Origin of the sequence: Streptomyces sp. NPDC000410, from assembly GCF_040300305.1 — a bacterium.
GTDB lineage: Bacteria > Actinomycetota > Actinomycetes > Streptomycetales > Streptomycetaceae > Streptomyces.
Genome location: NZ_JBEPDM010000053.1, coordinates 1 through 43,311, shown reverse-complemented (window position 1 = coordinate 43,311; position 43,311 = coordinate 1). Strand labels below are relative to the sequence as shown.

Below are 43,311 nucleotides of genomic sequence, written 5' to 3'. Positions count from 1 at the left end.
TCGCGCACCGGATGAGGACCGTCCAACGCGCCGACCGCGTCGTCTTCCTGGACGGCGGCCGGATCGCGGAAGACGGCAGCCACGACGAACTGCTCGACCGCGGCGGCCGCTACGCCGACTTCTGCTCTGTGTCCGCGGCGACGGCGATGGGTGAATGAACCGGGTGCTGTAGTACCCGCCGAACATTCAACACGTCCGCTCCACAGCGGAAGGGGCGTTGTGGCCGGTACCGGCGGCTGAGGTTCTGCTCGCGTAGGTGCGACGCCGTGGACAGCATGGCGGAGCCGGTGACAGCCACCGTCGGTCATGGCCGGATGTATTTTTGGGCCTCATCTGTCCCGCCCGTTGCCGGGGGTGGCGCACAGCGCGTGGTCGACGAGGTTGCTGGCGGCTCGCTCCTGTCGGAGTGCGTTGTCGGGCGAGTCGTTCAGGGCGGTGGACATGGAGACGGTGACCGTGCGCCCGCCGTCGTCGGTGGCGCCGTTCAGGGTGATGTAGCCGCCGTCGCCTCCTTCGTGACTCCAGTAGCTGCCGCCGCAGGACAGGGGCCGCTCGACCAGGCCGAGGCCGTAGCGTCCGTGGGGCCAGAACACCTGGATCTCCTTGCTGACCGGGACGGTGTTCCGCATCTCGGCCAGCCGTGCCTGGGGCAGCAGCTCGCCGCTGAGCAGGGCCTGGAAGAAGCGGTTGACGTCCGCGGTGGTGGAGACGTAGCTGCCGGGGTCAGGGAGGATCACGTTGGTGACATCGACTCGTTCGCCGGAGGGGAAGACCTGGTAGCCGTTGGCGTGTGGACTGCGGAGTGTGGGGGTCCGGCCCGGCAGGTAGGTGTGGTCCATGCCGAGCGGTTTCAGGACCCGGTTCTCGACCTCCTGGTGCCAAGGGCGGCCTGTGATCTTCTCGATGATCATGTCGAGCAGGACGTAGCCGGTGTTGGAGTAGCTCCACCCGGTGCCGGGCGGGAAGTCCGGGCGGTGCCTCATCGCCAGCGCGACGATCTGTTGGGGCGTGTAGGTGTCGTACCGGCGCTCGTAGTACTCGTTCGGGGTCGTGTAGCCGGGGAGGTCGTCGTCGTGGATGCCGCTGGTGTGCTGGAGGAGCTGACGGATGGTTATCCGGCGTCCGTCGTTGCCGTTGCCGTCCACCGAGCCGGGCAGCCAGCGGTCCACCGTGTCGTCGAGCTTCAGCTTGCCCTCGTCGACCAGTTGCAGGACCACGGTGGCCACAAGCGCCTTGCTGGTGCTGGCCATCCGGAAGTAGCCGCTGCCGGACACCGGACGGTTCGTGCCCGCTTCGGCGACGCCGCTGATGGTGACCAGGTCCCGGCCAGGGACGGTGGTCACCCGTGCCTGGACGCCGGTGACCCCCAGCGCCCGGATGGCGTCGGTGTCCCGGCGCAGATCGTCCCGCCCGTATCCGGGCATGGTCGCTTCGTGCCCGTCGGCCGGCCGCTGGACGGCAACGGCAGCGCCGGCAGTGACGAGGACGGCCGCAGCGGCGGCCAGCCACCGTTTGCCGGTGCGGCGGTGCTGCCGATCGCGCTGGTTGGACTGGTTGGGCCGGTCGGGCAGGGGAGCGTCCGGGTGGTGCGGCGCGGCGGCAGGGCTCGTGGATGTCATGCCCCCACGCTAGGTAGGCACCTGGTGGCGAGTCGCTACCACGCACTCCCGTATGAGAGGTACAGCCAGCTGTAGTGCCGCACGGTCGCTTGTTATCTAGGGTGCATCACGTGGGGCCTCCCACCATCCTTCTGTACGACAAAGGGAAAGCGAGACAGGTGCTCGGCATACCCCCCGCCGCCCGCGCATGGTGGCTCAGGACGTGGTGCAGCGGACGCTATCTGCTGGGCACCTTGGTGGCCGCGACGGTGACGCTCGCCGCGGCGCCCCTGCTGTGCGTTCCGTCGCTGGCACAGCCTTGGACGGAGCAGCATCGCCGGCGTGCCGGCGCGCTGCTGGGGCAGTCGGTCGAGCCGCGCCCGCGTGCCGCCCGCCGCAACCTTGCGTGGCTCGTGACGCAGGTGGTCACCGGTCTGCCGACGGGGGGCCTGGGCCTGATCTTCCTGGGCAGCCTGTTCCTCACTCCCGTCATCACGGTGTTGTGGTGGGCCTTTCCCACGGCCCCGTGGCTGCCCGTCATCAGCGTCCCCATCACCGACTGGGGCACCGCGCTGTCGCTCGGCCTGGTCAACCTGGTGGTCCTGGCGGGACTCGCCGCCATCGGCCTCCCGCCGCTCGCCCGAGCGCACGCCCGGTGCTGCCTCGCGCTCCTGGCGCCATCGCCCGCGGAGCAACTGGTCGAACGCGTCACCGAACTCACCCGAACGCGTACGGACGTCCTGCAGGCACACAGTGCGGAACTCCGCCGCATCGAACGAGACCTGCACGACGGCACCCAGGCCCGGCTCGTGGCCATCGCGATGCGGCTCGCCGTGGCCGGCGAGAGCTTCTCCGACAACCCGGACGCGGCCGCCGTTCTCGTACGGCAGGCCCACGCCGAGACCGAGGACGCGATGACCGAGCTGCGCTCCGTCATCCGCACCATCTACCCCCCGGTGCTGGCCGACCAGGGTCTCTCCGGAGCACTCAGCACCCTGTCCACCAGGGCCGGGGTGCCGACCCGCATCGACATCGGCCCGCTCGGTGAGATCCCCGCGGCGGTCGAGGCGGTCGCCTACTTCGCCGTCACCGAGGCACTGGCGAACATCGCCCGGCACAGCCGGGCCACCCACGCCTCGGTCCGTGTCACCCGCAACGGCGCGCTGCTCCGCACGGAGATCGCCGACGACGGGACCGGCGGAGCGGACGCCGCCCGAGGGTCCGGCCTGGACGGAATGCGCCGCCGCGCGGCCGCTCTGGACGGCACCATGAAGATCAGCAGCCCGCCGGGCGGGCCGACCGTCATCACCGTGGAGCTGCCGTGCGCGTAGTGATCGCCGAGGACAACGTCCTGCTGTCGTCCGGGCTTGAGCTCCTGCTCAACTCCCAGGGGTTCGAGGTCGTCACGATCACGGCCGACGCCCCCGGTTTCCTCACCGCCGTCGAGACCCACCGGCCGGACGTCACCATCGTGGACGTGCGGCTGCCCCCGACCTTCCGCGACGAGGGCATCCGGGCCGCGGTCCAGGCCCGCCGCGACCATCCCGGACTTCCCGTCCTGGTCCTGTCGCAGTACGTGGAGCAGGAATACGCGGGGCGCCTCCTCGCCGACGCCCGGGGCGGCATCGGGTATCTGCTCAAGGACCGGGTGAGCCGCATCGGGGAATTCACCGACGCGCTGCGCCGCGTGGCCGCAGGCGGCACGGCGATGGACCCCGAGGTCATCGCGCAACTGCTCGCACAGGGCGACCCCGTCGATGCCCTGACCGCGCGCGAGCGCGAGGTTCTCGCGCTGATGGCCGAGGGGCACGACAACGCGACCATCGCCGGCCGGCTCGTCATCACCGACAACGCCGTCCACAAACACATCGGCAACATCTTCCTCAAACTCGGCCTGTCGGTCGGCGACAGCGGCCACCGCCGCGTCCGCGCGGTCCTGGCCTACCTCCGCCGCCACGGCGGTACGGCGCTCGACCCCACGTCAGCCTTCCCCGTCAGGGGCGGGGGAGCGGGGTGAGCAGGTCCGGCGGGGTGGGGGTTTCTGTACGTACGGCCGCGCGTCCTTCGCTCTCCTGCGTGCCCGTGTCCACCCTCCAGCGGCGATCAACCCCGGCGGGCGGCCACGATCGCGAGGGTGGCCCACACGCTCACCCCGACGAGAACCACGGGCCACCGCCGGCCCTGTCCAGCGATACAGGTCCTCGCCGAGGTGTGCGAGCCCGGAGGCGATTTCTTCACCGGGAGTGTTGTGATCCGCCGCGTTGTTCCTGCCCTTGCAGTCGTGTGCAGTGCTGCGTGTGCCTGAGTACGCGTACTCAGGCACACGGTGTCCGCTCCGGGGTCCGTGCCGTGCTGGGCAGTGCCGCAGGTGGTTCAGGTTGACGTTGTGGTGAGCGCCTTGCTGTCGGACGGGCGGCCATTGTGCCTGCTGCCGGGCCGCCTTCTACAGGCCGAGGGACAGCAGGACCGTGACGGTCGGCGGGACCGGCGCGATCCATCCCGCCCATCGGCCCGCCGTGCGCAGGGCGGGGTGTCGCTGGGACAGGCGGAAGGCCACCGCGAGCAGCGGGGTGGCCGTCCAGGACGCCCACCAGCAGGCCGTGACGACCGCTACGGTCCCAGGGTGAACCTCGGCGGCCATTTGGGCCAGGCCGCCGAAGAGCAGGGCCACGGGGATCAGGGCTATCGCCAGGGTCGTGGTCCACATCAGCACCCCGTCGGTGGCCGAAGTCCCGTCGGTGCGGTCGGCGGTCGGGGCGGGAGTTGTCTCGTCCATGGGTACAGCCAATCGGCTCCGGCGCCGGTTCGACTGCGCGGGCGTACTCAGGGTCGGCCGATTTTTGTACTCATCGTGCCCAGGGGCCGGTACTGAGCGCTGTACCTGGCCGCACTGTTGCGGGACCCTCGCCGCCCCAGGCGCCGGCGTACCGCGAACGGGTCGGCCATCTCGCCGCCCGCGTCGAACCGGGCCCCAACTCCGGGGGCATGTCCCGCGTATGACGCCATCACAGGGTCGGCCTGACCGGCGATGAGCCGACGGCCGTCGAGTGGAGCGCTCTTGGACGCAGGTCCACCGGGCGGCCGGCGTCGAGACGGTGGTCCGCTTCACTGGCCGGATGCTCGCTACGACCCCAGAAGCAGCGGGGGCCGCCGGAGGCGTCTCGGCCTGGCACGTTCCTGACGGGTGGCGAGGCCCGGAAGTCCGACGTGGTCCCTGCGGGAGCGTGACCGTCTCGGCGGTCGGCCGCCTCGTCCGGGTTCGCATCATGGTTCGACTTGGCGCAGACGAGGGTGTGTTGGGCCGGACGGGTGGACCGGCTGTGGCGGCGTTCGCATGCGCTGGCGGCCGTCGGCGTCCTTGGAGTCTTATGGGCTGCGGCCGGCCCGCCGTGTTCCCGCCTACCGTGCACCGGCCGCCCTGGAGATCGGCGGGAGGAGATGTGGACCGGCATGAACGAACACGCGCGCATCGACGTCCATCACCACGTGATCCCGCCCGACCGCAGTCGCGCGATCGCCGACCGCGCCGCTGCCCTCGGCTGGCCGGTGCCCGCCTGGGACCGGCAGAGCGCGATCGCGATGATGGACCGCCGTTCGATCGCCACCGGCATCCTCTCGTACGCCGCTCCGCTTGGGCCTCCTGACGACCTCGAGGGGGCCCGCGCCACGGCCCGGGACGTGAACGAGTTCACCGCGGAGCTGGTGAAGGACCGCCCCGACCGGTTCGGTAACTTCGCCGTTCTTCCCCTGCCGGACGTGGACGGCGCGCTCGCCGAGGCCGCCCACGCCTTGGACGAGCTGGGTGCCGACGGCGTGATGGTCTTGTCCAACGCCCACGGGCGCTACCTCGGAGACCCGGAGTTCGAGCCGCTCTGGGCCGAGCTGGACGCGCGCGAGGCTGTGGTCCTCATTCACCCCACCGCGCCGCCCGGCGCGATGGTCCCGGGCCTGCCCAGCCCGCTGGTGGACTTCCCGTACGACACCGCCCGCACCTCCCTGCACCTGGCCGTCGCGGGCGTCCCGGGCCGGTACCCCCGGCTGAAGATGATCCTTCCCCACGCGGGCGGCTTCCTGCCGTACGCCGCCCACCGCTTCGCGGCCGCGGCCCGGTTGCGTCCGGACACCGCTCCGGAGGACCTCCTGGCCGAGTTGCGGCGTTTCTACTTCGACACCGCGTTCTGCGCGGGCCCCGCCTCGCTGCCCTCGCTCCTCGCCTTCGCCGAGCCCGGACACGTCTTGTACGGCAGCGACTTCCCGATGGTGCCCGAGGACTGGTGCAGCGGCTTCGACGACGGGCTGGACGGCTACCCGCACTGGGAGGACGGACAGCTGTACTCGATCCACCGAGGCAACGCCGAGTTCCTCTTCCCCCGTCTCGCACGAGCCTGACCGCCTCGGGCCAGGTCACCACCGCCGTCGTAGCTTCTCCTCGAAGCGTGCTGAGGAGCGCACCGGAAACTCGCGGAGCCGCTGGAACGCATCGAGGGGGACGGTGTCTCCGCCAACTCGATCACCAGCACCGGCCCACTCACGGCTCGGACCCTCGCCTGCGAGGCGAGGCGGGACGCGTGGTCGACTTGGCTCAGGCCGCGAAGTCCGCCCGATGGTCCTCGGCCCATTGGGCGAACGTGCGCGCCGGACGGCCGGTGATCTTCTCGACCGTCGGTGTGATTTCGGGCTCGGAACCGACCGTCGCCGCGAAGGACTTCAGGATGGCCCGCACCATCTGCCGTGGCATGTGAGGGAAGAAAGCGGCTTCTGCCTCGTCCACGGGAACCTCGACGTAGGTCAGGTCCCGGCCGAGTACCCGTCCAATGGTCGCGATCTGCCCTGCGTTCGTCGTCGCTTCGGGCCCGGTGAGCCGGTGGACGGCACCATCGTGGCCCGCGTCGAGCAAGGCACGCTCGGCCACCGCGGCAATGTCGTCCTCGTGGATCGGCGCGGTGACGGCGCCGGCGAAGGGGCCGTGCACGGTGTCGCCCGCGCTGATCTGCGGAGCCCACTGGAAGGCGTTGGTGGAGAACGCGTTGGGCCGTAGGAAGGTCCATTCCAGGCCACTGTCCCGGACCAGTTGCTCGGCCCGCGCATGCGCTATGTGGATCGGATGGGTTTCGTCGGCGCCCTCCTGGATGATTCCGGAGGAGAGCATGACGACGTGCCGTACGCCGGCGGCGCGGGCCTTGTCGAGGACGGCGCGGGTGCGGTCGCCGGTGGCCTGCACATGGAGGAAGAGCTTCGACGCTCCTTCGAACAGCCCGGCTGACTCGAGGCGTGTCGCTTCAGCGCCCGGGGGAAGCGCGGCCCGCTCCGGATTGCGGCTCACCGCCCGCACGGACTGCCCTTCCGCGACGAGCCGCCCGACAAGGGCACGGCCGACGTTCCCTGTGGCACCGGTCACTACGATCACTGGTCTCCTCCTTGGCCTCGGGCCTCGGGCCTGGGGCTTGGGGCTTGGGGCTTCGGGTTGATCATCCTCAGCCGTCTCGACCCTAGGAGGAGTGACCAATCCGCCGCATCGGCGGAGAGGACCAACCGCGCCTACGTCCCGAGGCCTACGCCCTCACCGCCCACATCGTGTCCCTGCGGTCGAGTGACGCCTGCTCCCCGATCGCGCAGCCCGGACGGACACGGGCGATCTCATCGCGCCTGACGAAGGGTAGGTTCCCGGCTGCAGGGCGTCGGGACACGGAACGTGACCGATGGGGCGCTGTTCGTCGCGATCATCTACGTACTGGTCAGCGGCTGCGCCTGGCGAGCGTTGCCGCCGTACTGCGGGACATCGAAGTCCGCCGACCGCCGCCGACCATTGGCCAAACCGGTACATAAAAGGATGTACCGACGATATCCTCTCTCGCGTCGATTCGGTGATCTTCGCAGGTCCCTACGGTTTTTCGTATGGCATCACCGAACGGTCAGACCGGAACACAAGACATGCCGGCGTGGCGGACAATCGCCACTCCGATCCTGTTCGCCGTGGCCCTTCCGCTGGTCGTCTTCTACGTTCTGCGGTCGCAGGGGGTCAGCCAATGGCTGGCACTGACGCTCAGCGGGGCGGTCCCGGCGGTGCGCATGGCTGTCGAGGGCGCCACGCGGCGTCGTGTGAACAGCTTCGAGGCATTTATGATCGGCATGCTGGCGGTGCGCATCGTTACGTCGCTGCTCACCGGCAGTCCCCGGGTCATCCTCGTCAAGGACGCCGGACTGGCGGCGGCTGCCGGGCTCTGGATCCTGGGCTCGCTTCTCGTGGCGAAGCCCTTCGCCTTCCAGGCCGGCCAGTACTGGCACGGGCCCACCGCTGCGCGCACCCGGGAAGCGGCTTGGAGTATCTCGCCGGCGCTGCGCAGCGGACTGACCCGGCTGACGGTCCTGTGGGGATGCGCCCAACTGCTGGACTGCGGTGCGGGAGTGCTCGTCGCCCTGCTGCTTCCGGTGGAGGCGGTCCCGGCACTCAACCGTGCGAAGGGACTGGCGCTGCTGTGCGCTGTCGTCCTCATCACCGTCTCCTACAGCCGCCGCTACGGGCGGCGGCACGCACTGTCCCTCTTCGGTCCGGCACCCCTGATCACCAGAAGGAAAGGCTGATCACCATGAATCTCTATCGGACCAGGCCAAGGGGCCTGCGGCCCCCGCATCCCCCGGCGTCCGCGACCCCAGGCTCTGCGCGAGACGCACGCGGAACTGCGGCGTCTGGCCGCGTTCGACTCGAACGCGGCCAGACGCCGCCACCCCATGCCTGCACTCTCCCGAGCTGTACGCAGGGAGGTCGAACGGATCGGCAGGCGGGAGTGGCATTCGGGTTCGTTCTCCGCGAACCACGTCCGAAGCCACTGAGGCAGGTCGGTCACGTTGGTCTCCCTCAATCTGCCAACGGCTGCGGTGTCATCCTCGCCGAACTCGATACCCGCAAACCTCACAAGATCAGCGACAGAGCCAGGGCACATGCACGGCCTTCGTGCCATCGAGGGCCGTCCGTGACCGCCTCTGTCCGGTGGGCTGCGAGGAAGCCATGGCGTCAAGGGCGTCCGAGCGTCTCCAGGCCGCAGGGGCAGGCTGTGCTACGAGGCATCGAGCTGCTGGGCATGGTGAGGTCAGAGGGAACTGGTCGGCGGCCCAAGGGCCTTACGTGCGGCGGCGAGTACGTCCGCGTCCTCATCCATCGTGAGTCGTTCGAGTGCGGCGCGGGCTTCGGAGGACGGCCTTCGAGCAAGCGACCATGCGGCCGAGTACCGGACCCGGGGGTCGACGTCGCCGGCGCGGGCCACCAGGATGGCGGTGACAGTATCGTCGCGTGACGAGTGGAGGGCCGCCACGGCTGCGCTCCTGACCTCGGGCGCGGCATCTTCTGTGCCGGCGATCAGAATGGCCAGGGCCTGTGTGGGATCTCCCGCACCGAAGATGGTGCCGAGGGTGTTCATCACCTCGGCGCGCACCCGCGGCTCCGGGTCGGAGGCCGCGTCAGCGATCAACCCGAAGTACGTGGTCCCGCCGAAGTCGATGACGCTCAGGCCCCAGAGACCGACCAGCCGCGTGCCAGGGTCGTCCGAGGCGACGTGGTCCAGGACCAGCCTGAGCGAGGTCTCGGGCCAGGCGTCCAACAGGTCGAGGACATCGAGCTGCAATGTGTCCCCGTCGTCGTTGCGATCACTCACCATTGCGCGCAGCAGGGCGGGCAGGGCCTCTTCGCCACATGCACCTGCCAGGATGTGGGCCAGGAGGTCGCGGGCGAGGGAATCGTCCGCGTCGACGTAACGGGCGAGCCGTTGCTCCAGCTCCGGCCGCAGGAACGCGGCCGCCGGTGTCCGCAGCTGTTCCACCAGGCGCTCGAACCGACGGCGTGCTCCGGGCCCGCGCTCGACGTCCACGTCGAGCCGCGCGTCCAAGTCGCTCAATCCGTGCCGCAGCGCCGCGCGCTGCGCCTCGTCCCCTGCTCCACCAGCCCCGGCCATGCCGCTCACCCTACGGAGGGTGTCATTGGCCACCTGACCCGGGAGCGTCATGCTGTGGGCTGTTTGACCGGCTCAGCGACACTGCCTATGACGCCGACGACGAGTGCGTTGCCCCTGGCGAACGCCGTTACGGCGACGGCCTGCCAGCAGGCTGACACGCCTCATCGACCCTGCCCCGCTCGAGCACCAAGACCGGAGCCGAGGTCTGCGGCGAGGTCCTTCTCTCCCGTGCCCAGCGGCGCCTGACCACGCCCCAGCAAGACACCGACTATGTCCGCCGCGCGCTTCGCGATCTGCGCGCTGAATGCCTGGTCGGTCGGACCCGCCGAGCGCAGCAGATCTGCTGGTACCGCACTTTCGCCGGTGCGGCGCGTGGCCGGCGCGGGCGAAGACCACCGTTCAGCGGGCGCGCTGCCACCGGCACGGTGAGCGCGGTTCCCAGGCCGGGCCCACCTCCTGCCCGCGCCCCTGGCGGGGAGATTTCACGAGGGCTGCTGCGTGCAGCACGGCAGGCCGCACAGAGGGGGCTCCCACCCCGTCACGACAGCAGTGATTCACCAGGGGTTTGTGCGGGCGGTCACGGGCCCCGAAGCCTGCTTCCGGCCCCGGCCCGGACTGCGACCCTGAGGTGACCCCGAATCAGTCTCCGCCCAGAGTAGGGTCGTTGTCCGGGTGATCACCTATGGTGGCGGCGCAGGTGCGGGCGGCAGGGTTGAGCCATGACAGAGCGCGCAGCAAGACTCACCCGGTTCTCCTTCGTCGCGGCCCCCGTTCTCCTCATGGTCTACGGGTCCATCCGCCTCCTGGCGGAGGGGTCCAAGGAGCCCGGCGCCGCGTGGGCCACCGGCCACTTCGCCTTCCTCTTCGGGGTGTTGCTTTTTGGGGTGGCCTGCGAGGGGGTGCGCCGCATAGCGGCTGCTTCCGGTGGACCGGCCCGGCGGCGGGTGGCCAGGGCGGGGGCGATTGCCGGGCTGGTGGGCGTGACCGCGGCCGCCGCTCAGGCCGTGATCGACCTGTACGCGGGATTCCGGTCCGCCGACAAGCCGGAGATGCAGGAGATCTTCGCCCAGGTTCAGGGCGTTCCCGGGGTGATGCCGGCCGTGTACACCGTCGGGCCGGTCTTCCTCTACCTGGGGATGATCACGCTGCTCGCCACGCTCAGGGGTCCGGGTGCCGTGCGCTCGCTGGTGATCTTCGTGCTGGGCACGGCCGCGATGGCGACGAGCCTGGACCTTCTGCCGCTCGGCGGGCTCTGTTACCTTCTGGCCTTTGCGCCTCTGCGCCGTTGCGTGCCGGGCCCGCACGGATCGGGCACCCCTGCTCCGGTGCCCGTCGGCAGCGGCTCGGCCTGACCTCGGCACCCGGCGTTCAGCCGGCGCGCCGTCGGCCGGCGACCCGGCCCTGCGGCTCCACCGGGACCACCGACCTGACGTGATGCCCGGGTTCCAGCACGGGGGTCCGGCGGCGCCGCGGATGGCTGGGGTCCATGGCCGGCCCTGGCGGCCTCGGGGTAACGGCGCCACTGCCGGTGGCGGCTACGACGCCTCACCGCCCCTGTGAGGCCGTCCTGTCATGGACGGCTCACAAGCGGGTGCTCAGCGTCCCCGGCTCTTCGTTCCCGAAGCTGCGGCGAAGTGGCAACCGCTGTGGCGTCCCCGGCCCGCCTGGCCGGGATCCGTTGGCGAACTCGTCGACATGGATGGCCGAACGACTCCTGCACGTGCGGGCGGCTCATTCCCGGTCGCGGTGGGCCACCAGTGCCCGAAGGAGGCCCGGGAAGGCTTCGTCGATCTCGTCGCGGCGCAGTGCGTTCATACGGGAGGTGCCCGCGTAGTACTGGCGGATGAGGCCGGCCTCGCGCAGCACGTGGAAGTGGTGGGTTGCCGTGGACTTGCTGACCGGCAGGTCGATCGTGCCGCAGGCGAGATCCTGGCCGGTGGCGTACAACTCGCTGACGATCCGGCGGCGTACCGGGTCGACCAGGGCCTCGAGCACCTGCTGAAGGCCAATCGTCCGGATGTCGGGGTGGGGCGGGATGCGGCCCCCCGCGTTGTGTCGTGTTGTTGCCATCGATCGTCGACCTCCCGCGCACAGAGTACGGTACCCATCAAAGTATGACGGGCATCAAAGTTTGACACGTATCGTACTTTGCGCTTGAGTGAGACGCGGCGACGCGGCCTTCGCGTCGCCGTCACCGATCGAAACGGGGGTGTGTGATGGCCAGGACGGTGCGGTTCCACGAACACGGCGGGCCGGACGTGCTGCGGCTGGAGGATGTGGAGGTCGGCGAACCCGGCCCTGGTGAGCTGTTGATCCGCGTGGACGCGATCGGCCTCAACCGTGCCGAGGCGCTGTTCCGCAGCGGCCACTACATCGAGCCGGTCAAGGAGTTCCCCGCCCGGCTCGGCGCCGAGGCCGCGGGAGTGGTCGAGGCCGTCGGCGCGGATGTGACGGGTTTCGAGGTCGGCCGGCCGGTCAGTGTGGTGCCCGCGTTCTCGATGAACGACTACGGCGTCTACGCCGAGCGCGCGATCGTCCCCGCGACCGCGGTGGTGCACCGCCCCGAAGCTCTCGACGCGGTCGAGGGCGCGGCGGTGTGGATGCCGTACCTGACGGCCTACGGGGCGCTGGTGCAGGTCGGCGGGATGCGTGCCGGGGACACGGTCGTGCTGACCGCCGCGTCCAGCAGCGTGGGCCTGGCAGCGATCCAGATCGCCAACCGTGTCGGAGCGGTGCCCATCGCCACCACGCGCACCGGCGCCAAGAAGGACGCGCTGCTCAAGGCGGGGGCGGCCGAGGTGATCGTCACCGACGAGGAGGACATCGCCCGGCGCGTGCTCGGCCTGACGGACGGACGGGGCGCCGATTTCGTCTTCGACGCCGTCGCCGGCCCCGGCGTGGTGGACCTGGCCAAGGGGGTCGCCCCCGGCGGCACGCTGTTCCTGTACGGGGCGCTGAGCGGCCAGGCGACCCCCTATCCGGGGTTCGAACTGGGCATGCCCGCCCTGAACATGCGCACCTACACCGTCCACGAGACGACCGCCGATCCGGAACGGCTGCGCAGGGCGGAGGCATTCGTCTCTTCCGGTCTGCGCACCGGCGCCTTCCGGCCTGTCGTGGACCGCACCTTCGGCCTGGACGAGATCGTCGAAGCACACCGCTATATGGAGGCGGGCGCTCAGGTGGGCAAGATCGTCGTGACCGTCGACCACTGACGATCTCACCGGTTCTGCCGCCGGCCGCGTGTCCGTCTCGGGCCGGACTTGGGCCGTTCGTACGGCGGCGGCAGAACTCAGCGGTGTACTTCGCGCGTGCGCCGCCGGCAGCAACCGCCCCGTCGTCGGCACTGCTGATCTCGACGCCGAGCAGCTGCCGCGCCGCCGGGTCCACGGCGCGGACCACGACGACTCCGACCCGGCCCGCGGCGTGGCCGTACCCACACCGAACGGGTCGGCGGTCCGCCGGGCGGGCTGCGGCTCGACGTCACAGGCTGGGCGCTGGAAGAGGTCGCACGGAGCTCGGGCAGTGGCCCGGAGGCCGGGCGTTGTACGATCCTCGCCCCGGCGGGACGGGCCACTTCCATTGGTCCGGCGATACGCGCTGATCGACTCCGCGCGCAGAGCCCGCGTAGGGAAGGGCAGTTCGGATCCGTATGCGGACAAGCCCAAGGTGCCTCTGGAAAGCCGCCCTCGAACGGAGGCTTGCCCACCCCCTGCCCGAGTGCTCGATGAGGTGTGGATGGCTCCCTCCCAACGCCCGCCGTGTAGTCCGCACCGTGTGGCGATGGACGAGCGCATGGTGCCGGACGAGCTGCGGGAGCTGTTCCAGCGGGGGGCCTGCCTGCTCCTGGTGGCCGCAGGCCGGCGGTTGGCGCGGGTACGGGGATCGCGAGGTGCTGGCCACGATCACCTTTGCTGCCACGGCAGGCTGCGCCTGCCGGCAGTTGCCGCCAGTCTTCGGCCCGTCAGGGCCCGGCCAAGCTGCACGCGGACAGAGCCCAGAACTACGGCTGCGACCACCTGCGCCGATGGCTGCGCAAGCGCGGTATCCGGCACCGCATCGCCCGCAAGGGCATCGTGTCCTCCACCCGGCTGGGCCGACATCGCTGGACGATCGAGCGCACAGTGTCCTTGCTGGGCGCCCGTCACCTCACCATCCCCGCGGCGCAGGGCGCAGGGCCTCGCCAAACGTTGATCAAACCGTTCGATCCGGTGAACCTGGCCGAGCAGCCCCAAAGTAGTGTCCGTTCCATGACCGCCCTTGATGCCCTCGTACACCTATGCCCGCCGCCCGCCGAACCGCCGCGCGCGGTGGACTGGGCGCAGGCCGAGCGTGCCCTGGGCGCGGCTCTGCCCACCGACTACAAGCAGCTCGTCGAGACATACGGCGACGGCATCTTCGACGACACGATCTGGCTGCTCGTCCCCGACTCCGCCTACAACGACTGCGACCTGCACGAGCAGACGACGGAACGGGACGAGATCCTGGCCGGCCTGTGGGAGTACGAGGACAAGCCCGCCGGCCTGATGGAGGCGGGGGCGCGGGTCCTGCCGTGGGCGTTCGAGGAGGGCACGGGGGCCTTCCTGTACTGGCTGGCGCGGCCCGGGCAGCACCCCGACGAGTGGACCGTGCTCTACAACGAGGGGCGCGGCCCGCTGTGGGAACACCACGACATGGGGTGCCTCGCCTTCCTGCTCGCGGTACTCACAGGAACGGCGGAAACGGAGTACTTCGGCTACCTCTACGAAGACCTGAAGCTGACGGAGCACCGCTTCGCGACGGCCGACCAGACCCTCGGAACGTCCCGGCAGTGACGCCGTCGACCGCGATCGACGACCTGCGGGGTGTCTCGCGCGGGCGAGTGGGATGCGCGCCGCTGCCCGCTATGCCTCGGACTTGCCCTGCCCCGGAGCGTCTTCACCACGGACCGCCTCCCCTTTCACGCGGTCCAAGGCGCCCCAGCCCCAGCCCCAGACTTCGACGAGATCCGAGCCGGGCCCGGCACCTGCATCCTGAACGCGGACTTGGCGAATGGTGCCGACCGGAGCGCTCGGTCACAGCAGCGCTCCGGCTACCCAGCCACGGCCGCTTCTTGTGACGCCGAGACGAGAGCCGCTTCAGCGTCCGACGAATGCCCAGGTGGGTGACCTGGTTCGAGGCTGCGTTCGAGTCGGAAGGGGGCAAAGGCCGACGGCGATAGGTCAGGCGTTCCACCACTCGTCGGTGCCAGAGCCGACCTCGAAGTGCCACCATCCCTCCACCTGCCCCCGTGCCAGAAGAGCCTTGATCGCGGCGAAGTCCGCACCTGCCGGCACGGTGAAGGCCACCATGGGGAAGTCCTCGCTGAAGACCTCGCCGCCGAGCCCGAACCTCGAAAGTTGCTGATGGACGGCCTGTGGGCTGCGTCCCAGGGGGCCAGTGCGTACAGGCACAACACGGATCGTGCAGTTACCGGAGGGGCTGACCTGCCCGACAGCCCAGTGGAGCCCGTCGGAATCGGTCCGGTACCGCACCACGTCGCCCTCGGCCACCCCGTCCTGCAGAAAGGGGATGTTCTCCACACTCGCCGTGTCATCGCTCAGCTTCGTCGCCCACAGACCCTCGGTGTCCTACGGGAACCACCCCTCACGAGGCACGAACCGGAACCAGATCTTGATCTTCTCAGTCACACTCTCCATGGCGGCCATCATGCGCTGACCTGCAGCGCCGCCCTGCACTGGGTCCGAGCCAGGTGCTCAACCGGCGCTGTTGTGGGACAGGCGGAGGTCAAAGGACCAGCTGAGTCCGGGCGTGGCGGGTCCCGGGCGTGCAGCGCCCGGACTTGGCTGAGACGCCGGGAGCCGCAGCGTCTCTCCTGAGCCCGGGCAGTCGTTTCTTGGGACCTCCCGCTGCGCCCGGTGACGGCTGGAGGGGTGCCCGTAGACTCGCGCGCCATGGAAGAGATCTTCAGGCTCGGTGAGATCAGTTGCCCGTCGGGGACCCTGGTCATCGTGGACGGCGGCCATCTGGGGTTGTGGAGCGGACAGCGGTCGCCGGCGGAGATCGATCCCGCCCTGCTCGGCATCGACGACCCGGCGATGGCTGCCGAAGTGCTCGACTTGGTCGACTTTGCCGTGATCGGACCGGATGCCCCGGCAGCGGTCCGCAGCTTCGACCGGCAGCCAGGCGCCATGATTCATGACTTCCCGGCCTCCCGGGCAGCGGAGCTTGGGGCGATGTTCGCAGAACACTGCCGCGCCGCTGGCCTGGACGCTCGCTTGGAGGCGTTGCCGAGCCGCGAACCGCATGCCCAACGTGTGCGCCGGACCGCCGCTGAAGGTGGCGGAAGCTTCCTGATGTTCGGGGTGCCTGTCGTCGCGGTGGGCGGGGTGCCCCGTGATCGTCACTTGCCGGTGCTGGCTTCGCGGGTCGACTTCGTCGACGGTGTCGGGCCGCGTTGGTCCGAGATATCGGTTCGGATGAGCGACGCCCAAGCGGAGTCATCCGTGCAGCTGGGTGACGTCGGCGTCGACTGGGCCCGGGTGCTCTTCGGCGATGCCGATGCCCTGAATGTCTGGCAGCACAACGAGCCGGTGGACGGCTCGGCCGACGTCGCGTTCTGGGGTGCTGCCGCGGACGAAGCCGCCTCGACGTTCGCGGCACCGGAACTGGGCGAGCCGGGCGAGGACGGTGTCCGCGGGTGGACCGGGCTGGCCATGTCGGAGGCGATCGAGAAGGCTCGCGCTGTACAGAGCTGGAAGGAGGAGACCGGGCGCCGCATGATGGTGGACTTCCGGCCGCACTCCCATCACTGGCAGGTCATGCGCCAGGTCCGCGCCTCCGAGTTCGAGGCTGGAACCGTGGATATCGGTGACGCCCGACTGCTCTGCGCGATGACCACCTGGGGCGACGGCTACTTCCCCGTGTCGGCCGACTTGGATGCATCCGGTGCCGTGGTCGCAGTACGGGTGAGCTTCTCCGACACGATCGAGTAGCCGTTGCGCCTCCGTGGAAGTTCGGGCTGTGAGGCGCGTCGACCGGCCATGCGCCCCGGGGCTGAGCGCGACGACTGCGGCCTGGACGTCCCACTCGATCCGGAGCCCGGACTGCGGAGATCAACCGTCACGTGGAGCGCCTCATCACCGAGGACACCACGGGCGCCCGCGCGGCCGGTATGGCCGCCGTGGCTGGAGCACTCCAACCTCACCGTCGCCTGCGCCGTGGCGGTGATGTACCTGAACGCCAGCGGCATTCCGGTGCAGGAGCCCGCGCCGTCGCGCGTGCGAGCCGGCAGTCTTCCACCCGGGGAAATGCGGGGTGGAGGCTGCATCTGGGGCTGGCCAGGGCCAAGGGATTCTCATCGCTGTATTTCCCTCGCCTCGGCGACCTTCCGCGCCATCGCGGCGACCTGTGGCGGAAGGTGGTGGTCCAGGTCAGCCCTTCCCGGCGGGAGCCGTCAGCATCGCGGTGAGCACCGTGACCAGCTCCCTTTCGTAGCGCTGCTCCCGCACCGGAAGCGGACGTCCCTCCTGTACGTGGCGTGCGCGGTCCGCGAAGGCCGCGCCGACCAGCATCACCATGAGCTCCACCCGCTCCCTGGCGATGTCCTCCGCCACACCGCAGTCTCGCTCGAGCCGCTCGGCCACCCGCTCGAACAGCCGCCACAGCACGCTCCCGTGCAGCGTCGCGTGCGGCTCGCCGTTGCGGAAGCCGGTCTCGTGGGCGAGCTGTCCGACGATGCGCAGGCAGTAGCGCCCGCTGTCGTCCGCCAGTTCCGAGGCCTCCGCCGCGACGTATGCCCGGACCAGCTCCACGAGCTCGGCGGCGTCACCGAGTTGCGCGAGCGCCGGCGCCAGCAACCCCTCCACCCTGCTCTGATGCTCTGCCAGCACCGCCCGCAGCAGGCCCGCTCGGGAGCCGAAGTGGTAGTGCACCGCCGAGGCGTTCGCCTGCCCCGCCCGTTCAGTGATCTCCCTGGTGTTCGCGCCGTCCACTCCGCGCTCCGCGAACAACCGCTCGGCGGAGCGGAGCAGAAGAAGCCGAGTCGGCGCCGCACCGGGTCTTGTCGTCGTGGCCACGGACCGATATTAATCGACTCCATTACTTAATGGCTCTCATTACCGACGACGAGCAAGAGATGAGGAGTGCCCATGATGCGGCTGGGCATGATGGCCCCCTTCGTGGACGGGCTGATCACCTCCGGCGGCTTCCTGCGCGATCTCGCCGGGACCCTGGAGGAGTGCGGCATCGAATCCCTGTGGACGGTCGAGCACGTGGTCGTCGCCGAGGAGTACACACCGCTGTACCCCTACGCGCAGAACGGACAGATGCCCACCGCGCCCGGCGGCGTGCTGCCGATGCCGGACCCGCTGGAGACCATCGCCTTCCTGGCGGGTGCCTCCCGCACGCTCCGCTTCGGGACGGCCATGGTCGTCGCCCCGCTGCACAGCCCGGCGGTCCTGGCCAAGCGAGCGGCCACCATCGACCTGCACTCGGGCGGGCGGCTGATGCTGGGGCTCGGCATCGGCTGGCAGAAGGAGGAGTACGCCGCCGTCGGCGTGCCCTACCAGGCGCGGGGCGCGCGCCTCGACGAGTGCATCGAGGCCATGCGGGCGCTGTGGTCGCAGGCCCCGGCGAGCTTCGACGGGAGGTACGTCTCCTTCGACCGGGTGCACTGCACGCCGCAGCCCGCGTCGGGCTCGGTGCCCATCGTGCTCGGCGGCAACAGCGACGCCGCCGTACGACGGGCCGGGCGCTGCGGCGACGGCTGGTTCCCGTACACCATCGGCGCCGAGGACTTCGCCCGCCAGGCCGAGCTGCTGCGCGGCTGCGCCCAGGAGGCCGGGCGGCCCGAGGACGCGGTGGAGCTGACGGCCTGGCCCGACTCCTGCGACCGGCAACGGGCCTGGGCCGACGCCGCCTGGATGAGGGAGTACGTCCGCGCCGGGGCCACGCGCCTGGTGATCTCGCCGCCGGGCGGCGGCCCCGACGGCCTGCGTGGTCCCCGTGGACTCGACAGGCTGCGGGCACACATCGCCCGCTACCGCGACGAGATCCTGGAGAAGCTGTGAGGCCTGTCCGGCTGACCGACCGCGTCGTGGCGCCGCTGGACCGGGCCGATGACTGGCTGGACCGTTGGGCGGTCGCCTACCTTCCCCGTGCCCGGTCGCGCGGCATGACGCCGACCGGGGTGTACCGGGCACATGCCGGCCCCGACACGATCGAGCTGACGGTGGTCTGGACGCTGCCGCACCCGTACGCCTTCTACGCGATGCGCTCCGCGGCCAACGTCGATCCGCAGGTCGCGGAGTTCTGGGCCTACACCGACGCCCTCGCCATCGAGCGGGACCGCCGGGCGAGTGAGTTGCTGGAGGAGTACACATGCCCCGCTGGGTGATCCTGGCCCCGAAACCCGTACACCTGCCGACCGTGAGGGCCGAGGCGGATCTGCCCGGCAGCTCCGGCGGCCTGGGCGCGAACGGTGACCTGACAGCAGATCACCTCGACATGGACGCCCCGGACATCGAGGCCGTCCCGCTGGCCCCCGTGGCCTCCCGCCATGTCGAACTGACCGGCCCGAGGGTCAAGCGCACCCTGCTGTTCACGATCCGCCCCGGCACCCCGCAGGCGAGCACGGCGCGGCTGGAGGCCGACCTGATGGCCATGCCCGACCACATCGCGACGATCCGCTCGTGGTCGCTCAGCCGGGTGGACACCGCCCGCGCCCCCTCGCGCTGGACCCATGTCTGGGAGCAGGAGTACACCGACGTCGAGGGGCTGACCGGCGCGTACCTCCTGCACCCGTACCACTGGAGCCATGTCGACCGCTGGTTCGACCAGGAGCTGCCGACCTCGGTCGTGCTGCCGCGCCTGGCACATGTCTTCCGCTGGTCCGAAGGCCCGGTCCTCACCCCTGACGAGGAGACCCGACGACAAGGCGCGCCGTCAGACTCGAATCCGCAGGTGCTGCGGCGAGCCGCAGACTGATACGGCGACAGGCGGCCGGCAAGGCTGGCGCGGCCTGGTCGCTTCGGCGCGTGTCGAGCCGCTCACCGCCCACCCCTGGCCAGGATTCCCGTTCGGTGCCTGAACGACGAAGCGGCCGCCGACGTACCGGGTCACCAGCTGCTCCTCGCCGCCAGGAGCTGCGCTCGCCGCCTGCGGGAGCTCGTTTCGCCGAGCCATGTTCCACCCCCGGCCACCAGGCGGGACGGCCGTTCGCGCGGAATGAGAGGGCCAGGAGCTCCTGCCGCAGCTCGTGGCCGGCGGTCCCGGCCGGAGGGCGGCTGACCAGCCGGCGGAGAGGCGGGTCCATCGCTGCTGCGGAACGATCAGGTCTTCGGGGAACTGCTGAGCAGCCCCGGCCCGGACTGCCGGGCGCTCATGGCGCGGCTGCCCGGGCGTGTGCCCGCGCCTGATGACGCAGCTCGAATCCGCCAGTCGGGCCAGACCCGGTCGGGGGCCGGAAAGGGTGGGAGTGCAGGCGGCACGACAGGTCGATCAGGCGCCGGCGGAGTGCGGTCGTGCCGACGTCGTCGGGTGTCTGTGCCAGCGCGTCGTAGGTGAGCAGCCATGCAGCCTGGAGCGCCACGAGGTCGTCGGGGAAGCGGAACGGGTTCACTCATTCATTGCAACACGTGTTCGAATTCCGAGGCCAGTCGGCACGCCTCGGAACCCGCTCGGCCTCTCCGGGCGCCCTGTGCCGGCAAAGGTTGATCGGTGACAGCAGAGTCTGAGTCGCCCGGGCCATGGAGGCGCTCATCGGCTGTGGAGCGGGCGGGGCGGGCGGTCGACTCTGTTCGTCAGAGCGCTATGCCCTTATTGCGCGGATACTCTGGAAAATGTGATCGAGTCTGGACGGCCGCGGCTCCGTCGGCGCTACGGCCGGGGGAAGCTTGTACGGCTGTCGCCGGTCATTCTGACCGTCGTGATCGCCAGCCTGGCCTACGCCACTCCGCCGGACATGGCCTTCAGTCGCCTCCTGCCCGCGGCGCCGGCCCTGGCCGCCGCCATGTGGCCGGTCCTCCCCACCGTCCTGCTCGGGACGGTCTGCCTCCTTCTGATGATCGGCCTCAGCCTGGTCTTCCCTGATCTGGGAACGTGGTGGACCGCCTCGGGGATCATCGCGGTCACCGTGGCCGCCGCGTACGGAAGCCATGTCCGGCTCCAGCGGGAGCGCACCCTCTTCCAGGTGCGGCTCGTCGCCGACGCGGCGCAACAGGTGGTGCTGAGCCCCATGCCGCGTCGCTTCGGGAACGTCGAGATCGAGTCGCTGTACCTCGCGGCCGCGGCGGAGGCCAGCATCGGCGGGGACTTCTACGAGGTGGTCGACACGCCATACGGGGTCAGGCTGCTCATCGGTGACGTGCGGGGCAAGGGCCTGCCGGCGGTGGGGGCGGCCGCGGCGATCGTCAACGCCTTCAGGGAGGCGGCCTACGGCGAGACCGACATGGTCGACGTCGCACGCAGGCTGGACGCGAGCAGCAGCCGTTACAACGCCGCCTTTCCCCCCGATGGGCCGATGGAGCGCTTCGCCACCGCCCTTCTCGCCGAGATCCCGCACGACGGCGGGCGTATCGACATCCTCAACTGCGGACACCCCCCGCCGCTGCTCCTGAACGGCGGGAAACTCCGTGTCCTCGAGCCCGCCACCCCCTCGCCGCTGCTCAGCCTCGCGGATCTGATCGGCGATCACTACAACGTCGACACGTTCGACTTCGCCCCCGGCGACCTGCTGCTCCTCTATACCGACGGGATCGCCGAGGCTCGCGCCCGCGACGGCGAGTTCTTCCCGCTGGCGGTCTGGATGCGTCGACAGCCCCCGACACCGCCCCGTGAACTGCTCACGGCTCTTCACCGCGACCTCCTCCGCTACAGCAGAGGACGCCTCGACGACGACATCGCAGCCCTCGCCGTACGCCTGCGTGAGCCCCGAGGCGCGGAGTCCCAGTGAGCGGCCCGCACCGATCAACCTCGAGGGAACACACTCAAGGTTCCGTACGTTCCTCTCCGGGACAGGGCGAGCCCTTCGTACGGTTGGCCCACCCAGGGGCGTCGGGCCTGTTCGGACGGAAGTGAGCCAACTGCGCGACGGCCTGTGGTTTCGCCGTGATCTCGGCACCGGCTTCCGTGAGAAGCGGCTGAGGGATAATGATGATCAGCCGTGCATGAGGCTGGGTGCAGGCTCGTGCCTGCGACGGCGCGATGATGTCCGTGTCAACTGGGGGAAAGATGCGTGTAGGGGTGTATCTCGCACACCCGCGGCCGGGGAGCTTCAACCATGCGGTTTTCGACGCCGTTGTGGAGGAGCTGCGCGGGCGGGGGGCCACGGTCTTGGCGCATGACCTGTGCGCTGAACGGTTCACACCGTTGCTGTCCGCCGATGAGACGGGGACGGTCCAGGCAGCGGCGCGCGCTCACGACGCGCAGGTGGAGCTGCACCGAACAGAGGTGGCCACGCTCGATGCCATGGTGTTCGTCCACCCGAACTGGTGGGGTATGCCGCCCGCTGTCCTGACGGGCTGGGTGCAGCGCGTACTTGCGCCTGGCGTCGCCTACAAGCTGGGTACCGCGGAGGGCGAACCCGCTGGGCTCCTGAAGGCGGGCAGGGCTCTCGTGCTGAACACTTCCGACACTCCCGCCGACCGGGAGGAGAGCGAGTTCGGCGACCCCCTGCAGAGCATCTGGGCGGCATGTGTCCTGCCGTACGTGGGGGTCTCCGATGTGCGCCGGGTCGTCTTCCGAACCGTCACCGACTCAGCCGATGAGGAACGCGTGGCCTGGCTGGTCCACGCACGCCAGCAGGCAGCCGCACTCATGGCCTGAAGCGGTAGCGAGCTCCGTGCACGTTCTCACGTACCAGGCTGTCCGGATTCACGCGTACACCGACACCTGCCGGCGTACGCGTGACCATGCCCGGCTACGTACGGATGAACGTGCCCGACCAGTGATGTGTTGAGGCTGGTGGATCGCGTCCTGGCCGCGGGCGCGACCCTGTGGCGGCGGTGGGCGGCCATCGCCCCCGACCTCGCCGGGCACGTCACGGCCGTCGGCCACGACCCGGACCCGGGCGGCTTCCGACCGGCCGGAATCGACGGCCTGGCGACGAAGTCCGCCTGAAGCAGAGGTCCACGGCATGACCGACGACGGCAGGCACACTGTGACGCCGCCCAGTGAACGGAGCTGACCGTACCCGCCGCCAGGCAAGCGTGTGAGCGCGACGGCAGGACAGCAAGCGGCGACACGTGGCACGGGGTGGGGCCGGACAGCTGATGGTGCCGGATAGCGTCGCGCGGGGCGGCCCGAAGTCCGGTATTGGCAGGGGCGGTTCATGTGGCAGGACTCGCGCTACCCGGCGACGAGCACCGCATGGACCGCGACGTCGGCGTCGGGCGCCGTCGCCACGCTCGGGCTTGCCGCGCTCCCCACGCCGACGGGTGACGGGTGATCAGGTCCCCTGGGTGCACGTGCAGCACCGGTCCATCCGGTCCGGTCGGGTGATCGGTGCCGCAGATCCGGCGCGCCCGCTCCATCGGCCGCGGAACAGGACACACACTTCACGAAGTTTTGTACGAATGCGTGCAGTGCGTTCCGTCTGCGTGCACAGTCTCATCGGAGAGCAGCGTGCCCGTCCTCTTCCGCAAGCGGATGCTTCTGCCGGCCGTCGTCGTTACCGCCGCCGCTGTCGTGGCCTCTCCCGCCGGTGCCGGCAACGCACTGGCGGACGCTGCGTGCTTCGATCGCGCGACGCAGCCCTACACCTCGGTGGTGGACAGTCATCTGCACTACCGTCCGTTCGGCGGCAAGGCCATCCCCTTCGACGAGGTCAACGACTACCTGCGCCAGAGCGGGGTCCGCTACGTCAACGTGTTCGGCATCGGCCAGAAGCTGCCCGCCGACTCCGACTGCACGTACTACCTCAACTGCCCCGGCACACCTGTGCTCCCGAGCATCAAGAACGACATCGTCAACGCAGAGAGCTACGTGGAGTCCAAGCCCGCCGACCCGCACCTCACCCTGTCGATGACCTCGTTCGACATCGCCAACCCCGAGACGATTCCCGACACGCTCGACATGTACGACCGGGAGTATCCCGGCCTGTTCCGCTGGGCCGGCGAGCTGAATCTGATCAAAGGCGCGCTGCTCCCCAACCATCACGAGCCGGCAACGTTCCAGGACATCGATGCCTGGGCGCCGCTGATGAGGGAGCTTCAGGCACGGGGCATCCCGGCTACCATCCACGCCGACCTGGGCACGGACGCCGAACCGACCAAGTACCTTGCCCTCTTCGAGCACACCCTGAGCCGCTATCCCCGTAACAAGATCGTCTGGGCCCACATGGGCCTGTCCAAAGAGCTCTCCACCATGGATCCCGCCCAGCACATCGCCGTCGTCAGCCGGCTGCTGGACCGGCACCCCAATCTGACACTGGACCTGAGCTGGCGCGTCCTGGAAGACCAGTACTTCAGCAAGCCCGGGGTACGCCAGCAGTACGCCGATCTGCTCGACGCCCATCCCACCCGCGCCATCCCGGGCACGGACTTCGTCGCATCCCGGGACAAGACCTACGCGGTGTACAAGGAAGAGCTGGAGGTCACCAGCCGCATCAACAAGGCACTCGGCGACGAGGCCTTCCGCGGCATTGCCCTGGGCGAGAACTACTTCCGCCTGCTCGGACTGGACGCCACCGCGCCCCCCGTCTGTGAATGAGGGAGGAGCGGAAGAGACTGACGCACCGCTCCGCGGACGGCTACCACCGCGCGCTTCCCGCCCATCGGCAGGCCGCACAGCCGCGCCAGGTGAACCCGGCCATCGCGCCGGCGGTGGAGCGGCAGACCGCCGCGATGCGCGAGCTCAGCCGCCGTGCCTTCCCCGGCGCGGCGACCGCGCCGCAGGATGTTCCGGCCCGATCGAGGACGCCCGCGATCAGCGCCGCCGCCGGGCCGCGGCGACCGAAGCCGCCGCGCTGCGCCGGACTCGCGGCGAGCGGGTCGGCCAGGGGACCGGCGGCGGCGCGTCTGCGTTCCGAGCATCGGCCTGACCGATCTGGTCCGGCTAGGGAAGGGGGCAGGTGAGCGGAAGGACGCGTTCGGTCAGCCGACCGCTGAGGTGGGTGTCGGTGACGAAGGCGTCGGTGAGCCAGTCCGCCGCGGTCAGCTGGTCCACCAGGTGCTGCAGCTCGCCGGGGTCCACGTCGCACCAGGAGGCGAGTGACCCCAGGACGAGGCCTTGGCCGTCGGGGCCGAGTCGCCCGTCGGTGCTGGTCCGGGTGGCCAGCGTCAGGGCGAACAGCCGGGTGCCGGCGGACGCTTTGGCCTTGCGGAGCTTCTTGTCCGAGACGATCTTCTGAGCCCACCCGCTGAGCTTGGGGCGCATCTTCTTGCCGAAGGTGAACGGGCCCGAACCGTCTTCGTGGGGGGCCAGGGAGGGGACGGTGATGGGGGTGGGGTTCTCCGGCCGGGAGGCGAGCAGGTCGCCGACGGTGCCGGGGATGCTCAGCCAGCCGGAGCCGGTCAGCTGCTCGACCAGGTCCTCCGGATCGGTCAGGCCGAGCGCGGTGACGTCCTGCCCGACCAGGTTGCCGGTGCCGGTGTGCGCGGTGCGCAGGGTCAGCATCACCACCAGCAGCCGTGCTTCCGGCCCGGGCAGCGGGGCGTGGTCGGCCACGTGAGCGAGGACGGCCCGTGCGTGCTCCCACTGCGTCGGCACGGTCAGCAGTCGGGCCACGGCCGGCCCGTCGCCGTCCGCACTGTGGCCGGTGCGCTGCTGGTGCTGGAGGCGGGCGGCGGCAGCGGCCTGCTCGGCGCGCTGGGCGTCCAGCCGCAACCGGGTGTCGCCGGTGACATCGGCCCAGGTGGTGAAGGCGCGTGCCTTGCGCTCGTGGAGGTCGGCGAGGAGCGCCAGGTCGGGCTCGGAGCGCTGCTGATAGGCGCGGAAGAGATCGCCGAGTTCGACGAGTTCGTCACGCAGGACGACGGGCCGCAGGTCGTAGGGGATGACCCGCTGCGCGATCTTCCTGTACGCAGGGCGGCGCCGCGTCGGCGCGGAGCGGGGAGCCGGCACCTCCCGCGGGCCGGCCGCCGGTGAGGGACGGTCGGAGAACTGCGGTGCGCCAGCAGGAGCGTTCGACGGGTGATCGGCCGTGGCCGGGCCGGCGGCGGCTGGGCTGGTGGTGGCCGGGCCGGTGGTGACGACCTGCAAGCCGGGCGTGGCGGCCGCGCAGCGTGAACAGCACTCCATGGCCTGCCACCAGCGCCCTCCCCGGTCGGTGACCACAGCCAGGACGACCGCCCCACCACACCGCCCGGGCTGGGCACGCTCATGCCGGTCGGTGGGAAGGATGTGCGTACGGCAGCCCTCGGCCCGGCACGCGCAGTACGCCTCGGCCCGAGGCCCGGAGGCCGCCCGCAAGTGGGCCTTCACGTGGGCGACCGCTGCCGCACGGCCGGCGGCCGCCGATGGCAGACGCTGCTCCGCACAGGAGGAGCGGCTGCACGAGACGCGCACCGCTGAACTGCCACGACCGCAAGGGTCCAGACGCACCGTCCACCTGCGCCCCAGCACCCGGCCATCCAGCTCGCTCGCCTTGGCCTCCGTCATCCTGTTCTTCCTCCATCCCGTGTCCCCACTGCCCTCACGTGCCCCCATCACGACGTACGGGGCGCGGCAGCGGGCCCACCGTACTCGGCAGGCGGCCCGATGGCTGGTGCACTCGCCCTGTTCGCCCAGGAGCCCGGCTAACGCCGCCACATCAACGTGCTGGGCCGCTACTCCTTCCAGCTTCCCGACCCGCCCGGCGGCCTGCGGCCCCTGGGGGCGCCGAACGTCACCGAGACGGGCTGACGACAGGTCACCGGCCCCGCTCCACCGGGTGCCACGGCGGTGGGGCTGTCGGCGGCGACGAGCCGGATCGCATACACAGGCTGCTCGCCGCCGACCGCCTGGCCGCGGCCGCGCCGTTCCCCGGCCCGCAGGAGTTTGAGCACCAGTCCTTCCAGCGCCTTGCGGGCCTCGGCCTCTGCGAGCCGACGGGCGGCGCCGACGCGGTGCCGCTCGGCCCACCGGCCGGGGCCCGTCTGGACCGGCTCGGGAACCGTTCCCACGGATTTTGCGTGATCTCTTGACGTGTTGTCGGCTGGAGGTGAGGGGACCGAATGAGAACGCGGACGATGGTGAGCATGGCGGTTTCGGCCTGTGTGATTCTGACGGCGTGCGCGTGCGGTCCGGACAAAGCGAAGGAGGACACGGACGCGAAGCCTTCGCAGCCGTCCGCGTCCACGCGGGCCGAACAGCCGTCGGCCACGCCGTCCGTGTCCGCTCGGACCGAGAAGCCGTCGGCCGAGCCGACCGGCGACCAGCACGCGCCCAGGACGAAGGAAGGCGCGATCCAGCGGTACGAGCAGTACCTCCATGCCCTCGGCCGTGAGGACATCGACACCGTCTGCGAAGTTGCCGGGCCCGCCGCGAAGAAAGCACAGGACCAGGGGTTCGGCCCGTGCACATCGACGTACGCCACCGTGTTCCAGATGATCTCGCCCGCGCAGAAGAAGGCCCTGAAAACCGCGACGGTCGACCCACAGCGCATCGCCGTACGCACGCCCGACAAGATCGAGATGCCGGTCGAAGCGGTCAGGGCCTCCGCCACCTTCTCCGAGAGCGACCTCGGCAGCTACACCCTGGAGTACCTCAAGAACGATTGGTACATCACCGACTGAACCCCACGCGCGCACGCGGAGCCGCCCGACGGACGGCTCCGCACGCACGCCACCCGGCGGCCGATCGACTGGTGCCCGCCGACGACTTTGGCCCGCACTGTGCTGTCGGCTGCCCCCCCTGAGTCGTGTTTGGCCGGCCCGGCGCGCCCCGAGTCGGCCGCCGCCGGCCACGTGGCTGGTATGGCAGCCATCAGGGAAACGACGCACCCGGGTCACCGCCGGAAACTCCGCATGGGCATGGATGCACAACTTCGCAGGGAGCTGTCCACCTCGTCGGCCGGCTGCATCGGCTCGCCACGCACAAGGCCGTCGACGCATCCGAGGGGCGTGGGCGAGGAAGAAGCCCGGGTCGGCGCTCCGCACCACGATCACGCGCACCCACTCGTCCTCGCGGGCGGCTCCGACGGAGTCGTGCAGGGGGCAGGACACCGACTGCGCCACCGCGCCGCATGGTGGGCGGAAAGCAACCCTTCCCGGGTGTGCGGCGGTCCTACTGACCGTCGTGCTCGGAGGACCAGCCTCTGTCGACTCGTACTGGTGAACCGACTGGGAAGGACGCACTCCATGGTGTTGGATCCCAACTTCTGCCTGGATGTTCCAAAGGGTTTCGACGACTCGGACGCTGAGACCGGGGTGCATCCCATGGCCAGGAAGCTGTTCCCCGCCACGACTGCCGCTGATGCCTTCAAGAAAGCCCATGAGTGGGTGCGGGAGCAGAGAATCCGTCTGGTGGACGTGTCATGGGATTCCTTCCACGACGAGGACGAGCCCTACTGTCTGAGCATCTACTTCACGTTCGAGCTGGACCCCCGAGACACCTGACCACGACTGTGCAACTTTCCTGGGCCGGCACGTCGTTGGTCCGGGGTGGCGTTGACCGACGCGCAGTGGGCGCGGATCGAGCCGTTGCCACCGTTCTGATGGCCCAGGCCGACGCTGGAGAGGACTTTTCCCTCGGGCGGGGCTCAGGGGGACTACCATCCGGCTCCCGCTGCGGTCACGTGCCGTGGCGCTGCTCCTGGACAGCCTTCATGAGGTCTTCGACGGCGGACTGGGAGCCGTGGTCACGTCCGTCGTCGATCGCTTCGAGAGCGACGGCCGCGGCCTCACGAATGTGGTGGGAAAGTCCGTCGGCGGCCGTGAGGTGGTAGGCGGCTTTACGGCGTGCCATGCGTGCGGCTCCCAGTCGACCTCGCGGTGCGCGGCGACCGTCGCGTCGGCGGACGCCGTGGCGCAGAGCTTGACGTCGGCGGCCCCAGGACGACTGGTGCCGAAGCGGACCTCGATCGACACTGCGGGGAGCGGATTCATCCGGGCCGCACCATGTGGTCGAAGTCGGCACGCGCACCCTGAGCCGTGTGGCGGCCTGCTCCGGTTTGAGCGGGATGTCGGCGGCGACCGCGTCCCCAGATCCTCACGCTGGCAGATCTCCGGGACCTGCCCGGGACGTCGGTCCGTACGCGACCCCGTCGCCATCGAAACGTGAGCGTATGCCATCCAAGTTTGAGCAGTTCAGCGCACTTTTGGCCGGCTGGGCAAAGCCCAGGAGCCTCCAACGAGATTCGTCAGACCGTGGCCTCGTCGGCGGGATACCGTCGGACACGCTGCGTTGCCCATGCCGAGGAGGAATCCTGTGCCATCGTCCTGCGACCCCAAGCACGCTCCCGCCGGCGATGTGGGTACAGCGCTCATGGCGATCGACTCTCGGCTCAAAGCCATCTACGACGGCAAGGCCGGGACCCACGCCGAACAACAGCAGCTGAGCGAACAATTTGCCGCGTCACTCGGCCCCGACGAAGCCGATGACCTGCTGGATGGCGCGTGCACGCTCATCTACATGTTCATGCGGTGGCTGCGGATGGCCTACGAGGACCACGACAGGGACGTCATTGAGTACGTCGTGCCCAGCTTCGTCGCCTCGATGCGCATGATGCCCAAGAGCATCCGTCCCGAGGTCATCCCCACCATGACCGGCCTGGTCGTCGCGGCCGGTACCGGTCTCAGCCCCAGTCTGTGGCGCAAGCAGTACGGAGACTGGACCGGGGGCGAGATGAATGCCCTGGAAGCCACGGCCTTGCTGCTCGCGGAGCACATCAACCGGCTCACTGAAGACCGCGACTTCGCCACCCGCATGATCAGCGATGCCTTGTCCAGCGCATCTCAGCGTCCCTAGCCGGCCTGATCAAGCTTCGATCGCACGACTTGCGTCGGTCAGGTGAGGTACACCTGGACTTCCTCCAGGGGGCGGACGGCTGAGCTGCCCGCACCTGTGCGGCCCCGTCACCGGAGCCGCACGAGTGCGGGGGTCAACCGATCAGTTGGTCAGCTGGTCAGGGCGGCGGTGTATCCGGCGGTGGCGATCGCGTCGATGATCTGCTCGGCCGGGACGGGGCGGTCGAGTTCGACGACGGTGCGTTCGGTGCGCAGGTTGGTGGTGCTGGTGGTCACGCCGGGGAGTTCTTCGATCTCGTCGTCGATGAGGAGGCCGCAGCTGTTGCAGTGCATGCCGGTGACGGCGAATTCGAGGCGGAGGGTCATCGGGCGGTCTCCTTGGGGGTGGCGGCGCGGGGTCCGGTGGGCTGCTGGAAGGTGATTTCGCCGCCGTACATGCCCATGCCGCAGGTGAAGGCGAGTGTGCCGGGTTTGGGGGTGCCGAGGTCGATGGTGGTCTGGCCGGTGACGGGCAGGATCTCCTGGACGGCGCGGTCGGGGACGATGAAGGAGCGGACGCAGCCGTTGGTGTCGTCGGTGGCGACGACGAGTCGGGTCGGGACGCCCGCGTCCGCGGTGATGGTGGTGGGGGTGTAGGAGTTGGTGCGGGCCTGCACTGTGATGGTCTGTGTGCCGTTCGCCGTGGTCACGGTCTGGGTTGGTGATGTGGCGGCTGCCGCGGTGGGTGTGGGGGTGGGCCACCAGCCGCCGAGGCGTAGTCCGGAGCCGGCGGTCCACAGGGCGACGGCGAGGACGATGACGGCGGTGAGGGTGGTGAGGCGGCCTTGCCAGAGGCGGGCGGCGGAGCGCAGGAAGACGCCGAGGGCGGCGAAGAGCGGTCCGGTTCCGAGGACGAAGCCGGCCATGACGGTGGCTCCTGCGAGGGGGGAGCCGGTGGTGACGGCGATCAGTTCGATGCTCAGGGTGACGCCGCAGGGGATGAGGACGGTCAGGAAGCCGAGGACGGCCGGGGTGGTGACGGCGGTCGATTTCGCCGACCGGCGTACCCGCCGCCCCCACGAGGCGGGCGGGCGGGGGACGAAGCGGCGTACGGCGCGTACGCCGAGCATGTCGAGGGCGAACAGCACCATCAGCAGCGCACTGGCCATCAGCAGGACCGCTCGGGTACGGGGGCCGGGCTGGATGGCGGCACCGGCCAGGCCGAGGACGGCGCCGAGGAGGGTGTGGGAGACGAGCTTGGCGCCGAGGAAGGCGAGGACCGGGGTGAACAGGCCGCTGCGTTCCCACGCTTCGGGGGTCCAGGCGGTGGCGCGGCGGCCGACCGCGCCGGCGAGGAGGCCGCCCTGGACGGCGGCGCAGGAAGCGCCGCCGGCGAAGAGACCGGTGGTCAGGCCGGTGACGAACAAGGTGGTGGACATGGGTGAAGGAACTCTCCCAGGAAGTACCGGATGAGGACACGGTGAAGCACCCGTCGGGCCGTGCATGAGGCCGGTGGGGTGGGTGTGGTGTCAGGTCCGGCTGACGCAGAGGAGAGCGACAGGATCAGGTGCCCGCGGCCAGGCGCACCCGTCCTCGACGGTCCGGGCCGGCTCCGCGCCGACCGCGGTCGGTTTCGCCCACGCCGTGACGCAGGGAGGCGCGGCGAGGGAGAGGGGAAGGGGCGTATGCGCGGTCGCGAGCGGGCAGTCCATGCTCATCGCCGGACAGCCCTCGTGGCCCGCTTCCGTGAGGGCTGGATGCTGACGGGCATCGGTTGCCATGCCGTCGGCCATCGCTGTCATGCCCGGCATCGGACCGCTCATGGCCATCGCGCTCGTATGCCCGGAGCCCCACATCAGGTAGGCGCAGGCCAGCAGCACACCGGCCAGGAGGGCGGCGACAGCCGGCCTTGGGCGACGGGCGGGGCTGACGACGAGCATGACCGCGACTCTACCCAGCCACCCCGGACCGCCTGCCCGCCGCCCTCGGACCTGGCCCTGGCCCGCCGCGTCAGCCGGTGCGGCGGCCGACGCCGGGGAGGAAGCGGCCCGTCCGGGTGGTGTGGTCGACGTATGCGGCAACGGGCACGGCCGCCAGATACGTCTCCTCCACGCCCCGCACCTGCAACCCGACTGCGGTCACCGGTGCCATCAGCACGCGGACCGCGACCGGCTCGGGCACCATCAGGGCGGCCAGGCCGACAGTCATCGCTGTGAGGACCGGATTCCGCACCCGCGCGAACACCCCGGAGGTGACCAGTGCGGTGCGTTCGGCCGCTCCCCCCGGCCTGCCCAGGAGGCGCCCGTCGCGGACTGTGCCACCAGGGTCGCGGTGACTCCGGCCCCGCGATCACCAGCCCTGCCCAGTGCAGCCCCACGGCGTCGGCGCCAGTCAGTGGTTGCACTCCGGCGAGCGCGGCGAGCGCGGCGACGGGGCGGCTGGAGGGCTCGCAGGCTTGCGCCAGTTCTTCTTCCATGACCAGCGGTGCGCATTTCCGGGCGCTCCGTCGACACCGAACTCGACTCCAAGAGCCAGGACGGGTCTGCCGGAGGTCGCTGTCGGCCGTTCGGCAAGGCTCGTGCCCATCTGCTCCCGCCGTGGGCCCCGTCGACGGTGGCCGGTCCAACTCCACGCGTACCAGGGTTACGACCGCGGCCATCTGCGGCAAAGGCTCCGCGTGTGAAGGGTCCAGCACCGCATCGTGCGCGAGAACATCGCGTCATCACAGCTCTCGCCTTCGTCGGCATTGCCGCAGCCTTCAGTGGGTGCAAGCGGCTGCTTGAGCAAGCCGCGTAGGGCTCACTGCCGTCAGCGCATGTTGCTCTGCCTGGTCGTGGCTCGCGCTGCCCAGGTGTCCATGTGCGAGATGTAGACGGAGGTGGGGTGGTCGAACCACCCAGCAGCCTCCGGAAGTTCACGGATCAGCGCGGGGATCTCGGGCTCGAATCGCAACAGAGCCAGCGTCTTCCAGCCGTGAGGGATCACGTCCCACCCGAATCCGAACTGCTGGGTGACCGCCACGACGGTCGTGGTCACCCGGGTGACATCGCTTTCGTTGGAGCGCCGGAAACAGGAGCCGAAGCTTCTGCCCGCGGGCACGTCCGCGTAGTTCTAGGAGAGGAAGAGGGCTTCTTCGTTCGCGGAGCGCTGGGGAAGCCCTTGACCGATGGCCGCGAGCGCACTCTTGTTGGCCCGGCTTTCGATGAGCAGAACGCGGTCAGCGAGTGGGGTGTCCTCTTCAGTCCTCATACTGTCATTCTCACGGTTCCGACAACCAGGCTCGTCCTGCTCCCGGCTGCTGTGGTCCTACGCGATATACACATCGTGAGAAGAAGCGGCGTCCAAAGCAACTCTTCTGCCCGGATGGGACGTCGTCGGGCGTGCGTAGGAGAAGAACATCCCAGTTCAGATCACTGGCAAGGGGAGAAGGGCCAGCGGGAGCAGTCCGGCCTCGACCGTGGCGCGGTCAATAGTGAGGCCGCAGTAGCGGCCCACACCGGTGAACACACGTGCCGGGACCTCGTGAGAACGTTCCTCGTAGTACCGCTCCACCTCCTCCTCGGTGGACACTCCGTCGTACAGGGACGGGAATACCGCCCCCGCCGCCCGCAGTGCGGTGTCCAATTCCGACGACGAGTCCACGCTCCCCCGGAACTCGGCCTCCCACGTCCGCCCGTCGTCTCCCGGGGCATGGAGGATCAGGGAGGGGGCATCGTGGTGGTTCAGCGTGAGGCAGATGATCTCCTCACCCACGCGGGGCGCCATCTCCGGCACGTTCCGGTACCCAAAGAACCAGGTAGCGGCGAAGCCGTCCTCCAGGACGTATACCCAGTCCCCGCAGGTGCCGTACATCGCACGGCTGACCTGCGTCATGTCCACACCGGAGGGAATAGTCAACTCATCCCGTTCCTTGTACAGATCCTGGCACCGAAGCTGTTCGCGATCCGCTCCGAGACGGACCAGGAACTCCTCCGCCTCCACACCGCGCGCTGCGGTCAGCGAAATGCTGCCGAGCATCCCGGGCAGGCCGCCTTTCGCGCCCTCGTAGGCGTGTTCACCGATCCATGCAATTCCGTCAGACATCCCGCCAGCCTACTGACGGGCAGGAAGGACTCTCTGAGAGGAGCGCCATGAGAAGGCCGCCCGACCGTGCTGCAGCGACCACTTCGCAAGGGCGATCTACGCGGTCGCGCCGAAGTGCGCTCACGACGCCACATGGTGCGGCCCACTCAGCCCCGGCAGAGGCAGGATCGCACCCGATCGGTGGCGTCACCGGCCACTGTCGAGACCGAAACCCCCCAACGCAGCCGTGCACCCCACTGTCTGAGCCGGCATCTACGATCACGCCGTGACCGATGAATCACCCCTGGCTCCGTTCCCCCTCGATGAGGCAGATGCGACACAGGCCTCGCACTGCCTGACGCTGTTCGACGGCGAGATGGAACAAGTCGTGGCGCGCTGAGGTGGCGGATATTTCGGCACTGGAACGAGCGCAGGAGCCACTCGGCCGCCCCGGTCCGGCGGCGCCGGCGGGGGAGAGCGCGTACGGGCCGGAGTCGGCGATGGGGAGGGTGAGGGTGCCCAACGGGCTTACGGAGGTGGCCAAGTGGGGCGTCCTTTCGACGGGAGGGAGGCAGAGGGCTGGTCGGTCGTCACAGGCAGGCGGCGGCCGCGGCGGGCGCCGGGGCGCGCAGGGCGAGCCGGTCGCCCGACCAGCGGGCGCACAACCGGCGGTCGTGGCTGACGACGACCACCGCGCCGGCGAACCGGGCCAGCGCCTCCTCCAGCTCCTCCGCCAGCGCGGGGGAGAGGTGGTTCGTGGGCTCGTCCAGCAGCAGGACGTCGGCCGGTTCGGTGACCAGGCGGGCCAGGGCCAGCCGTTGCCGCTGCCCGACGGACAGGGAGCCGACCGGAGCGGACAGCCGGTCCCGGGCGAACAGGCCCAGCGACAGGAGCTGTTCGGCGTGCTCCTCGGGAGTCCCGGGGCGGCCCTCGGCGTAGGCCGCGAGCAGTGTCCCGCGGCCCGCGCCGACGTCGGTGTGCTGGGCCAGCAGCCCGATCCGGCCGTGCCGGACGACCTGCCCGACGTCGGGGGCCAGGGCTCCGGCCAGAACGTGCAGCAAGGTGCTCTTGCCCGCCCCGTTCGGGCCCGTGACCAGCAGTCGGCCGCCGGCCGGCACGGTCACGTCCACCGGCGCGAGCCGCTCCTCGACCGCGACGCCCGATGCGGTCAGCGGCACCTGTCGCGCGTCGCCGGACCCGGCAAGACCGGCGGGCGCCCCAGGTTCGCCGGCGCCGGCGGTGGCGGTGGTGGCAGCGGTGGCGGTGCGCGGGACTGCGGTGAACCGCAGCGGGTCCGCGGGTGCGGGCACGGGCCGGGCCTGCAGTCGGGCGAGCCGTTCCTCGGCGTTGCGGACCCGGCTCGCGAGGGACTGCTGGACCCGGCCGGCGGCGCGGTCGTACGCCATCTTGTTGCCGTCCTTCATGGCCCGGCCGGGCGCCACCCGGCGGGCGGTGACGGCGGCGGCCTCGCGCAGCCGGGCCACCTCGGCCCGCCAGGCGGTGTGGGCCTCGGCGCGGCGCCGCCGCTCGGCGGCGTGCTCCACAAGGTAGCCGGCGTAGCCGTTGCCGTACCGCACGGTCCGGTGCAGGTCGCCGTCGACCTCCAGGAGGGAGGTGGCGACGCGTTCCAGGAAGGCCCGGTCGTGGGAGACGGCGACCGTGATGCCGCGCCGGGCACGCAGGTGGTCCTCCAGCCAGGTCAGGGCGGCGCCGTCGAGGTGGTTGGTGGGCTCGTCGAGGAGCAGCACCTCCGGGGCGGCGGCGAGCAGCACGGCCAGGCGCAGGCGCACGACCTCGCCGCCGGACAGGCTGCCGACGGTGCACTCGCGGGGCAGACCCAGCAGGCCGAGGCCGTACAGGGAGCGCTCCACGCGGGCGTCCGCGTCGTACCCGCCGCGCAGTTCGAAGGCGGTGAGCGTGTCGGCGTACGTGGTGAGGGTCTCGGCAGTGGCGTCGCCGTCGGCCATCAGGGCCTCCAGCCGGCGCAGGCGCTGCTCCAGCGCACGCAGGTCGGTGAGGGCGCGGTCGACCACCTGCTGGACGGTCAGGTGAGGGGGGAGGTCCTCCTCTTGCGCGAGGTAGCCGACGCCGCCTTCGGCGCGCAGGACGACCTCGCCGCGGTCGGGGCGCTCGGCCCCGGCCAGCAGCCGGAGCAGGGTCGACTTGCCGGATCCGTTCTCTCCGACGATGCCGAGGCGTTCGCCGACGGGGACGGAGCAGTCGACGGAGTCGAGGACCAGGCGGCCCTCGTAGGACTTGGTGAGGTCAGACGCGGTGAGCTGTGCGGTCACAGGGCGGCTCCAGGGGTTCGGATGCGGGGGCCGTCGTCGCGGCGGCGGTGTGGTGGGGGGGTGACGTCGTGGATGAGCACGGGAGTTCTCCTTAAAGCGACGACTGTTGCGTTAAGATGTTGGCATGGATTCCCGTACGCAGGCAACCGAAGATTCCGGCCGACAGGAACCGGCCACGAAACGGCCCCGGACGGGCGGCCGGAGCGCCCGCGTCCGCGCCCAGGTGCTGGAGGCGGTGGGCGCGCTGCTCCTGGAGGCCGGATACGACGGACTGACCGTCGACACGGTCGCGGAACGCGCCGGTGTCCACCGCACGACCGTCTACCGGCGCTGGGGCGACGTCGGGCGCCTGCTGGCCGACGTACTCGACGCCGCGTCCGACGACACGTGGAGCCCGCCGGACGCCGGGTCGCTGGAGGACGACCTGACCGCGCTCAACCAGGAGGTGTACGAGGCACTGACGGGCGGCGGGCCGAACCTGACCACGGCCCTGATCGCCGCCGGGTTCCGGTCGGCGGAAGCCGCGGCGCTGTCGCGCTTCTGGGAGGACCGCTACGCGCGCTGTGCGGTGGTCGTCACCCGGGCGGCCGACCGGGGCGAGCTGCCCGGCCCGGCCGACAGCCGGGCGCTCCTCGTCGCCGCGACCGCCCCGCTCTACCACGAGCTGCTGCTGCTCCGGGCCGTCCCCGACCCGACGCTGCCGCGCCGCGCCGCCGCGGCCGCCGCCGCCGCGGCCCGCACCGGCGCCTACGGCGGGCCGTGCTGACCCTGGACGGCCCCGAACTCCTGTCTCTGACACCAGCCGCGAACTGACCGCGGATCGCTTCCGGACGTTCGGGTTTGCCGTTTCCCTCCCTGGCTGCGCGGACGTCTGCCCTCGTATCAGGGGGACCGCGTCCAAGAGGGGATGAGCTGGGTGACGTCGTGCCGGTTTCCGCCGGTTACGGAGACGGCGAGCAGGGTGCCGTGCCGGTCCACGATCACGTGGTGTTCGGACCAGGGGGCCATCTCCAGCAGGCCCGCCTTGCGCAGTTCGGCGAGCAAGGTCTCGCGCAGACGGGGCCGGACCCCGACCTCGGTCCAGTCCCGCAATCGGCGCCGGCTGGTACCCCGGAACAGCCCACAACCTGGGCGGGGATGTCACGCCAGCCGCACCCTGGACGATGCCGCCCAGCACGACCCGGTCGGGTGCCCGAAGTGGGCCGGGATGTCGGTGCCTGCGAGCCGGGTGCGGTGGCGCCAACGGAGCTATGTGCACCCACAGTTCACCAGGGACGAGATCGGCGGACACCCGCAGACCCTGCCCATGAAGATCGCCCGGCCGACAATCCGATCTCATTCTGAAGCGATCGGTTAGAGCCACACTCGGCGCCCCTGGGTGGGTGAACCATACGAAGGGCTCACCACGTCCCGCAGAACAACGTAGGGATCAGTTAAGGCCTGTCGCTTTGCTGGGTTGAGCTGTTGATCGGATGTACCTGTCCGAGTTTGGGCAGGTAGGAGCTCGTGGACGACTGCGGGCGGGGAGTTGGAGAGGCGGTGTCTCCCCGCCCGGTGACCGACGCCGCTTCGCCCGGCCCCTTCTCCTCCTTCAGGTGGATGACGGCTGGCTCGGACGGGTGACCATTGGCGGTTCTGCGGGCGGATGTGGGCCGCGAGGCACTGTGTGAGCGTTGTGGTGTTGCCCATGCCACTCAGGAGATTGCCGTGAACTCAGCAAAGCCGCTGCTCCCCGATCCGGACACTGACGCCGGCAGCGACATCCCCAGGGATGCCACCGCTCTCACTCCTCGTTGGGTGGTGCTGGCGGCGAGTGCCGTGCCACTGGTGGTGTTGCCGTCAGGGCTGTGGCGGATGGCGATGGCGGTGGGGATACCTGTCGGCTGGAGCGGAGAGCTCGCCAAGGACTGGCAGCCGGGTCTGGAGACCTCCTCCTACATCATCTTGCTGACTCTCGTCACCGAGGGGATCGCCTTCCTGACGGTGGGTCTGGTCAGGCCGTGGGGCGAGAGGGTCCCGTCCTGGCTCCCCGTCCTGGGCGGCAGGCGTATCCCGGTGTGGGTGGTGGTCGTTCCGGCGGCGCTTGGGGCCCTTGCGGCGACGGCGGTCACCCTGCCGATGTTCCTGGGCGGCATGCCCGCCGACGCGGGTGGCCCGGACGGTCCCCAGGGAGTAGCCGCCTGGATCATGAACGCCTGCTACGTACCGCTGTTGCTGTGGGGACCACTGGTCGCCGTCGTCACGGCCGCCTACGTCTGGCGACGCCTTCGCACTGGCTGACCGACCGCCCTCGCTCCGCCCACCACCGACTGGGGGCTGTCTCTTTGGTTATCTGCGGGCCCATATGAGGATGGCTGCGAGGTGGAGCGCAGCTTGGTGCCGCCTCGCGCAGCGTGCCGGCGACGACGTCGGCAAGCCGGCTTCCCGGGGCCGGGAAGCCGGGCGAACGCCCGGAGCGACGAGCTCAAGACGTGCCGGATCGGCCACCGTCGCGCCTTTACGTGATCGGCCGGCAGGCGATCCGGCTACTCCGAGCGCGCCGCATCGGGCTCTCAGCCGGGGATCGTCTCGATCCGGTCGCGGTTGAGGAGATACGTGGGCAGGAACGGATGCTTCGGGGGGACGGGGAACTCGTAGTCGTACGCCAGGCTTGCCATCGCGAGCGGTCCGAGCGCCACCTGTGCGCGCGGCGCCGCTGAGTCGCCCCAGTAACCGCCGTGCGCCGCAACTGCTTCGGCCAGAGCCTCGGCGAAAGCGTCGTGGTCGCGTGCGATCAGGCGATGGAAGAGGGCGACGGGTTGGTAGTCGATCCGGTTCACGAAGTCCTGCGGCGCGTGGGTGACAGTCTCGGGCTGGGACGCTTTGATCGTGGCGATCAGCTTGTCCACGACCTCGTCCATGGGGCGCTGGGACCAATAGGTCTGCAGCGTGTCGATCCAGTGCAGGACGTATGAGTCCACGGAGTCGTCCTGCCGCAGTACGTCCAGCGGAACCTGGCACAGCCGGTCGGCCCGGTCCCGCTGGCGGCAGGCGATTGCGAGATAGAAGGCGTCGAGCCAGGCGCGGGCGTCCGCCGGCGGCGCCGCGGGCATGGCGGGCAGCGGGCGTACGAGGTCCTCGCCCAGGTGGCATTCCTGCGGCTGCGCGCCGGTGAACAGCGCGGAGCCGAGCTGCACGGCGGTGGCCCAGGCATCCCAGGTGTCGATGTGCGCCACTTCGGGGTCGGCGGCGCAGTGGGCGTGGCCGAGTGTGAGAGCCGAGGCGAAGGCGTTGCCGAGTCCGGCCGGGTTCTCGGCAAGGCGGGCTATCGCCTCGGCGGTGGTGCGGGTGAGTTCGTCCGTGTCGGGCGCCTTGGCTGCGCTGCGGGTGGCGAGCCGTCCAGCGCCGTCGAGGCGGACGAGACCCTTCATCAGGCCGAGCAGTTCCGGTGGCGGCTGGATGGAGAAGGAGAGGGTGTCGTGGTCGATGACCGTGAGCGACGTCAGGCCACCGCGATGCCACCAGTACACCCGGGGGGACAGCGCGCCCGGCCCGTCCTCGTGGGCGCCGAGGGCGTACGCGGCAAGGGCGTTGACGGCGTCGGCCACGGTCCCGTCGGTGATCGGGTGGTAGGCCAGGAGGTGCCGGGTCGGCATGACGACGAGGGCTCCGGCGTCCGGCAGCCGCTCGCCGGTGACCTGCCGAGCCAGCTCGGACAAGAACAGCGCCTTGCTCGCGACGAAGGGGGAGTCGCCGTACACGGAGTGCAGCAACGCCCCTTCCCCGACGAGCACTTCATCGTGCTCGACGGGAACCTGCATGAGGTTCGCGTACGCCGCCCTGCCCAGCTCCTCCAGCCCAGCACGCTCCACGTCGGCGTCGGTGAGGATCCGCACACTGGTGGGCGTGTCGAGGGCGTAGGAGAAGACGAGCCCATCGGCAACCACACGCGAGTAGCGCATGGAGGCGACGAGTTCCGGGGTGAGCGAATCAGTGGGAAGCAGCCGGGCATGCACACCGTGAAGCAGTTCCGCAGCGCTCTCGCCGCCCTGGCTCGCCTCCTGCAGGGTGGCGAAGTGCGCCTCGACCAACTCGGGCCAGCGGCCCTCCGGTGCCTGGCGGCACATCTGCGCCAGGTTGTGCAGGGAGTGGCCGAGGCCGTTCCGAACATGGGGGGCGGCGAGTGCCCGCAGACGTGTGGCCTGCGCGACAGTCAGTATCGGCAAGGCGGGGTCGGGGGCTCCTTGTGCGGCAAGGGCGTCGTCATGGTTCACCCCTGTGACCTTACGAGCTCTGTACGACAAGTCGCCGCCGGGGTGTGCATTCACAGGGATCCTGGAACATGCTCATCGACGTCCATGCGGCGGAACTCGAGCAGACCGGACACGGCCGCCTCTCCGAGGAAGCCGCAGTCACATTCGTCGGCCTGGACCGGCACGTGCTCGCTCTTCTGATCGCTGCGAGTCCGCACGAACGCACCCTGCGCCCGGAGCTTTCCTTCCCCGACACTGTGTCCGTACCGCTCGCCGCTCCGCAGGAGGAGGGAGCGACCGGCACGCTGCGCCGGTCCGCGTACAACGCCCTGAAGTTCAGCTCCGACTGGAAGACCAGGGCGGCTCCTCGCGCACATTGCTGTTGCGCGAAGCCCTCTGCCCTCACCCGGACGACCGACTGCTGTGCAGCGCCGTGAGCTCGACCAACTCGCCGAGGTGAGCGACGACTGAGTCGCGGGTTCGAGTCCCTGTGGATCGAGGCTGTCTGTCCGTACGATCACATGCTCGCGATGCGGAACAGGGCTCCACGCCCCGGCCCGTGCATGCGTCGCCCGGATAGACCCGGCCGCCGCCCGCGCCGGCTGCACGACAGGCGACGCGTTTATCAGTTGATCCCGCCGACCCGGCCGCATGGCACACATCGGCCGAGGGCCGCCACCCACGGAAGGCAGCCGGCCGGAGCCCAGCTGGGCGCTCGGCTGCTCGCGGCGACGGGGCGGACCCCGTACCGGTCTTGAGTGCCCGAGTGCTGAACCGGCCGCGAGGGTCGGCCGGTTGTCAGTGACCCTTCTTATGCTGACGCCATGGAGATCACCAAGCGGACACTTGCGGAGGCCTGGCGGCGGACGGCCGCCGGACACGCCCTGCTCCACGAGGTCGGGCTGCCGCCCGTGGCGCTTTCGGACGACGAGCTGGAGGAGTGGGCAGAGCGCGCCGAGGAGGCGGAGGACGGTGGCTTGTGTCTGCTGCTGGACGAGGACGGCACGGTGCGCGGCCACCACGGTCCCTACCGGGAGGTATTTGCCACCCGCGACCTCGAACAGGTGCTTTACCTGATCGCCGAGGCCGCGATGCGTCGGCGCGGCGGCAGCCTCCAGGAGGTGGCCGACACGCTGGAGCGGATCGATCCGGTGTGGGGCAGACGGTTCCGCGGTGGCGGCCTGGACGACGCGGGGACGGTCGAGGCGTGCGGGCGCGACCCGCTGGAGGGGCTTGCGTGGATAGCGGGGTCCTGGCGTGAGCAGGACCCGTACACGACCCTTGCCTTTTTCCGCGCGGCGCCTGGGCAAACCGTCGACGCCGAGCGGCTGGCCCTGCTGTACGGGGCCGATCCCGCGCAGGTCGAGGCCGGTACGCGGCTGAAGGACCTGCAGGCCGTGGACGGCGGCCGGACCCACTGGGACCGCCAGTGGAAGAGCTGCTGCTTCGGGCAGGCAGGCGGGTGGACGTTCCTGCTGCACCACGACACGCCGCCGGGGGCCTTCGCCGACAAGGAGGCATACGCGGCACTCGGGATCAAGGAGAGCGTGTGGCTGACCGCCACCTCCGCGAAGGCCATCTACACCTTCGACTACATGAGGGACGGTCGCCGGGTCGACGACGACTGGGGCGTGCTGGAGCTGATCTGGTACGAGCGCGGCCGTGCCCCGTATCTGCGGGGCGGCGAGCTGGACTTCCTCAACCGTGCCGTGCGCCGTGCGGAGCTGGACCATCCCGAACTGACCAACACGTTCGAGCTGTACTTCCACGCCTTGGAGCAGTCCCTCGGCCTGCGTCTGCCGCGCCGGGACTTCGCGGAGGGCGAGGTGCGGGCCGCGTACTGGGCCGGGGAATAGAGGTGTGCGCAGGCGCATCCGGCGCCGGCGTGGAGTCCGACCGAAGGCCGCAGTGCTCGGACGCTTGCGTCGCGGACAGACCAGGAAGGTCCATCTCGCCGCCGACGGGACGTGCCGGCCGTCGGCAGTCATCCTGACCATGGGGCAGGCCGCGGACAGCCGCACGGGGCTCGACAAGGTCCGGGTGCGTGGCCCGGCCGGTCGTCTCCGCGGCAGTCCGGACGCGGTCGCGGGAGACAAGGCGTACTCCAGTTCTCAGGACACATGCCCCGTCATGGTCGACGTGGCCGCGCCGGAGATGACCGTGTTTGCGTGCGCCGTCTGCGGCGCCGCGCTGACGGGCCCGCTGAAGCGTCTGCCGGCAGTGCCCGAGACTCCCTACTACGCTTGGTGGGAGGCGGAGGAGATGGGGCCATCGCCGGCTACCGTGCCGTCGGGCTGCTACGCGATCGAGACGGAACCGTACGGCCCGCCCCTCGTCGTTGCCGAGGCACCCGGCCCTGGGATGCCACGCCGTGGGACTCTCGACAACAGCGACGGGCAGCCGTTCATCTCCCAGGGACCGCAAGGCAATATCGTCGTAAACCCGGATGACTCCCATGGGCTGACGACGCGACACGCCTCCTCCGCATACTGCGGCGCGACTCCCGATGGAGGGCTGAACCAGGTCTGCGCCTGCGGAGCACTGGTCGCGACCCTCTGCTCCGACTGCTGCCTGCCGTATGAGCTGCAACCTCTCACCCGACCACGTCCAGGCCCTGCCATCCCACTGGCCCAGCTCCGACCCGACTGCGTGAGCTCGCACGCTGCGACGTGAGCCAGAACCGCATCGTGCCTACGAGCCATCCGTCAGCGGTCGGCCTGCCGGTGCCCACTGCCTGACCTGCACGTGCCGGCACGTTGAGCGCAGGCAGGGCGGCTGCCGCGCCGCCCTGCCTGCCCAGGGTCCAGATGGAGACGCACGTCGCCGAACAGCTCCTCGGAGAGCAGTTCCTCCTCTTCCGCCCTGGCGACCTTGGCCGTCTCCCGCCCCAGCCGCTCCGACAGTGCCCAACGCGGCTTACCCGACCGTGCCGCGGGAACGGCGTAGTGAGGCGGACCGCGGCCCGGCCCGGACGGGTGAGCCAGACGCACACCGGAGCGCTCAGCCTGCTCGTTTCACCTGCGTGAGCGCCGGTGTCAGGCCCTGCGGCGGGTGAGGGCGTAGAAGGTGATGCCGGCGAGCAGGAGGACGCCGGCGCCGATGCCGACGGGTAGTGCGAGCTTGCTCATCGGCGATTCGTCGTCCTTCGTGGCGGCTGTTGTGTTGCCGGTTCCGCCTTGTTCGCCGGTCCCGGTCCCGTTCTTGTTCGTGCCGGACGGTGAGGGGCCTTGGGCGGCTTCGTCGCCGAAGAAGAACACCGGGCTGTTTCCGGAGCGGGGTGTGCCGGAGATGTCCACGGTGAGCGAGATCGGGACGACGATGCCCTTCGCCTCGTCGTC

42 protein-coding genes and 6 pseudogenes are annotated in these 43,311 nt (G+C 70.2%); 25 read left to right on the top strand and 23 right to left on the bottom strand.

Features of this window, described 5'->3' with window-relative positions:
• Positions 1-329 precede the first annotated feature (329 nt).
• Positions 330-1,619 carry a serine hydrolase domain-containing protein gene (locus ABT342_RS32430; protein WP_351581747.1) on the bottom strand — a complete coding sequence of 430 codons (1,290 nt, stop codon included), beginning with the start codon at positions 1,617-1,619 and terminating at the stop codon, positions 330-332.
• A gap of 158 nt (positions 1,620-1,777) precedes the next feature.
• On the opposite strand from ABT342_RS32430, the gene ABT342_RS32425 reads away from it, so the two are divergent.
• Positions 1,778-2,929 carry a sensor histidine kinase gene (locus tag ABT342_RS32425; protein WP_351581745.1) on the top strand — a complete coding sequence of 384 codons (1,152 nt, stop codon included), beginning with the start codon at positions 1,778-1,780 and terminating at the stop codon, positions 2,927-2,929.
• Positions 2,920-3,615 (top strand): response regulator, encoded by a 696-nt coding sequence (locus ABT342_RS32420; protein WP_351581743.1) that lies wholly within the window; start codon positions 2,920-2,922, stop codon positions 3,613-3,615. The genes ABT342_RS32425 and ABT342_RS32420 overlap by 10 nt, the downstream gene beginning before the upstream one ends.
• Before the next feature lie 426 nt (positions 3,616-4,041).
• Here the strand turns inward: ABT342_RS32420 and ABT342_RS32415 are convergent, their stop codons facing one another.
• On the bottom strand, positions 4,042-4,374 hold the full coding sequence (locus ABT342_RS32415; RefSeq protein ID WP_351581741.1) for a hypothetical protein: 333 nt from the start codon (positions 4,372-4,374) through the stop codon (positions 4,042-4,044).
• Positions 4,375-5,048: 674 nt separating this feature from the next.
• Here ABT342_RS32415 and ABT342_RS32410 point away from each other — a divergent pair.
• Positions 5,049-5,987 carry an amidohydrolase family protein gene (locus ABT342_RS32410; protein WP_351581739.1) on the top strand — a complete coding sequence of 313 codons (939 nt, stop codon included), beginning with the start codon at positions 5,049-5,051 and terminating at the stop codon, positions 5,985-5,987.
• Positions 5,988-6,180: 193 nt separating this feature from the next.
• Here the strand turns inward: ABT342_RS32410 and ABT342_RS32405 are convergent, their stop codons facing one another.
• The gene (locus ABT342_RS32405) at positions 6,181-7,005 is read right to left on the bottom strand and encodes an NAD(P)H-binding protein (RefSeq protein WP_351581737.1); all 825 of its coding nucleotides are present in this window, start codon (positions 7,003-7,005) and stop codon (positions 6,181-6,183) included.
• A 258-nt stretch (positions 7,006-7,263) separates the two neighbouring features.
• On the opposite strand from ABT342_RS32405, the pseudogene ABT342_RS32400 reads away from it, so the two are divergent.
• Both ABT342_RS32400 and ABT342_RS32395 read left to right on the top strand, forming a co-directional pair.
• Positions 7,264-7,401, top strand: a pseudogene (locus tag ABT342_RS32400) (IS5/IS1182 family transposase); the annotation flags it as partial.
• A gap of 92 nt (positions 7,402-7,493) precedes the next feature.
• Positions 7,494-8,180, top strand: coding sequence for a VC0807 family protein (locus tag ABT342_RS32395; RefSeq protein ID WP_351581735.1), 687 nt, complete (start codon positions 7,494-7,496; stop codon positions 8,178-8,180).
• Between the two features lie 506 nt (positions 8,181-8,686).
• Here ABT342_RS32395 and ABT342_RS32390 read toward each other — a convergent pair.
• Positions 8,687-9,544 carry a HEAT repeat domain-containing protein gene (locus ABT342_RS32390; RefSeq protein ID WP_351581733.1) on the bottom strand — a complete coding sequence of 286 codons (858 nt, stop codon included), beginning with the start codon at positions 9,542-9,544 and terminating at the stop codon, positions 8,687-8,689.
• A 719-nt stretch (positions 9,545-10,263) separates the two neighbouring features.
• Here ABT342_RS32390 and ABT342_RS32385 point away from each other — a divergent pair.
• Positions 10,264-10,896: a hypothetical protein gene (locus ABT342_RS32385; RefSeq protein ID WP_351581731.1), complete on the top strand. Its 633-nt coding sequence runs from the start codon at positions 10,264-10,266 to the stop codon at positions 10,894-10,896.
• A gap of 379 nt (positions 10,897-11,275) precedes the next feature.
• Here the strand turns inward: ABT342_RS32385 and ABT342_RS32380 are convergent, their stop codons facing one another.
• Positions 11,276-11,614 (bottom strand): ArsR/SmtB family transcription factor, encoded by a 339-nt coding sequence (locus tag ABT342_RS32380; RefSeq protein ID WP_351581729.1) that lies wholly within the window; start codon positions 11,612-11,614, stop codon positions 11,276-11,278.
• A 146-nt stretch (positions 11,615-11,760) separates the two neighbouring features.
• Here ABT342_RS32380 and ABT342_RS32375 point away from each other — a divergent pair, with 146 nt between their 5' ends.
• From ABT342_RS32375 to ABT342_RS32360, 3 genes and pseudogenes are all read left to right on the top strand, one after another.
• Positions 11,761-12,759 carry a zinc-dependent alcohol dehydrogenase family protein gene (locus ABT342_RS32375; protein ID WP_351581727.1) on the top strand — a complete coding sequence of 333 codons (999 nt, stop codon included), beginning with the start codon at positions 11,761-11,763 and terminating at the stop codon, positions 12,757-12,759.
• Between the two features lie 753 nt (positions 12,760-13,512).
• A pseudogene (locus tag ABT342_RS38305) lies at positions 13,513-13,695 on the top strand (IS5/IS1182 family transposase); the annotation flags it as partial.
• 99 nt (positions 13,696-13,794) lie between these two features.
• Positions 13,795-14,358: an SMI1/KNR4 family protein gene (locus ABT342_RS32360; protein ID WP_351581749.1), complete on the top strand. Its 564-nt coding sequence runs from the start codon at positions 13,795-13,797 to the stop codon at positions 14,356-14,358.
• 387 nt (positions 14,359-14,745) lie between these two features.
• On the opposite strand, the pseudogene ABT342_RS32355 reads toward ABT342_RS32360, so the two are convergent.
• A pseudogene (locus tag ABT342_RS32355) lies at positions 14,746-15,234 on the bottom strand (DUF4265 domain-containing protein).
• Positions 15,235-15,477: 243 nt separating this feature from the next.
• Between ABT342_RS32355 and ABT342_RS32350 the strand changes: the two are divergent.
• A complete protein-coding gene (locus ABT342_RS32350; protein WP_351581725.1) occupies positions 15,478-16,518 on the top strand; it encodes a hypothetical protein in 1,041 nt (346 codons plus the stop codon).
• A gap of 438 nt (positions 16,519-16,956) precedes the next feature.
• Here the strand turns inward: ABT342_RS32350 and ABT342_RS32345 are convergent, their stop codons facing one another.
• Complete coding sequence (locus tag ABT342_RS32345; RefSeq protein WP_351581723.1) at positions 16,957-17,601, bottom strand: TetR/AcrR family transcriptional regulator; 645 nt, start codon at positions 17,599-17,601, stop codon at positions 16,957-16,959.
• 72 nt (positions 17,602-17,673) lie between these two features.
• Between ABT342_RS32345 and ABT342_RS32340 the strand changes: the two genes are divergently transcribed.
• From ABT342_RS32340 to ABT342_RS32330, 3 genes are read left to right on the top strand one after another with little or no spacing between them, the layout of a single operon-like run.
• The gene (locus ABT342_RS32340; protein WP_351581721.1) at positions 17,674-18,594 is read left to right on the top strand and encodes an LLM class F420-dependent oxidoreductase; all 921 of its coding nucleotides are present in this window, start codon (positions 17,674-17,676) and stop codon (positions 18,592-18,594) included.
• Positions 18,591-18,920 (top strand): NIPSNAP family protein, encoded by a 330-nt coding sequence (locus ABT342_RS32335; protein WP_351581719.1) that lies wholly within the window; start codon positions 18,591-18,593, stop codon positions 18,918-18,920. The genes ABT342_RS32340 and ABT342_RS32335 overlap by 4 nt, the downstream gene beginning before the upstream one ends.
• Complete coding sequence (locus tag ABT342_RS32330) at positions 18,905-19,510, top strand: Dabb family protein (RefSeq protein WP_351581717.1); 606 nt, start codon at positions 18,905-18,907, stop codon at positions 19,508-19,510. Before ABT342_RS32335 ends, ABT342_RS32330 begins: the two co-directional genes overlap by 16 nt.
• Before the next feature lie 394 nt (positions 19,511-19,904).
• Here ABT342_RS32330 and ABT342_RS32325 read toward each other — a convergent pair whose 3' ends face one another.
• Positions 19,905-20,144: a DUF8825 domain-containing protein gene (locus tag ABT342_RS32325; RefSeq protein WP_351581715.1), complete on the bottom strand. Its 240-nt coding sequence runs from the start codon at positions 20,142-20,144 to the stop codon at positions 19,905-19,907.
• A 222-nt stretch (positions 20,145-20,366) separates the two neighbouring features.
• Between ABT342_RS32325 and ABT342_RS32320 the strand changes: the two genes are divergently transcribed.
• The 4 genes from ABT342_RS32320 to ABT342_RS32305 all read left to right on the top strand — a co-directional run bounded on the left by ABT342_RS32320 (position 20,367) and on the right by ABT342_RS32305 (position 24,232).
• Positions 20,367-21,476: a PP2C family protein-serine/threonine phosphatase gene (locus ABT342_RS32320; RefSeq protein WP_351581713.1), complete on the top strand. Its 1,110-nt coding sequence runs from the start codon at positions 20,367-20,369 to the stop codon at positions 21,474-21,476.
• 290 nt (positions 21,477-21,766) lie between these two features.
• Entirely contained in the window at positions 21,767-22,348 is a 582-nt protein-coding gene (locus ABT342_RS32315; protein ID WP_351581711.1) for an NAD(P)H-dependent oxidoreductase, read from the top strand.
• 138 nt (positions 22,349-22,486) lie between these two features.
• Positions 22,487-22,642, top strand: coding sequence for a hypothetical protein (locus ABT342_RS32310; protein WP_351581709.1), 156 nt, complete (start codon positions 22,487-22,489; stop codon positions 22,640-22,642).
• Positions 22,643-23,146: 504 nt separating this feature from the next.
• Positions 23,147-24,232, top strand: a complete 1,086-nt coding sequence (locus ABT342_RS32305) for an amidohydrolase family protein (RefSeq protein WP_351581708.1) — start codon at positions 23,147-23,149, stop codon at positions 24,230-24,232.
• A gap of 345 nt (positions 24,233-24,577) precedes the next feature.
• Here the strand turns inward: ABT342_RS32305 and ABT342_RS32300 are convergent, their stop codons facing one another.
• Both ABT342_RS32300 and ABT342_RS32295 read right to left on the bottom strand, forming a co-directional pair.
• Positions 24,578-26,122: a hypothetical protein gene (locus ABT342_RS32300; protein ID WP_351581707.1), complete on the bottom strand. Its 1,545-nt coding sequence runs from the start codon at positions 26,120-26,122 to the stop codon at positions 24,578-24,580.
• 167 nt (positions 26,123-26,289) lie between these two features.
• The gene (locus ABT342_RS32295) at positions 26,290-26,625 is read right to left on the bottom strand and encodes a hypothetical protein (protein ID WP_351581706.1); all 336 of its coding nucleotides are present in this window, start codon (positions 26,623-26,625) and stop codon (positions 26,290-26,292) included.
• Positions 26,626-26,700: 75 nt separating this feature from the next.
• Between ABT342_RS32295 and ABT342_RS32290 the strand changes: the two genes are divergently transcribed.
• On the top strand, positions 26,701-27,237 hold the full coding sequence (locus tag ABT342_RS32290; protein ID WP_351581705.1) for a hypothetical protein: 537 nt from the start codon (positions 26,701-26,703) through the stop codon (positions 27,235-27,237).
• 564 nt (positions 27,238-27,801) lie between these two features.
• On the top strand, positions 27,802-28,059 hold the full coding sequence (locus ABT342_RS32285; RefSeq protein ID WP_351581703.1) for a hypothetical protein: 258 nt from the start codon (positions 27,802-27,804) through the stop codon (positions 28,057-28,059).
• 175 nt (positions 28,060-28,234) lie between these two features.
• On the opposite strand, the gene ABT342_RS32280 is transcribed toward ABT342_RS32285, so the two are convergent.
• The gene (locus ABT342_RS32280; RefSeq protein ID WP_351581701.1) at positions 28,235-28,408 is read right to left on the bottom strand and encodes a hypothetical protein; all 174 of its coding nucleotides are present in this window, start codon (positions 28,406-28,408) and stop codon (positions 28,235-28,237) included.
• Between the two features lie 462 nt (positions 28,409-28,870).
• On the opposite strand from ABT342_RS32280, the gene ABT342_RS32275 reads away from it, so the two are divergent.
• The gene (locus tag ABT342_RS32275) at positions 28,871-29,410 is read left to right on the top strand and encodes a hypothetical protein (protein ID WP_351581699.1); all 540 of its coding nucleotides are present in this window, start codon (positions 28,871-28,873) and stop codon (positions 29,408-29,410) included.
• Between the two features lie 149 nt (positions 29,411-29,559).
• Here ABT342_RS32275 and ABT342_RS32270 read toward each other — a convergent pair whose 3' ends face one another.
• The 8 genes from ABT342_RS32270 to ABT342_RS32235 form a co-directional block, all read right to left on the bottom strand.
• On the bottom strand, positions 29,560-29,775 hold the full coding sequence (locus ABT342_RS32270) for a heavy-metal-associated domain-containing protein (RefSeq protein WP_351581696.1): 216 nt from the start codon (positions 29,773-29,775) through the stop codon (positions 29,560-29,562).
• Positions 29,772-30,827 (bottom strand): urease accessory protein UreH domain-containing protein, encoded by a 1,056-nt coding sequence (locus ABT342_RS32265; protein ID WP_351581694.1) that lies wholly within the window; start codon positions 30,825-30,827, stop codon positions 29,772-29,774. Before ABT342_RS32265 ends, ABT342_RS32270 begins: the two co-directional genes overlap by 4 nt.
• 90 nt (positions 30,828-30,917) lie before the next feature.
• Positions 30,918-31,328 carry a hypothetical protein gene (locus ABT342_RS32260; RefSeq protein WP_351581693.1) on the bottom strand — a complete coding sequence of 137 codons (411 nt, stop codon included), beginning with the start codon at positions 31,326-31,328 and terminating at the stop codon, positions 30,918-30,920.
• 70 nt (positions 31,329-31,398) lie between these two features.
• Positions 31,399-31,596: a hypothetical protein gene (locus tag ABT342_RS32255; protein ID WP_351581692.1), complete on the bottom strand. Its 198-nt coding sequence runs from the start codon at positions 31,594-31,596 to the stop codon at positions 31,399-31,401.
• A 600-nt stretch (positions 31,597-32,196) separates the two neighbouring features.
• Positions 32,197-32,424, bottom strand: a complete 228-nt coding sequence (locus ABT342_RS32250; RefSeq protein WP_351581690.1) for a hypothetical protein — start codon at positions 32,422-32,424, stop codon at positions 32,197-32,199.
• A 75-nt stretch (positions 32,425-32,499) separates the two neighbouring features.
• Positions 32,500-32,637 carry a hypothetical protein gene (locus tag ABT342_RS32245; protein ID WP_351581688.1) on the bottom strand — a complete coding sequence of 46 codons (138 nt, stop codon included), beginning with the start codon at positions 32,635-32,637 and terminating at the stop codon, positions 32,500-32,502.
• Positions 32,638-32,793: 156 nt separating this feature from the next.
• Entirely contained in the window at positions 32,794-33,471 is a 678-nt protein-coding gene (locus tag ABT342_RS32240) for a hypothetical protein (protein WP_351581686.1), read from the bottom strand.
• A gap of 569 nt (positions 33,472-34,040) precedes the next feature.
• Entirely contained in the window at positions 34,041-35,741 is a 1,701-nt protein-coding gene (locus tag ABT342_RS32235; protein ID WP_351581684.1) for an ABC-F family ATP-binding cassette domain-containing protein, read from the bottom strand.
• A 124-nt stretch (positions 35,742-35,865) separates the two neighbouring features.
• Between ABT342_RS32235 and ABT342_RS32230 the strand changes: the two genes are divergently transcribed.
• Positions 35,866-36,507 carry a TetR/AcrR family transcriptional regulator gene (locus ABT342_RS32230; protein ID WP_351581682.1) on the top strand — a complete coding sequence of 214 codons (642 nt, stop codon included), beginning with the start codon at positions 35,866-35,868 and terminating at the stop codon, positions 36,505-36,507.
• A 108-nt stretch (positions 36,508-36,615) separates the two neighbouring features.
• Here ABT342_RS32230 and ABT342_RS38300 read toward each other — a convergent pair.
• Positions 36,616-36,737: pseudogene (locus ABT342_RS38300) on the bottom strand (transposase); the annotation flags it as partial.
• A gap of 24 nt (positions 36,738-36,761) precedes the next feature.
• Positions 36,762-36,856, bottom strand: a pseudogene (locus ABT342_RS38295) (IS5/IS1182 family transposase); the annotation flags it as partial.
• A gap of 592 nt (positions 36,857-37,448) precedes the next feature.
• Between ABT342_RS38295 and ABT342_RS32220 the strand changes: the two are divergent.
• Positions 37,449-38,021: a hypothetical protein gene (locus ABT342_RS32220; protein WP_351581678.1), complete on the top strand. Its 573-nt coding sequence runs from the start codon at positions 37,449-37,451 to the stop codon at positions 38,019-38,021.
• A 272-nt stretch (positions 38,022-38,293) separates the two neighbouring features.
• Here the strand turns inward: ABT342_RS32220 and ABT342_RS32215 are convergent, their stop codons facing one another.
• Complete coding sequence (locus ABT342_RS32215) at positions 38,294-39,946, bottom strand: immunity 49 family protein (RefSeq protein WP_351581677.1); 1,653 nt, start codon at positions 39,944-39,946, stop codon at positions 38,294-38,296.
• 116 nt (positions 39,947-40,062) lie between these two features.
• On the opposite strand from ABT342_RS32215, the gene ABT342_RS32210 reads away from it, so the two are divergent.
• From ABT342_RS32210 to ABT342_RS32200, 3 genes and pseudogenes are all read left to right on the top strand, one after another.
• Entirely contained in the window at positions 40,063-40,410 is a 348-nt protein-coding gene (locus ABT342_RS32210) for a hypothetical protein (RefSeq protein ID WP_351581675.1), read from the top strand.
• A 387-nt stretch (positions 40,411-40,797) separates the two neighbouring features.
• Positions 40,798-41,829 carry a hypothetical protein gene (locus tag ABT342_RS32205; protein WP_351581673.1) on the top strand — a complete coding sequence of 344 codons (1,032 nt, stop codon included), beginning with the start codon at positions 40,798-40,800 and terminating at the stop codon, positions 41,827-41,829.
• Positions 41,830-41,836: 7 nt separating this feature from the next.
• Positions 41,837-42,082 (top strand): annotated as a pseudogene (locus ABT342_RS32200) (IS5/IS1182 family transposase); the annotation flags it as partial.
• 926 nt (positions 42,083-43,008) lie between these two features.
• Here ABT342_RS32200 and ABT342_RS32195 read toward each other — a convergent pair.
• On the bottom strand, positions 43,009-43,311 hold a 303-nt coding region (locus ABT342_RS32195), incomplete at its 5' end, for a hypothetical protein (RefSeq protein WP_351581671.1).

Coding starts and splice junctions, on each gene's coding strand:
- ABT342_RS32430 (WP_351581747.1), bottom strand. CDS start 1,619: ATGACATCCACGAGCCCTGCCGCCGCGCCGCACCACCCGGACGCTCCC.
- ABT342_RS32415 (WP_351581741.1), bottom strand. CDS start 4,374: ATGGACGAGACAACTCCCGCCCCGACCGCCGACCGCACCGACGGGACT.
- ABT342_RS32410 (WP_351581739.1), top strand. CDS start 5,049: ATGAACGAACACGCGCGCATCGACGTCCATCACCACGTGATCCCGCCC.
- ABT342_RS32395 (WP_351581735.1), top strand. CDS start 7,494: ATGGCATCACCGAACGGTCAGACCGGAACACAAGACATGCCGGCGTGG.
- ABT342_RS32390 (WP_351581733.1), bottom strand. CDS start 9,544: ATGGCCGGGGCTGGTGGAGCAGGGGACGAGGCGCAGCGCGCGGCGCTG.
- ABT342_RS32385 (WP_351581731.1), top strand. CDS start 10,264: ATGACAGAGCGCGCAGCAAGACTCACCCGGTTCTCCTTCGTCGCGGCC.
- ABT342_RS32380 (WP_351581729.1), bottom strand. CDS start 11,614: ATGGCAACAACACGACACAACGCGGGGGGCCGCATCCCGCCCCACCCC.
- ABT342_RS32375 (WP_351581727.1), top strand. CDS start 11,761: ATGGCCAGGACGGTGCGGTTCCACGAACACGGCGGGCCGGACGTGCTG.
- ABT342_RS32360 (WP_351581749.1), top strand. CDS start 13,795: ATGACCGCCCTTGATGCCCTCGTACACCTATGCCCGCCGCCCGCCGAA.
- ABT342_RS32350 (WP_351581725.1), top strand. CDS start 15,478: ATGGAAGAGATCTTCAGGCTCGGTGAGATCAGTTGCCCGTCGGGGACC.
- ABT342_RS32340 (WP_351581721.1), top strand. CDS start 17,674: ATGATGCGGCTGGGCATGATGGCCCCCTTCGTGGACGGGCTGATCACC.
- ABT342_RS32330 (WP_351581717.1), top strand. CDS start 18,905: ATGCCCCGCTGGGTGATCCTGGCCCCGAAACCCGTACACCTGCCGACC.
- ABT342_RS32300 (WP_351581707.1), bottom strand. CDS start 26,122: ATGACGGAGGCCAAGGCGAGCGAGCTGGATGGCCGGGTGCTGGGGCGC.
- ABT342_RS32290 (WP_351581705.1), top strand. CDS start 26,701: ATGGCGGTTTCGGCCTGTGTGATTCTGACGGCGTGCGCGTGCGGTCCG.
- ABT342_RS32285 (WP_351581703.1), top strand. CDS start 27,802: ATGGTGTTGGATCCCAACTTCTGCCTGGATGTTCCAAAGGGTTTCGAC.
- ABT342_RS32280 (WP_351581701.1), bottom strand. CDS start 28,408: ATGGCACGCCGTAAAGCCGCCTACCACCTCACGGCCGCCGACGGACTT.
- ABT342_RS32270 (WP_351581696.1), bottom strand. CDS start 29,775: ATGACCCTCCGCCTCGAATTCGCCGTCACCGGCATGCACTGCAACAGC.
- ABT342_RS32265 (WP_351581694.1), bottom strand. CDS start 30,827: ATGTCCACCACCTTGTTCGTCACCGGCCTGACCACCGGTCTCTTCGCC.
- ABT342_RS32260 (WP_351581693.1), bottom strand. CDS start 31,328: ATGCTCGTCGTCAGCCCCGCCCGTCGCCCAAGGCCGGCTGTCGCCGCC.
- ABT342_RS32255 (WP_351581692.1), bottom strand. CDS start 31,596: ATGACTGTCGGCCTGGCCGCCCTGATGGTGCCCGAGCCGGTCGCGGTC.
- ABT342_RS32245 (WP_351581688.1), bottom strand. CDS start 32,637: ATGAGGACTGAAGAGGACACCCCACTCGCTGACCGCGTTCTGCTCATC.
- ABT342_RS32240 (WP_351581686.1), bottom strand. CDS start 33,471: ATGTCTGACGGAATTGCATGGATCGGTGAACACGCCTACGAGGGCGCG.
- ABT342_RS32230 (WP_351581682.1), top strand. CDS start 35,866: ATGGATTCCCGTACGCAGGCAACCGAAGATTCCGGCCGACAGGAACCG.
- ABT342_RS32210 (WP_351581675.1), top strand. CDS start 40,063: ATGCTCATCGACGTCCATGCGGCGGAACTCGAGCAGACCGGACACGGC.
- ABT342_RS32205 (WP_351581673.1), top strand. CDS start 40,798: ATGGAGATCACCAAGCGGACACTTGCGGAGGCCTGGCGGCGGACGGCC.